This window comes from Streptomyces sp. JH14, assembly GCF_029428675.1.
GTDB lineage: Bacteria > Actinomycetota > Actinomycetes > Streptomycetales > Streptomycetaceae > Streptomyces.
This window is the reverse complement of record NZ_JAJNEL010000001.1, coordinates 5,778,356-5,836,026: the sequence shown is the minus strand read 5'-3', so window position 1 is coordinate 5,836,026 and position 57,671 is coordinate 5,778,356. Positions and strand designations below refer to the sequence as shown.

The 57,671-nt window shown below is 68.0% G+C and carries 40 protein-coding genes and 2 pseudogenes (2 of these 42 running past the window's edge); 15 read left to right on the top strand and 27 right to left on the bottom strand.

Annotated elements, in window-relative coordinates:
- Window positions 1-113: the beginning of a hypothetical protein gene (locus tag LRD69_RS26305; RefSeq protein ID WP_277329011.1), read on the bottom strand. Its footprint begins 1,012 nt before the window's first position; the window shows 113 of its 1,125 coding nt (coding positions 1-113); it begins with the start codon at window positions 111-113; its stop codon lies off the left edge, out of view.
- A gap of 221 nt (window positions 114-334) precedes the next feature.
- Here LRD69_RS26305 and LRD69_RS26300 point away from each other — a divergent pair, with 221 nt between their 5' ends.
- The gene (locus LRD69_RS26300) at window positions 335-733 is read left to right on the top strand and encodes an NTP pyrophosphohydrolase (protein ID WP_277329010.1); all 399 of its coding nucleotides are present in this window, start codon (window positions 335-337) and stop codon (window positions 731-733) included.
- Window position 734: 1 nt separating this feature from the next.
- On the opposite strand, the gene LRD69_RS26295 is transcribed toward LRD69_RS26300, so the two are convergent.
- The 9 genes from LRD69_RS26295 to ngcE all read right to left on the bottom strand — a co-directional run bounded on the left by LRD69_RS26295 (window position 735) and on the right by ngcE (window position 13,076).
- On the bottom strand, window positions 735-2,246 hold the full coding sequence (locus LRD69_RS26295; protein ID WP_277329009.1) for an amino acid permease: 1,512 nt from the start codon (window positions 2,244-2,246) through the stop codon (window positions 735-737).
- A gap of 190 nt (window positions 2,247-2,436) precedes the next feature.
- Window positions 2,437-4,365 (bottom strand): 1-deoxy-D-xylulose-5-phosphate synthase, encoded by a 1,929-nt coding sequence (dxs, locus tag LRD69_RS26290; protein ID WP_277329008.1) that lies wholly within the window; start codon window positions 4,363-4,365, stop codon window positions 2,437-2,439.
- Window positions 4,366-4,540: 175 nt separating this feature from the next.
- Window positions 4,541-5,845 carry a sugar ABC transporter permease gene (locus tag LRD69_RS26285; RefSeq protein WP_277329007.1) on the bottom strand — a complete coding sequence of 435 codons (1,305 nt, stop codon included), beginning with the start codon at window positions 5,843-5,845 and terminating at the stop codon, window positions 4,541-4,543.
- Entirely contained in the window at window positions 5,842-6,630 is a 789-nt protein-coding gene (locus LRD69_RS26280; protein ID WP_277329006.1) for an ATP-binding cassette domain-containing protein, read from the bottom strand. Before LRD69_RS26280 ends, LRD69_RS26285 begins: the two co-directional genes overlap by 4 nt.
- 253 nt (window positions 6,631-6,883) lie before the next feature.
- Window positions 6,884-7,999: a substrate-binding domain-containing protein gene (locus tag LRD69_RS26275; RefSeq protein ID WP_277329005.1), complete on the bottom strand. Its 1,116-nt coding sequence runs from the start codon at window positions 7,997-7,999 to the stop codon at window positions 6,884-6,886.
- A gap of 120 nt (window positions 8,000-8,119) precedes the next feature.
- Entirely contained in the window at window positions 8,120-9,319 is a 1,200-nt protein-coding gene (locus LRD69_RS26270) for an ROK family transcriptional regulator (protein ID WP_277329004.1), read from the bottom strand.
- 392 nt (window positions 9,320-9,711) lie between these two features.
- Window positions 9,712-10,647, bottom strand: coding sequence for a carbohydrate ABC transporter permease (locus LRD69_RS26265; RefSeq protein WP_277329003.1), 936 nt, complete (start codon window positions 10,645-10,647; stop codon window positions 9,712-9,714).
- A 14-nt stretch (window positions 10,648-10,661) separates the two neighbouring features.
- Entirely contained in the window at window positions 10,662-11,594 is a 933-nt protein-coding gene (locus LRD69_RS26260; RefSeq protein WP_277329002.1) for a sugar ABC transporter permease, read from the bottom strand.
- Between the two features lie 36 nt (window positions 11,595-11,630).
- Window positions 11,631-13,076: an N-acetylglucosamine/diacetylchitobiose ABC transporter substrate-binding protein gene (gene ngcE, locus LRD69_RS26255; protein WP_277329001.1), complete on the bottom strand. Its 1,446-nt coding sequence runs from the start codon at window positions 13,074-13,076 to the stop codon at window positions 11,631-11,633.
- Window positions 13,077-13,569: 493 nt separating this feature from the next.
- Here ngcE and LRD69_RS26250 point away from each other — a divergent pair, with 493 nt between their 5' ends.
- Window positions 13,570-17,418 (top strand): GH92 family glycosyl hydrolase, encoded by a 3,849-nt coding sequence (locus LRD69_RS26250; RefSeq protein WP_277329000.1) that lies wholly within the window; start codon window positions 13,570-13,572, stop codon window positions 17,416-17,418.
- Window positions 17,419-17,471: 53 nt separating this feature from the next.
- On the opposite strand, the gene LRD69_RS26245 is transcribed toward LRD69_RS26250, so the two are convergent.
- From LRD69_RS26245 to hemC, 4 genes are all read right to left on the bottom strand, one after another.
- Complete coding sequence (locus LRD69_RS26245) at window positions 17,472-18,560, bottom strand: lytic polysaccharide monooxygenase (RefSeq protein ID WP_277329879.1); 1,089 nt, start codon at window positions 18,558-18,560, stop codon at window positions 17,472-17,474.
- 189 nt (window positions 18,561-18,749) lie between these two features.
- On the bottom strand, window positions 18,750-19,412 hold the full coding sequence (locus LRD69_RS26240) for a histidine phosphatase family protein (RefSeq protein ID WP_277328999.1): 663 nt from the start codon (window positions 19,410-19,412) through the stop codon (window positions 18,750-18,752).
- 178 nt (window positions 19,413-19,590) lie between these two features.
- The gene (locus LRD69_RS26235) at window positions 19,591-20,091 is read right to left on the bottom strand and encodes a DUF1203 domain-containing protein (protein WP_277328998.1); all 501 of its coding nucleotides are present in this window, start codon (window positions 20,089-20,091) and stop codon (window positions 19,591-19,593) included.
- A 135-nt stretch (window positions 20,092-20,226) separates the two neighbouring features.
- A complete protein-coding gene (gene hemC / locus LRD69_RS26230; RefSeq protein WP_277328997.1) occupies window positions 20,227-21,162 on the bottom strand; it encodes a hydroxymethylbilane synthase in 936 nt (311 codons plus the stop codon).
- 427 nt (window positions 21,163-21,589) lie between these two features.
- Between hemC and xylA the strand changes: the two genes are divergently transcribed.
- The 3 genes from xylA (at window position 21,590) to LRD69_RS26215 (ending at window position 25,086) form a co-directional block, all read left to right on the top strand.
- Window positions 21,590-22,759: a xylose isomerase gene (gene xylA, locus LRD69_RS26225; protein WP_277328996.1), complete on the top strand. Its 1,170-nt coding sequence runs from the start codon at window positions 21,590-21,592 to the stop codon at window positions 22,757-22,759.
- A 454-nt stretch (window positions 22,760-23,213) separates the two neighbouring features.
- Entirely contained in the window at window positions 23,214-24,065 is an 852-nt protein-coding gene (locus LRD69_RS26220) for a VCBS repeat-containing protein (RefSeq protein WP_277328995.1), read from the top strand.
- A 109-nt stretch (window positions 24,066-24,174) separates the two neighbouring features.
- On the top strand, window positions 24,175-25,086 hold the full coding sequence (locus LRD69_RS26215; RefSeq protein WP_277328994.1) for a VCBS repeat-containing protein: 912 nt from the start codon (window positions 24,175-24,177) through the stop codon (window positions 25,084-25,086).
- A gap of 91 nt (window positions 25,087-25,177) precedes the next feature.
- Here LRD69_RS26215 and acnA read toward each other — a convergent pair whose 3' ends face one another.
- Window positions 25,178-27,904: an aconitate hydratase AcnA gene (gene acnA, locus LRD69_RS26210; RefSeq protein WP_277328993.1), complete on the bottom strand. Its 2,727-nt coding sequence runs from the start codon at window positions 27,902-27,904 to the stop codon at window positions 25,178-25,180.
- 238 nt (window positions 27,905-28,142) lie between these two features.
- Window positions 28,143-28,979, bottom strand: coding sequence for an alpha/beta hydrolase (locus LRD69_RS26205; protein ID WP_277328992.1), 837 nt, complete (start codon window positions 28,977-28,979; stop codon window positions 28,143-28,145).
- A gap of 332 nt (window positions 28,980-29,311) precedes the next feature.
- Between LRD69_RS26205 and LRD69_RS26200 the strand changes: the two genes are divergently transcribed.
- Window positions 29,312-30,841, top strand: a complete 1,530-nt coding sequence (locus LRD69_RS26200) for a UDP-N-acetylglucosamine 1-carboxyvinyltransferase (RefSeq protein WP_277328991.1) — start codon at window positions 29,312-29,314, stop codon at window positions 30,839-30,841.
- Between the two features lie 715 nt (window positions 30,842-31,556).
- Here the strand turns inward: LRD69_RS26200 and LRD69_RS26195 are convergent.
- Window positions 31,557-32,009 (bottom strand): hypothetical protein, encoded by a 453-nt coding sequence (locus tag LRD69_RS26195; protein WP_277328990.1) that lies wholly within the window; start codon window positions 32,007-32,009, stop codon window positions 31,557-31,559.
- Between the two features lie 460 nt (window positions 32,010-32,469).
- Between LRD69_RS26195 and LRD69_RS26190 the strand changes: the two genes are divergently transcribed.
- Entirely contained in the window at window positions 32,470-33,537 is a 1,068-nt protein-coding gene (locus LRD69_RS26190) for an IS4 family transposase (RefSeq protein ID WP_277328989.1), read from the top strand.
- Complete coding sequence (locus LRD69_RS26185) at window positions 33,450-33,875, top strand: hypothetical protein (protein WP_277329927.1); 426 nt, start codon at window positions 33,450-33,452, stop codon at window positions 33,873-33,875. Before LRD69_RS26190 ends, LRD69_RS26185 begins: the two co-directional genes overlap by 88 nt.
- Here the strand turns inward: LRD69_RS26185 and LRD69_RS26180 are convergent.
- From LRD69_RS26180 to LRD69_RS26170, 3 genes are all read right to left on the bottom strand, one after another.
- A complete protein-coding gene (locus LRD69_RS26180) occupies window positions 33,864-35,753 on the bottom strand; it encodes a BREX system ATP-binding domain-containing protein (protein WP_277328988.1) in 1,890 nt (629 codons plus the stop codon). The two genes, LRD69_RS26185 and LRD69_RS26180, sit on opposite strands and share 12 nt — an antisense overlap.
- Before the next feature lie 590 nt (window positions 35,754-36,343).
- Window positions 36,344-39,949 carry a S8 family serine peptidase gene (locus LRD69_RS26175; protein ID WP_277328987.1) on the bottom strand — a complete coding sequence of 1,202 codons (3,606 nt, stop codon included), beginning with the start codon at window positions 39,947-39,949 and terminating at the stop codon, window positions 36,344-36,346.
- A gap of 602 nt (window positions 39,950-40,551) precedes the next feature.
- Window positions 40,552-42,309: a M4 family metallopeptidase gene (locus tag LRD69_RS26170; RefSeq protein ID WP_277328986.1), complete on the bottom strand. Its 1,758-nt coding sequence runs from the start codon at window positions 42,307-42,309 to the stop codon at window positions 40,552-40,554.
- Window positions 42,310-42,808: 499 nt separating this feature from the next.
- On the opposite strand from LRD69_RS26170, the gene LRD69_RS26165 reads away from it, so the two are divergent.
- The 4 genes from LRD69_RS26165 (at window position 42,809) to LRD69_RS26150 (ending at window position 48,867) form a co-directional block, all read left to right on the top strand.
- Complete coding sequence (locus tag LRD69_RS26165) at window positions 42,809-45,157, top strand: M4 family metallopeptidase (RefSeq protein ID WP_277328985.1); 2,349 nt, start codon at window positions 42,809-42,811, stop codon at window positions 45,155-45,157.
- A gap of 121 nt (window positions 45,158-45,278) precedes the next feature.
- Window positions 45,279-45,728 (top strand): hypothetical protein, encoded by a 450-nt coding sequence (locus LRD69_RS26160; RefSeq protein ID WP_277328984.1) that lies wholly within the window; start codon window positions 45,279-45,281, stop codon window positions 45,726-45,728.
- 494 nt (window positions 45,729-46,222) lie between these two features.
- A complete protein-coding gene (locus tag LRD69_RS26155) occupies window positions 46,223-46,915 on the top strand; it encodes an SAVMC3_10250 family protein (protein WP_277328983.1) in 693 nt (230 codons plus the stop codon).
- A gap of 44 nt (window positions 46,916-46,959) precedes the next feature.
- A complete protein-coding gene (locus tag LRD69_RS26150) occupies window positions 46,960-48,867 on the top strand; it encodes a HEAT repeat domain-containing protein (RefSeq protein WP_277328982.1) in 1,908 nt (635 codons plus the stop codon).
- Window positions 48,868-49,020: 153 nt separating this feature from the next.
- Here the strand turns inward: LRD69_RS26150 and LRD69_RS26145 are convergent, their stop codons facing one another.
- The gene (locus LRD69_RS26145; RefSeq protein WP_277329878.1) at window positions 49,021-49,665 is read right to left on the bottom strand and encodes a class I SAM-dependent methyltransferase; all 645 of its coding nucleotides are present in this window, start codon (window positions 49,663-49,665) and stop codon (window positions 49,021-49,023) included.
- Between the two features lie 157 nt (window positions 49,666-49,822).
- On the opposite strand from LRD69_RS26145, the pseudogene LRD69_RS26140 reads away from it, so the two are divergent.
- Both LRD69_RS26140 and LRD69_RS26135 read left to right on the top strand, forming a co-directional pair.
- A pseudogene (locus LRD69_RS26140) lies at window positions 49,823-50,716 on the top strand (transposase); the annotation flags it as partial.
- 43 nt (window positions 50,717-50,759) lie between these two features.
- Window positions 50,760-51,029 (top strand): contact-dependent growth inhibition system immunity protein, encoded by a 270-nt coding sequence (locus tag LRD69_RS26135; RefSeq protein WP_277329877.1) that lies wholly within the window; start codon window positions 50,760-50,762, stop codon window positions 51,027-51,029.
- Window positions 51,030-51,073: 44 nt separating this feature from the next.
- Here LRD69_RS26135 and LRD69_RS26130 read toward each other — a convergent pair whose 3' ends face one another.
- Window positions 51,074-51,976 (bottom strand): LysR family transcriptional regulator, encoded by a 903-nt coding sequence (locus LRD69_RS26130; RefSeq protein ID WP_277328981.1) that lies wholly within the window; start codon window positions 51,974-51,976, stop codon window positions 51,074-51,076.
- 145 nt (window positions 51,977-52,121) lie between these two features.
- On the opposite strand from LRD69_RS26130, the gene LRD69_RS26125 reads away from it, so the two are divergent.
- A complete protein-coding gene (locus LRD69_RS26125) occupies window positions 52,122-54,200 on the top strand; it encodes an ATP-binding protein (protein ID WP_277328980.1) in 2,079 nt (692 codons plus the stop codon).
- Window positions 54,201-54,485: 285 nt separating this feature from the next.
- Here LRD69_RS26125 and LRD69_RS26120 read toward each other — a convergent pair whose 3' ends face one another.
- The 5 genes and pseudogenes from LRD69_RS26120 to LRD69_RS26100 form a co-directional block, all read right to left on the bottom strand.
- The gene (locus LRD69_RS26120) at window positions 54,486-54,608 is read right to left on the bottom strand and encodes a hypothetical protein (RefSeq protein ID WP_277328979.1); all 123 of its coding nucleotides are present in this window, start codon (window positions 54,606-54,608) and stop codon (window positions 54,486-54,488) included.
- A 112-nt stretch (window positions 54,609-54,720) separates the two neighbouring features.
- Window positions 54,721-55,044 carry a hypothetical protein gene (locus LRD69_RS26115; RefSeq protein ID WP_277328978.1) on the bottom strand — a complete coding sequence of 108 codons (324 nt, stop codon included), beginning with the start codon at window positions 55,042-55,044 and terminating at the stop codon, window positions 54,721-54,723.
- Between the two features lie 294 nt (window positions 55,045-55,338).
- A pseudogene (locus LRD69_RS26110) lies at window positions 55,339-55,479 on the bottom strand (transposase); the annotation flags it as partial.
- 67 nt (window positions 55,480-55,546) lie between these two features.
- A complete protein-coding gene (locus LRD69_RS26105; protein WP_277328977.1) occupies window positions 55,547-56,038 on the bottom strand; it encodes a peptidoglycan-binding protein in 492 nt (163 codons plus the stop codon).
- Window positions 56,039-56,607: 569 nt separating this feature from the next.
- Window positions 56,608-57,671, bottom strand: the 3' portion of a protein-coding gene (locus LRD69_RS26100) for a S8 family peptidase (protein ID WP_277328976.1). 2,788 nt of this gene lie beyond the right edge of the window; 1,064 of the gene's 3,852 nt are visible here — the last part of the coding sequence; its start codon lies beyond the right edge, outside the window — the gene reads right to left on this strand; it ends in the stop codon at window positions 56,608-56,610.

Here is a 57,671-nt window from a genome sequence, read left to right as displayed (position 1 = left end):
AGCCAGCGTCCGCCGACCGGGGACTCGGCCTCCCACTGCTCGTTCCCGGCGTTACCGAGGGCGCCCGTTCCCGAGGCCTTCCCCTGGGCGGCACGCCCCGATCCGACTCGCATGCGTGAGGTCATCCTTCCCATGTCTGCCCGCTCCTGTTCCGCGGCCCGTTGTGCGGCCGACACGCGGAAGACGGGAACGGCCCATCATAGAATCACCGTTCGAACGAAACGGAATCGCCACCCGTCCGCCCGGGCGATCATGCTCCCGGAGTCGGCAAAGAATTCCCCGCCGTCGGCGGCCGACGAACCATGCGACGGCCGGTGCGTGGCACCCTTCCGGCATGGTGACCGAACGGACGCTGGTGATCGTGGACGCGGCCAATGTGGTCGGGTCGGTGCCCGACGGCTGGTGGCGGGACCGGCTGGGCGCGACCGAACGGCTGCGGGATGCCCTCGTCCCCCTGGCCGCGGCCGGCGTGCCCGGGCACCCCGGCCCCGCGGAGCTCGTGCTGGTCGTCGAGGGCGCGGCCCGCGGTGTGGAGTCGGTGCCGGGGGTACGGGTGGAGTCGGCGCCCGCCAGCGGTGACGACCTGATCGTCGAGCTCGTCGCCGCCGAGGCGGCCCGGTCCGCGGACCGTGACTGCGTCGTGGTCACGGCCGACCGGGAGCTGCGGCAGCGGGTCGAGGCGTGCGGGGCGTGGTGTGCGGGCCCGCGTACCGTACGGCCGCGTACCGACTGAGCTACGGCCGGACGGCCGGCACATCGATCCGGCTGTGGCGGCGCCCGTACACGAAGTAGATGACCACCCCGATCACCATCCAGATGCCGAACCGGAGCCATGTCTCCGCCGGCAGGTTGAGCATCAGCCACACCGAGGCCGCGACGGAGACGATCGGAAGCAACGGCACCCACGGGGTGCGGAACGCGCGGTGCAGATCGGGCCGGGTACGGCGCAGCACCATGACGCCCAGGGCGACGACCACGAACGCGAAGAGCGTGCCGATGTTCACCAGCGTCGCCAGTTCGTTGATGCTGGTGAATCCGGCGACGATCGCGATGATCACGCCGAGCAGGATGGTCGGACGGTACGGGGTGCCGAACCTCGGGTGCGTCTTCGAGAAGAAGCGCGGAAGCAGCCCGTCGCGGCTCATCGCGAAGAACACCCGGGTCTGCCCCAGCAGCAGGATCATGCAGACCGTCGTGAGGCCGACCGCCGCTCCGAAGCTGATGGTCCCGGCGTAGAAGGGATGCCCGACGGCCTTGAAGGCGTCGGCCAGCGGCGCGCTCACCGACAGCTCGGTGTAGTGCTCCATGCCGGTGACCACCAGCGATACGGCGACATAGAGCACCGTGCAGATGAAGAGCGAGGCGAGGATGCCCCGCGGCATGTCGCGCTGCGGGATCTTGGTCTCCTCGGCTGCGGTGGCCACGACGTCGAAGCCGATGAAGGCGAAGAACACGACGGAGGCGGCGGTGAAGACGCCCAGGACGCCGAAGTCGGTGGGCGCGTAACCGAAGATCAGCTGGATCAGCGGTGCATTCAGCCCGGAGCCGGTGGGCTGCGGCCGCGCCGGCGGGATGAACGGATGATAGTTGGCGGACTTGATGAAGAAGAGCCCCGCGACGATCACGATCAGGACCACGGCCACCTTGATGGCGACCACGACCGTCGTGACCCGGGCGGACAGCTTCATGCCGAGCACCAGGATCACGGTCAGGACGAGGATCAGGAGGAAGGCCAGGACGTCGAAGCCGAATCCGGTAGCCACATCCGGTCCGGCGAGCACCTCGGGCATGGTCCAGCCCACGTTGTCCATCAACGAGCGGACGTAGCCGGACCAGCCGACCGCCACCACCGCCGTGCCCAGGGCGAATTCCAGCACGAGGTCCCAGCCGATGATCCAGGCGATCAGTTCACCGAGCGAGGCGTACGCGAAGGTGTACGCGGACCCCGCGACCGGGACGGTGGAGGCGAACTCGGCGTAACAGAGCGCGGCAAGGGCGCAGACGATCCCCGCGGCCACGAACGCGAGAGCGGTGGCGGGCCCCGCCGTCTCCTTCGCCACCTTGCCCGTGAGGACGAAGATGCCGGTGCCGATGATGACACCCACCCCGAAGACGGTGAGGTCCAGAGCGGAGAGGGACTTCTTGAGCGCGTGCTCCGGCTCCTCGGTGTCGCGGATGGACTGCTCGACCGTCTTGGTCCGGAACAGTCCGTCGTTGCTGGGGGGTGTGTCCTGCTGCGCAGTCACCGGCGTACCTCCACGCACTCGTCGTGGACGCCATGATTGGGACAGCACCCGCGGCAACGGGCCCGCCGTCGGGCGATTTCACGCGAATGGGCCGGTCGGACCACCCGTACAGGGTCGTCCGACCGGCCCATCGGCCGTATCGCTTTCGCTCGCACTCATCCGTCCGCGCACGGGTCGGTGCTCGTACGGGTCAGTCCCGGGCGGGCTCGATCACGGACGGCGTGTCGGCGTCGCTCTCGAAGCGGCCGTCCAGCTTGGCCACAAGTCCCGTGACCTGTCGTGCGATGTCCGGCGCCGTCAGCCCGATCTCGGCCATGACCTCCTTGCGGGAGGCGTGGTCGAGGAAGCGCGGCGGGATGCCGAAGTCGCGCAGCGGTACGTCGACACCGGCGTCGCGCAGCGCCTGGGCGACGGCGGAGCCGACACCACCGGCCCGGCTGTTGTCCTCGACGGTGACGACGACCCGGTGCCGCTCGGCGAGCGGGGCCATGGCCTCGTCGACCGGCTTGACCCAGCGCGGGTCGACGACCGTGGTCGTGATGCCCTGGGCGTCGAGCAGACCGGCGATCTCCAGGCACATCGGGGCGAGCGCGCCGACGGAGACCAGGAGGACGTCCGGGCGGGCCACGTCGGGCCTGCGGAGCACGTCCATGCCGCCGACCGTGCCGACGGCCTTGACCGACGGGCCGACCGCGCCCTTGGAGAAGCGGACCACGGTCGGGGCGTCGTCGACCTCGACGGCCTCGCGCAGCTGGGCGCGGACCTGGTCGGCGTCGCGCGGGGCGGCGATCCGCAGGCCCGGCACGCACTGCAGGATCGACATGTCCCACATGCCGTTGTGCGAGGCGCCGTCGGTGCCGGTGATCCCCGCCCGGTCCAGGACGAACGTGACGCCGCACTTGTGCAGGGCGACGTCCATCAGGACCTGGTCGAAGGCCCGGTTGAGGAACGTGGCGTACACCGCGAAGACCGGGTGCAGTCCGCCGGTGGCGAGGCCCGCCGCGGAGACCGCGCCGTGCTGCTCGGCGATGCCGACGTCGTAGATCCGGTCCGGAAATTCCTTCTCGAACGCGGTGAGGCCGACCGGCTGGAGCATGGCCGCGGTGATCGCGACGATGTCCTTGCGCTCCTTGCCGAGCTTGACCATCTCCTCGCCGAAGACGGAGGTCCAGTCGAGGCCGGAGGTGGCGACGGGCAGGCCGGTGTCGGGGTGGATCTTGCCGACGGCGTGGAAGCGGTCGGCCTCGTCGAGGAGCGCGGGGGTGTAGCCGCGGCCCTTCTCGGTCAGGCAGTGCACGATGACCGGGCCGCCGAAGCGCTTGGCCCGCTGCAGCGCGGACTCCAGGGCCTCGATGTCGTGGCCGTCGATCGGGCCGACGTACTTCAGGCCGAGATCCTCGAACATGCCCTGCGGGGCGATGAAGTCCTTCAGCCCCTTCTTGGCGCCGTGCAGCGTCTCGTAGAGCGGCTTGCCGACGACGGGGGTGCGCTCCAGGATGTCCTTGCCGCGGGCCAGGAAGCGCTCGTAGCCGTCGGTGGTGCGCAGGGTGGCGAGGTGGTTGGCCAGGCCGCCGATGGTCGGGGCGTAGGAACGCTCGTTGTCGTTGACGACGATGACGAGCGGGCGGTCCTTGGCGGCGGCGATGTTGTTCAGCGCCTCCCAGGCCATTCCGCCGGTGAGTGCGCCGTCACCGATGACCGCGACGACATGGTCGTCCTTCTTCAGCACCTCGTTGGCCTTGGCGAGGCCGTCGGCCCAGCCGAGGACGGTCGAGGCGTGCGAATTCTCGATGATGTCGTGGTCGGACTCGGCGCGTGAGGGGTAGCCCGAGAGGCCGCCCTTGCTCTTGAGCTTCGAGAAGTCCTGGCGACCGGTGAGGAGCTTGTGCACGTAGCTCTGGTGACCGGTGTCGAAGAGCACCTTGTCCTTCGGCGAATCGAAGACCCGGTGCAGGGCGATGGTCAGCTCGACGACACCCAGGTTGGGGCCGAGGTGGCCGCCGGTCTTGGAGACTGCGTCGACGAGGTAGGTCCGGATTTCCTCGGCGAGCTGTTCCAGCTGCTCAGGACTGAGCCGGTCCAGGTCGCGCGGTCCCCCGATGCGGGTCAGCAGGGCCACCCGTGCCTCCTTGCGTTTGAGCTGGTCTAGCGTGCCGGTCCGCTGAGTCTAATGTTCCGTCCCGGGCCGAGGTCATCGGGAGGTGCTTTCCGGTGCGGATCGGCGCGTGCGTACATACGTACACGCAAGTGCCCGGCACCACGAAGGGTGCCGGGCACAGGCGCGGGTTCCGCGGTCAGGCGCGGCCCGCCGTCTTCTGGGTCTTGCGCGTGATGGCATCGATGACGACCGTGGCGAGCAGCACGCCACCGGTGATCATGTACTGGATCGGTGAGGCGATGCCCTGCAGGGCAAGGCCGTACTGGATCGAGATGATGACCAGTACACCGAGCAGCGCGTTCCAGGTGCGGCCACGGCCACCGAAGAGGCTGGTGCCACCGATGACGGCCGCCGCGATGGCGTTCATCAGGAGCTCACCGCTACCCGCGCCCTGGTTGGCGGAGGTGATCTTGGAGGCGATGAAGAGTCCGCCGATGGCGGCGAAGGTGCCGGAGATCGCGTAGACCGAGGTCCGGATCATCACCACATTGATACCGGCACGGCGGGATGCCTCGACGCTGCCACCGAGCGCGAAGATCTTGCGGCCGTACGAGGTGCGGCGCAGTACGAAGTCGGTCGCCACCAGCATGATCAGGAAGATCACCACGGCGAGCGGCAGACCCTTGTACTGGTTGAACATGATCGCGACGGCGAAGGCCACCACGGCCAGCCCGGCCGTGCGCACGATGATCTCGCTGAGCGGGCGGGACGGGACGCCCACGGCCTCACGGCGACGGCTGTCGAAGAAGGCCGACAGGAAGTACGCCGCCACGGCGACCACGGCGAGGCCGTATCCGGCCGCGACATCGCTGAAGTAGTAGCTGGTCAGCTTGGCCACCACGCCCTCGGAGTCGAGGTTGATGGTGCCGTTGGAGCCGAGGATCTGGAGCATGAAGCCGTTCCAGAACAGCAGACCGGCCAGGGTGACGGCGAAGGCGGGGACGCCGATCTTGGCGAAGATGTAGCCGTGGATCGCGCCGGCCACGGCGCCGGTAACGATCGCCAGGACCAGGGCCAGCCACTCGGACATGCCGTGGGTGACATTGAGTACGGCGAAGGTGGCGCCCGCGACACCGCTGACCGAGCCGACCGAGAGGTCGATCTCGCCGAGCAGCAGGACGAAGACGATGCCGACCGCGATCATGCCGGTGCCGACCATGGCGACCGAGATGTCCGAGAGGTTGCCGGCGGTGAGGAAGTTCGAGTTGAGGCTCTGGAAGATCGCCCAGATGATGACCAGGCCGAGGACGACGGGGATCGAGCCCAGGTCGCCGGCCTTCATCTTGCGCTTGAACTCGCCGAGGTATCCGGCGATGCCCTGCTCGCGGACGAGCAGCCGGGGGTCGACGGCGGTGACGGAACCTGCCGCCGCGGCGGGGTTCTCGGCGGGCGCGTCGGCCGTCTTCGCCAGTATCGGGCTGGAGGTGTTGTCGGTGCTCACTTCTGGGCCTCCCCGTTGCGCGCCGCGCGACGGGTCACGGCATTGTCCGTGGCGCCCGTGATCGCGGAGATGATCTCTTCCTGCGAGGTGGTCGCGACGTCGAAGACGCCGTTGTTACGGCCCAGCCGGAGCACGGCCACCTTGTCGGCGACCGCCTTGACGTCGGCCATGTTGTGGCTGATGAGGATCACCGCGTGGCCGCGCTCGCGCAGCCGCTCGACCAGGTCGAGGACCTGTGCGGTCTGCTCGACACCGAGGGCCGCGGTCGGCTCGTCGAGGATGACGAGCTTGGGCTCACCGAGCATCGAGCGGGCGATGGCCACGGTCTGGCGCTGACCACCGGAGAGAGAGGCGATCGGAATGCGGACGCTGGGGATACGGATCGACAGCGTGCTGAGGAGCTCGCGGGAGCGGCGCTCCATCTCGACCTCGTTGAGGACTCCGAACTTACGGAGCTCCCGGCCGAGGTAGAGGTTGCCGACGACATCGATGTTGTCGCAGAGCGCGAGGTCCTGATAGACGGTCGCGATGCCCAGGTTCTGGGCGTCGTGCGGCCGGTTGATCTGGACGCCCTTGCCGTCCCACTCGATGACTCCGTCATCGATGGGGTGGACTCCGGCGATCGTCTTGACCAGCGTTGATTTACCGGCGCCGTTGTCGCCCACCAGGGCGACCACCTCGCCTGCGTGGACCTCGAGCTCTACATCGGTGAGCGCCTGAACGGCACCGAATCGCTTGGAGACCCCTCGCAACGCCAACACGGGCGTAGCGGACACGTGAACCATCTCCTTCGCCGCCTGACCGGCGGGGATGCCGCGCCGGGGGAGGGCGCGGTGGTCGAGCAGAAGAGAACAGAAGTGCGGAAGCGTTCCGCCCGGCGCCCCGCCCGATAGCGGGACGGTTGATGTGCGGGGCGCCGGACAGGCTTCCACGGGTGCAAGCCGCTGAGAATCTTTCAGCCGGCTTGCTGCCGGTGCGCGGTCAGCTCGCCTTGCGAGCAAGGCGAGTGCCCGACCGCGCTCGCGGCGGGGGCGCGGCCTACTGCAGGCCGAGCTTGGTGCAGGCGGCCTTGTAGTTGGCCGTGCAGATCTCGTCCAGCGTGTAGACGCCGTCCTTGAGGACGGTGTCCTTGATGTTGTCCTTGGTCAGCGAGACGACCGGGACCAGGAACGTGGGAACGCCCTTGTTGGTCGGGCTGTCGACCGTGGAGGTGGCGATCGAGTCGAGCTTCTTGCCCTGGGCCAGCGCCACTGCCATCGAGGCGGCGGCCTCGCCCTCGGGGCCGTACGGCTTGTAGACGCTCATGAACTGCTCACCGGCGACGATGCGCTGCACACCGGCCAGCTCGGCGTCCTGACCGGTCACCGGCGGGAGCTTGGCGAGACCGGCGGCCTTGAGGGCGGTGATGATGCCGCCCGCCATGCCGTCGTTGGCGGAGTAGACGCCGTCGATCTTGCCCTTGCCGAGGGCCGAGATCGCCGCCTCCATGTTGGCGTTGGCGTTCTCCGGCTTCCACTCCTTGGTGTCGTACTCCTTGCCGACCTTGACCTTGCCGTCGAGCTCCGCCTTGGCGCCCTTCTTGAAGAGGGCGGCGTTCGGGTCGGTGATCGCGCCGTTCATCATCACGATCGTGCCGCCGTTGGCCTTGGAGCCCATGGCCTCCAGCAGGGCCTTGCCCTGGACGTGGCCGACCTCTTCGTTGTCGAAGGAGGTGTAGGCGTCGATCGGGCCCTCGGCGAGGCGGTCGAAGGCGACGACGGGGATGCCCGCGTCCTTGGCCTTCTTCACGGCGCCGGCTATGGCCTTGGAGTCCACCGAGTCGATGATCAGCGCATCGACCTTGTTGGTGATCATGGTGTCGACCTGCTGGGTCTGCACCGTGGCGTCCTGCTTGGCGTTGGCGTAGATGACCTTCGCCTTGCCGCCGGTGAGCTCGCCGATCTTCTTCTCGATGATCGGCCGGTCGAACTTCTCGTACCGGGCCGTCTGGTTCTCGGGAAGGAGCAGACCGATCTTGAGATCGTTGCCCTTCTTCGCGGACTCGGTGTCCGTGGCCTTGTCGCCGGACTCCTTGGCGCTGCCGCAAGCGGCAAGCGAAACGGCCATCGCGGTGGCGGCAACGGCAACGGCGGCACGACGCATACGCGTGTTCATTCTCGAACCTCCCTGACGAGGCCGCGACGTTGCGGCCGAGGTGGCTGGAAGTCAACTCGGCCGCAGCCCCGACGTCAAGGAGTAAATTCTTAACGAGATGACAACGGTGCCATTCGTTATCTAAGTGAAGGCAGGGGTCGCCGTCGTCAGAGTGCTCTCCAATAGGGTCGAATCGCCCATCTCGCTCAGTACGAGAGCCAGCGCACCGAGCACCTCCGCCCGCGCGCCGAGCGCCCCGGGAAGCACCGAGAGTTTCCTGGCGGCACTGGGAATGGCGTAGCGCGACACCGAGTCGCGGATCGGCGCGAGCACCAGTTCGCCCGCCTCGGCGAGGGAGCCGCCGAGGACCACCCGGCTGGGGTTGAGCAGGTTGCACAGGTTGGCGACGCCGCTGCCGATGTGCCGCCCGACGTCCCCGATCACCCGGCGGCAGCCCGGATCGCCCTCCCGGGCCAGCTGGACCACCCGCTCCATGGTGAGATCGGGCCCGTGGCTGGGCTGGAGCAGGGGCAGGACGTACCGCGCGGCCGTGAAGGTCTCCAGGCAGCCCCGGTTGCCGCAGCGGCACACAGGGCCCGATTCGTCGAGCGTGATGTGCCCGATCTCGCCGGCCGTGCCGCCGGGCCCGCGGTAGATGTGCCCGTCGATCACCAGCCCGGCGCCGACACCGCTCGCGACCTTGATGTAGGCGAGGTCCTTGACGCCGCGGCCGCTGCCCCAGACCAGCTCGCCCAGCGCCCCGAGGTTGGCGTCGTTGTCGACGTACACCGGCACACCGAGCCGCGCGGCCAGCTCCTCGCTGGGATTGATGCCCGTCCAGCCCGGCAGGATCGACGTGGAGCCCAGCGTGCCGGACTCCACATCGATCGGACCGGGAACGCCGAGGCCGACGCCGATCACCTTGTCCGAGCTGATCCCGGTCGATTCGATCAGCCGCTTGACCAGCTGTTCCGCCCGTCCGAAGCCCTGCGCCGACGAGGCGTCCACGTCCAGTGGCTCGGACTCCTCGGCGAGCACCTGATGGGCCAGGTTGCCGACCGCCACCCGCAGGTGCGTATGCCCGAAATCGACGCCGATCACGATGCCGGCGTCGCCGCTGAGAGAGACGCTGCGGGCCCGGCGGCCGCCCGCGGACGTGGGGGTCACCTCGACGGTGCCGCCGTCCTTGAGCTCGCGGACGATGTTGGAGACGGTGGCCGCGGAGAGGCCTGTACTCCTGGCGATCTCCGCCTGGGTGAGCGAACCCGCCATGCGCACGGCGCGCACAACCCGCTCAAGGTTGGCGCGATGCAGAGATGTCTGCGACCCGGGAGTCTCCATCGACTCTCTCACTCCTAGCGGTTTCTCTAACATGTGAACTCTAAGCTGAGCGTTTTGGGGCACCACCCGTCAAGACCTTGAGCAGCGGAAGCCTCCGATGAGCGGGCCGCCGAACCCTCCTCACCAGGGAAAACATGGGGCGGCCGTGAAAAAACAGACGAACCGCCCGCCGACATACGGCCGGCGGACGGTTCATCTGTGTGCAAGAGGTGCGGCATGTCCGGACATATGTCCGGCAGCCCCGGCCCGGATGGACGCGGTTGGGCCCCTCCCCCCGAACACGCCGACGGCCTGCACGACCCCCACGGGGTCACACAGGCCGTCGTCACGCAGGCCCCCGGATCGGCCGACGGCGTCCCGGATGGCGAGGGCCGCCGTCGGGCGGCCCTCGGCTACTTCATCGTGCCTGCGGTGAGGCCCGCCTGGATCTGGCGCTGGAAGGAGAGATAGACGACCAGCATCGGAAGCATGGCGATGGCCACACCGGCGAAGAGCACCGGCAGGTCCGTCGCGTATCCCTGCTGCTGCTGCAGCTGGATCAGTCCCTGGGTCAGCACGTACTTCTCCTTCTCCCCCGAGCTCTGCGGCTGCATCAGGACCGAGGGGAGGATGTACTGGTTCCACTGGCCCAGCACATTGAAGATGCCGATGCTCAGCAGGCCGGGCTTGGCCATCGGCATCATCACCTGGAAGAAGACCCGGGTGTGCGAGGCCCCGTCGATGACCGCCGCTTCGTGGATCGCCGTGGGCAGCGTCCTGAAGAAGGAGTGCATGAAGAAGACGGTGAACGGCAGGGAGTAAGCGATGTACACCAGGATCAGACCCTGGTAGGTGTTCAGCAGGCTGAACCGCTGCAGCGTGAAGAACAGCGGGACGAGCGCGAGGAACACGGGGAACATCGCGCCGCTGACGAAGAAGTAGTAGATGATCCGGTTGCCCGGGAACTCGTACCGTGCCAGGACGTACGCCGCCATCGCCCCGAAGAGCATCGTCAGCGGCACCGAGAACACCAGCACGATCAGGGTGTTGGCGAAGTAGTCGCCGATGCCCTTGTCCCAGGCGCGCCCGAAGACATCGAAGGACCAGTTCGTCGGCCAGCTCAGCGCCGAGCCACCGATCTGCGCGTCCGTCTTGAACGCACTGAGCAGCAGCCACAACAGCGGCAGGACGATCAGGACGGCCCACAGCACGAGAAAGCCGTGCGAGAAGACGTTGAGGGTCATGCCCTCGGTCCGGCGGTCACCGGGCCCAGGTGCCTTCTTCGAGCCCCTCTGCCCGGGAATGCTGTCGTCGACGGCGACCGACGGTTCTTTGATGGGTGTACTCATTGCTTGACTCCCGCTCAGAACTCGATGCGCTCACGGCGGGTAGCACGCAGCGTGATGACGGAAATGATCATGGTCAGGATGAGCATCACGACGCCCATCGCGCAGGCGTAGCCGCTCTTGCCGAAGTACAGGAAGTTCCGCATCAGCACCGTCGCCATGACTTCACCGTGATGGTCGGGGCCGCCACCGAAGCCCGTACCCGGCGTCATGGTCGACGCCAGGACGAACATGTCCATCGCCACGATGCCGAGATAGACCCACGCAGTCTGCACGGAGTCCCAGAGCAGCGGAAGCGTCACCCGGAAGAAGGTCTGGGCGCGGCCGGCGCCGTCCAGCAGGGCGGCCTCGTAGATCTCCTTCGGGATGGACTGCATCGCCGCGGAGAAGAGCACCAGGTAGAAGCCGACCCCGTGCCACACGATGATGACCATCAGGCACCAGAGCACGAGCTTGGGGTCGTTCATCCACTCGATGGGGCTGTCGGTGTCGACCAGCCCGAGCTTCATGAGGAGCCCGTTGAGCAGGCCCCCCTGGTCACTTCGGTACACCGCCTGGAACAGCACCGCGAGAATCGCGAGTGACAGCACCTGGGGGAAGAAGTAGATGATCTTGTAGAAGCTGGAACCCCTGACGCCGTGCACACCACCGGAACCGCCCCGGCCGCCCGCGTTCACCATGAAGGCGAAGAACAGGGCGATCAGGATGGTGAAGACCGGAATGAACACCAGGAGCAGGATGTTGTGCCAGAGGGCCGTACGGAAGACATCGTCGTGGAACAACGCGGTGTAGTTGTCCAGGCCGACGAAGTCGAATACCGGTGACTGTCCGGACCAGTTGGTGAATGAGTACCCGAAGGTCTGGATGTACGGCCAGATCACGAAGATCAGATACAACGCCAGCGGTGCGAGAAGAAATCCCGCGATGAATCTGTACTGCCCTTTTCGCATGACATCCTGCCCCTGGTTTTACGGCGAGCGCCGAGATCAGTCGCGGTGGTTCTGCTTGCTGGCCGGGTCCTTGGCCGCCTTGTCCACGGCGGCCTGGGCACGCTTCAGCCACTCGGCCGGCTGGATGCGCTTGGACATCAGCTCGTTGGACGCGTTCTGGATCGCGACGTCCATCTCGCTGTACCAGCTCGGGTAGAGGTAGTTGAAGGAGTTGGCGTCGCCCGCCGCCTTCACCGCCCCGACCGTGGACTGGGTGCCCGGACGCAGCTGGACGCTCGGGTCGACACCGTCCTTCAGGATCGTCAGCGAGTTCGCCTCCTTGGCGAAGCTCGTCGACCACTCCTTGGAGAGCATCATCCGCATGAACTCCTGCGCCTCGGGCAGGTTCTTGGCCTTGGAGGGGATGATGAACGGCTCACCGGAGCCGGCCCGGATCGCCTCGAAGGGAAGCTTGCTGCCCGGCAGCAGCGGAATCGGCAGGAACTTCATGTCGAAGTCCGCCGGCGTCTGCTTGAGCTGCTCGTTCTCCAGCCAGGAACCGGAGGGGATGAAGACGGCCTTGTACTGGTTCCAGCGGGTCTGCGACTCGGTGTGGGTCAGGCCGTTGGTGCCCGGCATCAGCAGGCCCTTCTCGACGATCTCGTACACCGCCTCGATGGACGCCTTGGCCGCGTCGCTGCCGACGAACGCCTTCGGGTCGAGGTTGTCGATCGCCTTCATGGCCTCGAGACCGCCGGTCTTGGCGATGAGGTCCATGATCAGGATGTTGATGTAGTACGGGTACTTGCCCTGGTGAGCCAGACCGCCGATGCCGTCGGCCTTGGCCTTCTTGCAGATCGAGAGGAAGTCTTCCCACGTCTTCGGCTCGGCCCAGCCCTTGTCCTTGAAGAGCTTGCCGGAGTACCACAGACCCCAGACCGTGTAGACGTAGTTGAGGGCGACGACCTTGCCGCCCTGCAGACCCTGCTCGATGGTGCCGGCGATCAGGGTGTCGCGGACCTTCTTGGACGGGTCGTCGACCGACGGAGCGTCGAGCACCGGGGCGAGGTCGAAGAGCTGACCGCCCTTGAAGAGGACGTCGAGCTTGATCTGCTGGGCGCCCGAGTCGTCGATGACGTCCGGCGGGTTGCCGCCGTTGAAGCGCGGCTGCAGCTTGCCGGTGATCTCCTGGGTGCCCAGGTGCGTGGTCTTCGTTCCCCACTTCTTGTCGAACAGCGCTTCCCAGGCCTTGGCGTAGTCGTCGCCGTAGCCGCCCTTGAAGACGACGACCTCGAGGTTTCCGCCCTTGTTGACGCCGAAGGGGTTGTCCTTGGTGACCGAGCCCTTCTTCTCTTCCTTCGCATTGCCCTCGTCGCCGCCGGACGCACAAGCGGAGAGGAAGCTCATCGTCGGAACGGCGATCAGGCCGAGCGCTGCGGAGCGCTTGATCAGATCGCGGCGACCGAGGCCGCCGTTGTCGCTCTGCGCAGAGGTGGATCCCATGCTCAAGTCCTCGCCTTCTCCAGGACTCAGGCGGTGTACCGGTCACCCGTCGATATCGCCTCAGGCGAAGGGCCCCGCCACCGCGGTCAGTTGCGCTTGGTCATGCAGATGTACCGAATTGCCTGGTGCAGTGGGGGTATCGGGAGACCGTACAGCGAGGCCATCGATTGTGGCCCGCAGCCGTTCCCCCACCCCCGCGTCCGCGCCCGTGTGAAGCGGCTGTGCAGATGCCCACAGGTATAGTCCACTTCTCGCCAACTGATCAAGATCGAATACAGGTTTGATCGGCAGTCTTTCCCGAGTTGAGACCTCGCGGATACATGAACCCCGCGCGCGCTCCTCCAGGTGTAACAGTTTCCGCATTCCGGTCGATTCGCCCGGGCACACCCACCCAACACCCTTGACACATCACGCCACTTGCCTCCCTACTGGATCCTGCACATCGCCCTGACAACGTTGTCCAGCGCGCTTTCCTCGGGAGGAATGGCTCGGCATGCAGCCCCGACATGGTTCTCGTAAGAGACATAACCGTACGGCCGCACTCATCGCGGCTTCACTGGTCCTGGTGGTGACCGCCCCCACCACGGCCGCCGCGCAGTCGGCGAGGTCTGCCGGAAAGGGTGAAAAGCCCACGGGCGACCAGACATTCAGCTCATCGTTCGAAGCGAACGAAAAGCAGCCGGACTGGCGCAACACCGTGGAAGAGGGACCGGACGGGAAGAAGCGGGCATCGGGTATCGACGGCGGCTTCTCCGCCGGAATACCGGGCAATGTCACCGACAAGGTCACGGATCTTCGCGCCAGCGGTGAGAACACCGGCGGCGGCGAGGTGAAGGAGAACCTGATCGACGGGGAGTCCTCCTCGAAGTGGCTGACCTTCGAACCCACCGGCTGGATCGAGTTCGACCTCGACGAACCGGTCAAGGTCGTGACATACGCGCTCACTTCGGCCAATGACCACGACGAGCGCGACCCGAAGGACTGGACCCTCAAGGGCTCGACCGACGGCAAGACCTGGACCGACCTCGACTCCCGGACCGACCAGTCCTTCTCCGAGCGCTTCCAGACGAAGTCGTACGACTTCTCGAACGACACGGCCTACCAGCATTTCCGCCTGGACATCACGAAGAACAAGGGCGGCTCGGGCATCACCCAGCTCGCCGACGTCCAGTTCTCCGACGGCGACACCAGCACCCCCGCCCCCGAGGAGATGCGCAGCCAGATCGACCGCGGCCCGTCCGGCTCGCCCACGGCCAAGGCCGGCGCGGGCTTCACCGGAAAGAAGGCCCTGCGGTACGCGGGCACGCACAAGCCGGACGGCCACGCGTACTCGTACAACAAGGTCTTCGACGTCGACACGGCCGTCACGCGGGACACCGAACTCTCCTACCTGGTCTACCCCCAGATGGGCGAGACGGACCTCTCGTACCCCGCCACCCATGTGTCGGTCGATCTCGCCTTCACCGACGGCACGTATCTGAGCGACCTGGGCGCCACCGACAGCCACGGCGGTCTGCTGACCCCGCAGGGCCAGGCCGACGCCAAGCGGCTGTACGTCAACCAGTGGAACAAGGTCGCCTCCCGCATCGGCACGGTCGCGGCGGGCAAGACCGTCGACCGGATCCTGGTGGCGTACGACTCCCCCAAGGGCCCGGCGAAGTTCCAGGGCTGGATCGACGACATCAAGCTCGCCCCGAAGGCTCCCGAGAAGCGCCGGGCGCACCTGTCCGACTACGCGTCGACGGTCCGCGGCACCAACTCCAGCGGCGGTTTCTCGCGCGGCAACAACTTCCCCGCCACCGCGGTCCCGAACGGCTTCAACTTCTGGACGCCCGTCACCAACGCCGGCTCGACGAGCTGGCTGTACGACTACCAGCGTGCCAACAACGACGACAACCTGCCCACGCTCCAGGCGTTCAGCGCGAGCCATGAGCCGAGCCCCTGGATGGGCGACCGGCAGACGTTCCAGCTGATGCCGTCGGTGGCCAAGGACGAGCCGGACGCCTCCCGCACGGCGCGCGCGCTGCCGTTCAAGCACGAGAACGAGACGGCGAAGCCGCACTACTACGGTGTGACGTTCGAGAACGGCCTCAAGGCCGAGATGACGCCGACCGACCACGCGGCACGGATGCGGTTCACCTACCCCGGTGACGACGCGTCCGTCGTCTTCGACAACATCTCCAACGACGGCGGGCTCACCCTCGACCCCGGGACCAGCTCCTTCACCGGCTTCTCCGACGTGAAGAGCGGCCTCTCCACCGGCGCCACCCGGCTCTTCGTCTACGGCGTCTTCGACGCACCGGTCACCGCGAGCGGCAAGCTCAAGGGCGGCGGCGGTGACGACGTGACGGGCTACCTCCGCTTCGACGCCGGCAAGGACCGTACGGTCAACCTCCGCCTGGCCACCTCGCTGATCAGCATCGACCAGGCGAAGCAGAACCTCGCCGCGGAGATCCCCGCGTCCCGTTCCTTCGGCCGCGTCGAGGACCAGGCGCAGCACGCCTGGGACGACATCCTGGGCAAGGTGGAGGTCGAGGGCGCCGACGCCGACCAGCTGACGAGTCTCTACTCCAGCATGTACCGCCTGTATCTCTACCCGAACTCGGGCTTCGAGAAGGTCGGCGGCAAGGACCAGTACGCCAGCCCGTTCTCTCCGCAGATCGGCTCCGACACCCCCACCCACACGGGTGCGAAGATCGTCGACGGCAAGGTGTACGTCAACAACGGCTTCTGGGACACGTACCGGACGACCTGGCCCGCGTACTCGTTCCTCACGCCGAAGAAAGCCGGCGAGATGGTCGACGGCTTCGTCCAGCAGTACAAGGACGGCGGCTGGATCTCCCGCTGGTCCTCCCCCGGCTACGCCGACCTGATGACCGGCACCTCGTCGGACGTCGCGTTCGCGGACGCCTACGTCAAGGGCGTGAAGTTCGACGGCGAGGCGGCCTACGAGGCGGCGCTGAAGAACGCCACGGTGGTTCCGCCGTCGTCGGGTGTCGGTCGCAAGGGCATGGAGACGTCCCCGTTCGCGGGTTACGCGAACACGTCGACGCACGAGGGTCTGTCCTGGTCGCTGGAGGGCTACCTCAACGACTACGGCCTCGCGCAGATGGGCCAGGCGCTCTACAAGAAGACGAAGAAGGAGCGGTACAAGGAGGAGTCGGAGTACTTCCTGAACCGGGCCCGCAACTATGTCGAGCTGTTCGACTCCAAGGCGGGCTTCTTCCAGGGCAAGGACGCCAAGGGTGACTGGCGGGTCGCCTCCGACACGTACGACCCGCGCATCTGGGGCTACGACTACACGGAGACGAACGGCTGGGGCTACGCGTTCACGGCCCCGCAGGACAGCCGCGGTCTGGCGAACCTGTACGGCGGCCGCGACGGCCTGGCCAAGAAGCTCGACACGTACTTCTCCACCCCCGAGACGGCGGGCCCGGAGTTCGTCGGCTCGTACGGCGGTGTCATCCACGAGATGACGGAGGCGCGTGACGTCCGGATGGGCATGTACGGCCACAGCAACCAGGTCGCGCACCACGTCACGTACATGTACGACGCTGCGTCGCAGCCCTGGAAGACCCAGGAGAAGGTCCGCGAGGTCCTCGGCCGCCTCTACACCGGCAGCGAGATCGGCCAGGGCTACCACGGTGACGAGGACAACGGCGAGCAGTCGGCCTGGTACCTCTTCTCCTCGCTCGGCTTCTACCCGCTGGTGATGGGCAGTGGGGAGTACGCGATCGGCTCGCCGCTCTTCACGAAGACGACCGTCCACCTGGAGAACGGCCACGACCTGGTGGTCAAGGCCCCGAAGAACAGCGCGAAGAACATCTATGTGCAGGGCCTGAAGGTCAACGGCAAGAAGTGGACGTCCACGTCGCTGCCGCACGACCTGCTCGCCAAGGGCGGTGTCCTCGAGTTCGACATGGGCCCCAAGCCGTCGGCATGGGGCACGGGCAAGGACGCGGCCCCGACGTCGATCACCAAGGACGACCAGGTGCCGTCGCCGAAGAAGGACGTGCTGAAGGGCGAGGGCGCCCTGTTCGACAACACGTCGGCCACGACCGCGACGGTGAACGGCCCGCTGGAGCTGTCGGTGCCCGCATCGACGAAGGCGGTCCAGTACACACTGACGTCGGGCGCGGCGGCGAAGGCCCCGAAGGGCTGGGTGCTGCAGGGCTCGTCGGACGGCACGACGTGGAAGGACCTGGACAAGCGGTCGGCGCAGTCGTTCGCGTGGGACAAGCAGACCCGGGTGTTCTCGGTGAGCACGGCGGGAACGTACGCGCACTACCGCCTGGTGCCGGAAGGTGAGGGAACGCTGGCGGAGGTGGAGCTGATCTCCTGACCCCCGCCCTCCTGTGAACGGCCGGTACCTCGGGTGAGGTACCGGCCGTTCGCTCATCCCACGGTGCAGTCGAACTGCGTGGCCGGATCCGGCTCCCCGCCCGAGGAGACGTATCCGAAGGTGGCGGATTCACCGGGATCGAGGGGTCCGTTCCAGTCCGCGTTGTGGACCATCACGTCCTGTCCCTGGACGGTCATCGCGCCGTTCCAGAGGCTGTCGACGCGTTGGCCGTCCGGCTGCGTCCAGCCGACCATCCAGCCGAGCATCGGTACGTCGCCGGTGTTGGTGACGGTGACCTCCGACTGGTAGCCGCCGGTCCAGCTGTTGGTGGTGCGCGGGACCGCGGTGCACAGACCCGGCGGCGGCTCGGTCGGGGTGGTCGGGTCCTTGACCCCCGTCACCTCGCCGTTTCCGCCGTCGAAGACGACGTCGGAGCAGGAGTAGAAGGTCTCCTGGCTGTCGGAACGCTGCCAGACCACATAGACGATGTGGCGGCCCTCCTTGCCCGCCGGAAGGGCGCCGGACCAGGAGTAGTTGGCCTCGACCGTGCCCGGGGTCCCGTTCAGCGGCGGGTGATCGACGGTGAGGAAGGGGGTGTCCTCCATGTCGTCCCAGGTGAGCGTCTTCGTCGGGTCGAAGCCGTCCTTGGTGAGGTAGACGTAGAACGAACCAGGGTGTGCGGCCCAGGCGTTGTACGCGAAGTCGACGGTCGCGCCCGAGGTCAGATGGGTGAGCGGCCAGTCGTCGCGGGGCTGATTGAACCCGGTGAAGTTCGGGTTCCCGCCGCTGCACAGCTCGCCGTCGGGGACGAAACCGCGGGTGCGCCCCGCGCCGTCGGAGCGGAGCACCGAGAACCAGTTGTAGAACGGGGTCGTCCCGCTCTGCTGCGCCGCGGCCGCGCAGGCGGGGTTGACCGGTTTGATCTCACCGGTGCCGGTCAGCGCGTCCTGCCAGCACAGGAAGGTGCGGCTGCCCGGCTTCATGGGCGTGCCGTGCGCCTCGGCCCGCTGCCCGGTCGTGAGCACGAGCCCGAGTGCGGGGATGGTGGTGAGCAGGGCGAGGAGGGTCAGGAGGATGGCTCTGCGCCGGGTACCGGCGAGGATCGTGCTGCCGGCCGGTAATCGGCGGCTCAATGAGTGGATCACGATGTACGTCCCTTCGCTTCGGGTGGGGCGATGTGCGGGTGGACGAACACGGAGGCTTGGGAGCGCTCCCACTTCACTGCGGGAGGCTAGCGCGCTCCTCCATCCCTGTAAACGCCGGGCGAATCCCTGTGAACGCCGGGAGCCGCGCGTCCGGCGTCCCTCACCCCGCCCCGGACGCCCCCGGCGTCACATGTCCCGGGACGAGTCGGTCGCCTCCGGCGGCTCCGGTGCGACCATGTGGAAGAGACTCTCGGGGAGCGCCACGTTCAGGGCGGTGATGACGGGATTGCCGTGCTCGGTTCCGAGCCGGGACACAGCCCCTGTGGCGAGCCGGAACAGGGTGCCGCCGGCCGGACTCAGCCCCAGATAGCGGGCGGTGAACACGCGCAGGAAGTGGGAGTGCGCAACGAGTGCGAGGTCGGCGTCCCCCACCGTTTCGGCGGCTGCCCGGACCTGGGTGAGCACCCGGTCGGCCCGCTCCCCCACCTGCGCCGGCGACTCCCCGGGATGCGCCTCCGGGCCGGGGGTGACGCCGTCGGTCCACAGGTTCCAGGTGGGCCGGGTGCGGTGGATCTCGACCGTGGTCACACCTTCGTAGCCGCCGTAGTCCCATTCTCGCAGGTCAGGGACGATACGGGGAGAGGTCAGCCCGGCGAGTTCGGCGGTGCGCCGGGCACGCAGGGCCGGACTGACCAGAGTGAGCCCGATCTTGCGGTCGGCGAGCAGCGGTACGAGGGCGCGGGCCTGACGCTCACCGAGGTCGGTCAGCGGCAGATCGGTATGGCTCGTGTGCCGCCCGGACCGGGACCACTCGGTCTCACCGTGCCGGATCAGAAGCAACTCGCCCATGCGTGCCGTCCGCTCTCTGTGCTCTGCGCGTCCCCCGTCCTCTGCGTAGGTTACGTGCCCACCGAGGGCTGGCCGTTGAGCCGTTCCCGGGTGCGTCGGCCCCGTGTCCGCCGGTCCGGCCGGACGGCTTCCCGGCCCGGGGCGTCCTGGACCGACCGGCACATAGGTGGCGCCTGTCCTACCCGCGGCGTATCTCCACCATGAAACAGCCGAACTCCACCGCGCGGACGTGCACCAGTTCCACGGCCGGGTCGGCGAAGACGCCACGCAGCGCACTGTCCACCTCGGCGGCCCGTTCCGTGGGGATCTCGATCAGCGTGCCACCAAGGATGTGCCCCTCGGCACTGTACGCACGCAACACCCGGCGAGCGCCGTGCAGTTCGGCCGGGTAGCCGGGACCGGAGGTCTGCCCGCCGCATTCGTCGGCATGGATGAACACAGGGCCGCACTCGTCGTACGGGCCCGGGTCGACACCGGTCTCGGCCGCCCAGCGGCGCAAGGGCGCGTAGGAGACGAGGACGATCCGCTCGCCGGCCTCGCTGTGCCGCAAACAGCAGCGCAGCGGGGCACCGCCCTGCGGATCGATGACGGACTGCCGAGCGAGACCGGCGTCGTCCCGCTCGCGCAGCTGCTTCAGTACGCCCGCATCGATGGCACGGGCCTCATGAGTCGTGTTCATGACCCCAGCGTCGCCGGGCACTTGTCCCTGCGCCGGCGAGAATCAGACGTCGCCCTGAACGGGCGGAGAGCCCGAACAGCGGCGCAACGCGGGCCGGTCACCGTCGACGCCGCACGGGCCGACGGCCGGCCCGGTTCAGTGCGGGATGCCGTCGATGAGTTCGCGGGCGCCCTGGCGCAGGAGGGCGACCGCGACCGACGTGCCGAGCGTGGCCGGGTCCAGGCGGCCCGCCCACTCGTGCGCGTTGAGGACCACCTTCCCGTCCGGCGTGAACACCTTTGCCCGCAGCGACAGTTCGCCGCCGCCGTCGGTGTGGGCGTATCCGGCGATGGGGCTGTTGCAGTGGCCCTGCAGCACGTGCAGGAACATGCGCTCCGCGGTCGCCTCGCGGTGGGTGGCGGGGTGGCCGAGGCCGCTGATCGCGTCGATCAGCTCCGCATCGCCCTCGCGGCACTGGAGGGCGAGGATCCCGGCCCCGATCGGCGGGCACATCACATCGACCGGCAGGACTTCGGTGATCACATCCGTGCGGCCGATGCGTTCCAGTCCGGAGACGGCCAGGAGCAGCGCGTCCGCGTCTCCTGCGGCGAGCTTGTCCAGGCGGCGGTTGGCGTTGCCGCGCATCGGCACGCACTGGAGGTGCGGGTGCGAGGCGGCCAGCTGGGCGCTGCGCCGCACGGAGGAGGTGCCGATCCGGGCCCCGTCGGGGAGCTCGTCCAGCGTGAGACCGCCGGGGTGCACGAGTGCGTCGCGGATGTCGTCCCGTTCGAGGAAGGCCGCGAAGGTGGTGCCGGCGGGCAGCGGCCGGTCGGCCGGGACGTCCTTGACGCAGTGCACGGCGAGGTCCGCCAGGCCCGTGAGCAGGGCCTCGTCGACCTCCTTGGTGAACGCCCCCTTCCCCTCGACGTGGGCCAGGTCACCCATCCACTTGTCGCCGGTCGTCTTGACCGCGACGACCTCGGTGGCGGTGCCGGGAAGGAGCGCGGCCAGCTCGGTACGGACGCGCTCCACCTGGGCGAGCGCCATGGGCGAGTCGCGGGACACGATGCGGATGAGTTCAGGGGCGGACATGTCGCCCACGATAGACCTTCGGATGCGGGTGTCCGCGCAGACCTCGCGAACCCATGTCATGAGAAGGGAAGGCCAGTTGGGACCACTCGGGCACACGTGCGAAGCGCCTGGCGGGGTGCCGCGGCCTGCGTGGGCAGGGAGACGGCCGCCACTGCCGCACCGCCCTGCGCTCCCTCGCGACCAGATTTTGATCGGACACAAAACAAATCCGTCCGGGATACCGAACAGAGGGAGGAACGACGCGCCGGTTCACTCCACCCAGGGCGCTCGGGGATCGGTCGATGCCACCATGTTGTCCCTATGTGACCGATGTGTCACGGAGACGGTCTGGCAACAAGCGCCGAGATGCAGTATTAGTACTGTCAGCAAACAAATTGGTCGGTCGGCGGTGCAGCCGTCCGGGCCCTCGTCGACAAGAGGCAGATTCATGTCGGACCGTTTCACCCCCACCTCCGCGGACAAGTTCACCTTCGGCCTCTGGACCGTCGGCTGGCGCGGCAACGACCCCTTCGGTGACGCCACCCGTCCCGCGCTCGACCCGGTCGAGTCCGTCGAGCGTCTGGCGGAGCTCGGTGCGCACGGTGTGACCTTCCACGACGACGACCTGATCCCGTTCGGTTCCTCGGACAGCGAGCGGGCCGCGATCATCACGCGCTTCAAGGACGCCCTGGACCGCACCGGTCTGAAGGTCCCGATGGCCACGACGAACCTGTTCACGCAGCCCGTGTTCAAGGACGGCGGCTTCACCTCCAACGACCGCGAGGTGCGTCGGTACGCGCTGCGCAAGGTCATCCGCAACATCGACCTCGCCGTCGAGCTCGGCGCCGAGACCTATGTGGCGTGGGGCGGCCGTGAGGGCGCCGAGTTCGGTGGCTCCAAGGACGTGCGGGTGGCGCTGGACCGCATGAAGGAGGCCTTCGACCTCCTCGGTGAGTACGTCGTCGAGCAGGGTTACGACCTCCGGTTCGCGATCGAGCCGAAGCCGAACGAGCCCCGCGGCGACATCCTTCTGCCGACCGTCGGTCACGCTCTGGCGTTCATCGAGCGCCTGGAGCGCCCGGAGCTGTACGGCGTGAACCCCGAGGTCGGCCACGAGCAGATGGCCGGGCTGAACTTCCCGCACGGCATCGCGCAGGCACTGTGGGCGGGCAAGCTCTACCACATCGACCTCAACGGCCAGTCCGGCATCAAGTACGACCAGGACTTCCGCTTCGGCGCCGGCGACCTTCGCCAGGCGTTCTGGCTCGTCGACCTGCTCGAGACGTCCGACTACGCGGGCCCGCTCCACTTCGACTTCAAGCCGGTGCGCACCGACGGCTTCGACGGGGTCTGGGAGTCCGCGAAGAACTGCATGCGCAACTACCTGATCCTCAAGGAGCGCGCCACCGCGTTCCGCGCCGACCCGGCCGTCCAGGAGGCGCTGCGCGCTTCCCGCCTCGACGAGCTCGCCCAGCCCACCGCCGAGGACGGCCTCAAGGGCCTGCTCGCCGACACCACCGCGTTCGAGGAGTTCGACGTGGCGGCCGCCGCCGAGCGCTCGATGGCGTTCGAGGCGCTCGACCAGCTCGCCATGGAGCACCTGCTCGGCGTTCGCTGACCTCTCCGGTGTGTCCGGTGACTGCGGTCCGCCGGACACACCCCACCCCGCTCGACCCCGCCCGGGTGCGGACCTGTCAGGTCCGTGCCCGGGCGTTCGCACATGTACGTGCGACGCAGTCCGTCCGGCCCGTCGCGCCCGCGCGCCGGCCCGGCCCGGGCTCGCAAGGCTGCCGTTCGCTCCGGGACGTTACGGACGAGTTGCACGGAATCCACACGCTGACCGCCCTCGGGTGAGGGGCACCGACGACTGCACGGCCGAGGCCCTCCGGCCCCGCCTCGGCCTGTCCGGATCCGCCAAGGACCGCTACCCCAGGCGCAGATGTGGCCTTGATCGTATCCGGGGAAACCCATTGACCTGTGAGGGAACCGTGAAAGGATCCTCCGGAAATCCGTGGCGTGTCCCGTTGTCCGGACACACGCCACGACTCGTCTCAGCAGTATGGAGAAACCACGTGGCCAAGACTTCTGGCCGTCGGCACGGACGCACCGCCGTCCGTCTCGCCGCTGCCGCGATAACCGCGGCCCTCGTCGGCACCGGGACCTCCGCGTTCGCTGCCACGCCGGGCGACGCGCCCCTGTTCGGACTGACCGGCCTCAACAGCGCCGGCGCCTCGTACTACTACGCACCCAACGGCACCGGCGGCCTCGAGGGGCCCGTCGCGTTCGACTCCGGCTGGAAGGACGTGACGTACGTCGGCCGGGTGGACAACAACGCCGACAGCATCGCCGACGGCCGCTGGCAGACCGACAGCAAGGGCAATCTGCTCTACGCCGCCAACGACAACTCCGCAGCCAAGAACGTCGGTCACGGCTGGGGCATCTACAACAAGCTGCTCTCCGCCGGCAATCTCGGCGGCGCCGAGGCAGGCGACTTCCTCGGCCGTGACACCGCCGGATACCTCTTCCTCTACCTGGGCTACGGGGACGGCACCGTCACCAAGCGCTACACGGTCGGCGGCGGCTGGGGTGCCTACACCCAGCTGGCCGGCAACGGCGACCTGACCGGCGACGGCAAGAACGACATCGTCGCCCGCGACAAGGCCGGAGTTCTCTGGCTGTACAAGGGCACGGGCAACTACAAGGCCCCGTTCGCCGCCCGCACCAAGGTCGGCGCCGGCTGGAACACGTACAACACCGTGTTCGCTCCCGGTGACATCGACCTGGACGGCGTGACCGACCTGATCGGCCGGGACGCCTCGGGCGCCCTCTACCTCTACACGGGCACCGGCAACGCTGCCGCCCCGTACAAGTCGCGGGTCAAGATCGGTACGGGCGGCTGGAACACGTACCGTCTGCTCTTCTGATCGAAATGGCAAGTTTCTCACCCGAAATGATGACACCATTCGAGTGAAACTTGTGGCCCGCCTGCGCTCACGGGCGGGCCACAACTCATCTCGATCCATGGAGTACTTCGTGGCCAAGACTTCTGGCCGTAAGCGCAGACACATAGCCGCTCGCGCAGCGGCCGCGGCACTCACCGCCGCCCTCGTCGGAACCGGTACCTCCGCGGTCGCCGCCGACTCCCCGAACGCTCAGCCCTCCCTGGGCGCCGGCGTCGCGCAGCCCCGCGCGGCAGCCGCCGCCGCTGCGACCACCCCGATCTTCGCCCTCTACGGCATCGACTCGACCGGTACCGCGTACTCGTACGCGCCCACCGGCAAGGGTGGCCTCACCGCCCGCGTCAAGGCCGGTGAGAACTGGCAGCCCGTCAACTCCGTCCTGCAGGTGGACAACGGCGGCGACGGAGAAGCGGACGGCATCTGGTCCCGCGAGGGCTCGACCCTCGACTACCAGAACTTCGACGTCACAACCCCGACCAAGGTCGGCAGTGGCTGGAACATCTACAACAAGCTGGTCTCCCCGGGCAACCTGGGCGGCGCCGCGGCGGGCGATCTGCTCGGCCGCGACAGCAGCGGCAACCTGTACCTGTACCTGAACTACGGCAACGGCAAGCTGACGGGCCGTTACAAGGTCGGCGGCGGCTGGAACGTCTACACCCAGCTCGCCGGCAACGGCGACCTGACGGGCGACGGCAAGAACGACCTCGTCGCCCGCGACTCGGGCGGCATCCTCTGGCTGTACAAGGGCACGGGCAACTACAAGGCCCCGTTCGCCGCCCGCACCAAGATCGGCGCCGGCTGGAACACGTACAACTACCTCATCTCCAGCGGTGACCTGAACATCGACGGAATCACCGACCTCATCGCGCGCGACAAGGCCGGGGCTCTGTGGAGCTACCAGGGCACCGGTAACGCGGCCGCCCCGTACAAGGCCCGCGTGCAGATCGGTACCTCCGGCTGGAACACCTACCGCCTCATGTTCTGAGCCGTCAGGTAGCCGGTAACACCCCGTGCACAACGAAGGGCCGCACCCCCGTCACCGGGGATGCGGCCCTTCCGCCGTGGTGCGCCGATCCCTACTTGCGGATCAGGCTGCGGAGCACGTACTGCATGATGCCGCCGTTGCGGTAGTAGTCCGCCTCACCGGGGGTGTCGATGCGGACGACCGCGTCGAACTCCACACCGGTGTCGGTGGAGACCTTGACCGTGCGCGGCGTGGAGCCGTTGTTCAGCTCGGTCACGCCGGTGAAGGAGAAGGTCTCCTCGCCGGTGAGGCCGAGGGCCTCGGCGGTCGCGCCCTCCGGGAACTGGAGCGGGAGGACGCCCATGCCGATGAGGTTCGAGCGGTGGATGCGCTCGTACGACTCGGCGATGACGGCCTTGACGCCCAGGAGCGCGGTGCCCTTGGCGGCCCAGTCGCGGGACGAGCCGGAGCCGTACTCCTTGCCCGCCAGGATGACCAGCGGGACGCCGGCGGCCTGGTAGTTCTGCGAGGCGTCGTAGATGAACGACACGGGGGCATCGCCCGCGGACGCAGCCTGGGTGAAGTCGCGGGTGAAACCACCCTCGGTGCCCGGGGCGATCTGGTTGCGCAGGCGGATGTTCGCGAAGGTGCCGCGAATCATGACCTCGTGGTTGCCGCGGCGCGAGCCGTACGAGTTGAAGTCGCGGCGCTCGACGCCGTGCTCCGTCAGGTACGTGCCGGCCGGGGTGTCGGCCTTGATCGCACCGGCCGGGGAGATGTGGTCGGTGGTGACCGAGTCGCCCAGCTTGGCCAGCACGCGTGCGCCGGTGATGTCGGAGACCGGGGTGGTCTCCATCGTCATGCCCTCGAAGTAAGGGGGCTTACGGACGTACGTCGACTCGGCGTCCCACTCGAAGGTGTTGCCGGTCGGGATCGGCAGCGCCTGCCACTGGGCGTCGCCCGCGAAGACGTCCTGGTAGGACTTGTTGAACATGTCCTCGCCGATGGAGTTGGCGACGACGTCGTTGACCTCGGCCTCGGTGGGCCAGATGTCCGCGAGGTAGACCGGCTTGCCGTTCTGGTCGATGCCCAGGGCGTCCTTGGTGATGTCGACCTTCATCGAACCGGCGATGGCGTACGCGACGACCAGCGGCGGGGACGCCAGGTAGTTCATCTTGACGTCGGGGTTGATCCGGCCCTCGAAGTTGCGGTTGCCGGAGAGCACCGAGGTCACGGCCAGGTCGTGCTCGTTGACCGCCTTGGAGACCTCCTCCGGCAGCGGGCCGGAGTTGCCGATGCAGGTGGTGCAGCCGTAGCCGACGAGGTTGAAGCCGACCTTGTCGAGGTACGGGGTCAGGCCCGCCTTGTCGAAGTAGTCGGTGACGACCTTGGAGCCCGGGGCGAGCGTGGTCTTGACCCACGGCTTGCGGGTCAGGCCCTTCTCGACCGCCTTCTTGGCCACGAGCGCGGCGGCGACCATGACGTACGGGTTCGAGGTGTTGGTGCAGGAGGTGATCGCGGCGACGGTGACGGCGCCGTGGTCGATCTCGTACGTCGTCCCGTCGGGGGCGGTGACCGTGGTCGGACGCGACGGCACACCGTTGGAGGAGGCCGGGGCGTCGGAGGCCGGGAAGGACTCCTTGCCGGACTCCTCGTCCTCGGAGACGTAGTTGCGGACGTCCTGCGCGAACTGCTCCGCGGCGTTGGCGAGAACGATGCGGTCCTGCGGGCGCTTCGGGCCGGCGATGGAGGGGACGACCGTGGAGAGGTCGAGCTCCAGCTTCTCGGAGAAGTCCGGCTCGGCGGCCGGGTCGAGCCACAGGCCCTGCTCCTTGGCGTACGCCTCGACGAGCGCGACCTGCTGCTCGTCACGGCCGGTCAGGCGCAGGTACTTCAGCGTCTCGTCGTCGATCGGGAAGATCGCGGCGGTGGAGCCGAACTCCGGCGACATGTTGCCGATGGTGGCGCGGTTCGCGAGGGAGGTGGCGGCGACGCCCTCACCGTAGAACTCGACGAACTTGCCGACGACGCCGTGCTTGCGGAGCATCTCCGTGATGGTGAGCACGAGGTCGGTGGCGGTGGTGCCGGTGGGCAGCTCGCCGGTCAGCTTGAAGCCGACGACGCGCGGGATGAGCATGGAGACCGGCTGGCCGAGCATCGCGGCCTCGGCCTCGATGCCGCCGACGCCCCAGCCCAGCACACCGAGGCCGTTGACCATGGTGGTGTGCGAGTCGGTGCCGACGAGGGTGTCGGGGTACGCCTGGCCGTTGCGGACCATGACCGTACGGGCCAGGTGCTCGATGTTGACCTGGTGGACGATGCCGGTGCCCGGCGGGACGACCTTGAACTCGTCGAAGGCGGTCTGGCCCCAGCGCAGGAACTGGTAGCGCTCCTTGTTCCGGCCGTACTCCAGCTCGACGTTCTGCGCGAACGCGTCGTTGGTGCCGAACTTGTCCGCGATGACGGAGTGGTCGATGACCAGCTCGGCCGGCGCGAGGGGGTTGATCTTCGCCGGGTCGCCGCCGAGCTCCTTCACGGCCTCACGCATGGTGGCGAGGTCCACGACACAGGGAACGCCGGTGAAGTCCTGCATGATCACGCGGGCCGGCGTGAACTGGATCTCCTGGCTGGGCTGGGCCTGGGAGTCCCAGCCACCGAGCGCCCGGATGTGGTCGGCGGTGATGTTCGCGCCGTCCTCGGTGCGGAGCAGGTTCTCCAGCAGCACCTTCAGGCTGTAAGGCAGGCGCGCGGAGCCCTCGACCTTGTCCAGCTTGAAGATCTCGTACGACTCGTCGCCCACGCGCAGCGTGCTGCGGGCGTCGAAGCTGTTCGCCGACACGACAGTCTCCTTCATCAATGTGCGCGTACTACCGCGCCGCGCCTCATTACGGCGGGCGCCGCGTGGTGCCGCCTACGGCTCCTCCACCATCCGCTAAGGTAAGGCTTAGTTAGGTAACCCTTACCGGCTGGCGGCTGCGGTGCGCCTTCGGCAGATATCTCGATGTCGAGATAACTCTAGTACATCGTCCTGGAAGGGTCATGCCCGGCTGCCCGCGCCGCACCGGGAAGGCGGCCGTTCACCCCAGGAATGCCCCGACGGCCGTCACGAAACGGTCGGCGTCGTCGAGCCACGGGAAGTGTCCGGCTCCGGGCTGAACGACGAGTTCCGCATTCGGAAACAGCTCGGTGAACTCTGCCACGGTGCGCGGAGGGGCTCCCAGGTCGACCTCCCCGGCAAGCAGCAGCACCGGCGGCGCGAAGCGGGCGAGCGCGGTGCGGGTGGCGTCCGGATCGAAGGCGCCTTCGGCACCGAAGGCGGCCACCACCTCGGCGTTCGTCTGGCGCTCCTCGGCCCCCTGATGGGCCCGGGCCACCTCGTCCCAGCGGCCGTAGGAGAACGGCGCGACGGCCTGCCAGGAGTCGGCGGCGGCCCTGCCCGCCACGATCTCCTCCAGAGCCGCGAAGGCCGCCGGGAACCACGGCTCGCCGCGACGGAGCAGAGCGGTCTCGCGCCGGAGGTCTCCCGTGATCGCGAGACCGACGGCTCTGACGCTCGGCGCGACCAGTGCGAGCCTGCCGACACGCTCCGGATGGCGGGCCACATACTGCGCCGCCACATTCGCGCCGGCGGAGTGCGCGAGCAGATCCATCCGGTCCAGGCCGAGGTGCTCACGCAGGGCCTCCACGTCGTCGACGAGCCGGTCGCACCGACAGGAGGTGATGTCCTGCGGCATCGCGGACCGGCCGGTGCCCCGGATGTCCGGCCTGATCAGCCGCCTGCGCGCGGAAAAGCCTCCGAGATCGCCCAGGTAGGCGGAATCCTGCGGCCCCCCGGGGAGACAGACCACCGGGGAACCCTCTCCGGACACGTGGTAGGCGAGCTCGGTTCCGTCATGCGCGGAGAAAGTAGGCATGGCCGAGACCCTCTCAGTCGTGTTCGGCCCGGGCAACCGGGTTCCCCGGCTCACGTGAACGGCCTGCGCCACAGGGCGCCATGCCGGAATACCCACGACGCGGCACCCGCCCGGACGCTCCCCGCGCGACGGGCCGCCGCGCCGAGGGGACGATGGGAGCGGGCAGCGCATGCCATGGCGGCGCCGCGGCATGTGTCATGTAGCGGCGCCCCGCAGCCTCGTACCCTGCGCACGCCGATCCCGCCGCTCTCCCACCGGCGTGTCGCCCCACCCGTCACCCGAACACCACACCCCGAACGGCCCCCATCTCATATCTGAGATAACGTGGCGGCATGTCAGACGACTACCTCGCACGCATCGGCAAGCTCATACGTGACGCCCGTCAGCACCAGGGCTGGACACAGAGCCATCTCGCCGAAGCGCTCGGCACCAGCCAGAGCGCCGTGAACCGCATCGAACGCGGCAATCAGAACATCAGCCTTGAGATGATTGCCCGAATAGGTGAAGCACTCGACAGTGAGATCGTGTCGCTCGGCTATGCCGGGCCGATGCACCTGCGGGTGGTCGGCGGACGCCGGCTCTCCGGCTCGATAGACGTCAAGACCAGCAAGAACGCATGCGTGGCGCTGCTGTGCGGCTCGCTGCTCAACAAGGGGCGTACGGTACTTCGACGCGTCGCCCGTATCGAGGAGGTCTACCGGCTCCTCGAAGTGCTGAACTCCATCGGTGTCCGCACCCGGTGGATCAACGACGGGACCGATCTGGAGATCGTCCCTCCGGCCCGGCTCGACATGGCCGCCATCGACGCCGACGCGGCCCGCCGCACCCGGTCCATCATCATGTTCCTCGGCCCTCTGCTGCACCGGATGGACCAGTTCACGCTGCCGTACGCGGGCGGCTGCGACCTCGGCACCCGGACCATCGAGCCGCACATGATCGCGCTGCGCCGGTTCGGCCTCGAGATCGCCGCGACCGAGGGCCTCTACCACGCCCAGATCAACCGTTCGGTCTCCCCCGACCGTCCCATCGTGCTGACCGAGCGCGGCGACACCGTGACGGAGAACGCGCTGCTGGCCGCCGCCCGCCACGACGGCACAACCGTCATCCGCAACGCGTCGTCCAACTACATGGTCCAGGACCTGTGCTTCTTCCTGGAGGCGCTGGGCGTACGGATCGACGGCGTCGGTACGACGACGCTGACCGTGCACGGCGTGCCGAACATCGACGTGGATGTCGACTACTCCCCCTCCGAGGACCCGGTCGAGGCGATGAGCCTGCTCGCCGCCGCCGTGGTGACGGAGTCCGAGCTGACGATCCGCCGGGTACCGGTCGAGTTCCTGGAGATCGAGCTCGCGGTACTGGAGGAGATGGGCGTCGACTGCGACCGTACGGCGGAGTACGCGGCGGACAACGGCCGTACCCGGCTGGTCGATCTGACGGTCCGGCCCTCCAAGCTGGAGGCCCCGATCGACAAGATCCACCCGATGCCGTTCCCCGGCCTCAACATCGACAACGTGCCGTTCTTCGCGGCCATCGCCGCCTCGGCGCACGGCAAAACCCTGATACACGACTGGGTCTACGACAACCGCGCCATCTATCTGACGGACCTCAACCGCCTCGGCGGCCGGCTCCAGCTCCTCGACCCGCACCGGGTCCTGGTGGAGGGCCCGACCCGCTGGCGCGCGGCCGAGATGATGTGCCCGCCGGCGCTGCGGCCCGCCGTGGTGGTGCTGCTGGCCATGATGGCGGCTGAGGGAACCTCCGTACTGCGCAACGTGTATGTCATCAACCGCGGGTACGAGGAGCTGGCGGAACGACTCAACTCGGTGGGCGCGCAGATCGAGATCTTCCGCGACATCTGACCGGCGGGGTGTCGCGTCCCTTGAAGGCGAGGGGCACGACACCTCAACATGCCAGCTGACCTGCGGATATCTGCCTTCACAGCCCTCCACTGATCACTGTTGTTTTTCAGCACCTTGTGCAACGCACATGCAAGATGATCTTGCATGGTTGACGATACGTCAGAGATGCCTGAGTATCCGTCAGCCTTCACGAAGGGTTGTCGCCGAAGTGGCCTCGCAACGTCCGATGTCGGTCGTGTCACGCCGACCGCGTCTGGTCGACCATCGGCACCCACGTCGAAGACCCGGCAAGCCACCCCGGTAACCATCACGGTGCTGAGGCGGCGACCCTTGCCGATTTGGTAATGCCCTTCGGCCGTCGGCCTGGGGCCACCGGCTGGGTGGGTGCTGCTTGTGCTGACTCTCGCACCGCCGCGAGTACCGTAAATCGACTGACGCAGCAGCCCTCCGACGCTCCCCCGGTCTGAGACGGCCGTACCGGGGGAGCGGATCCGGGAAGCGTCAATGCTTTGCGCTCTCAGGTTTCGGCCGGTGGCCCTCGGGCTCCTGGAGGCTGGGGTGCCGTCCGTCGTGCAGGGCCAACTGAAGCATGAGTCGTGATCCGGCTCGGTTCGACAAGCAGGACGAAGGCATCGGCCACACCGGAAATTGGGCTGGCCGGGCGCGGGGAGGTACCGCGTTGCCTTCTCCTCGCTGCTGTTCGTCCGAGCGTCTGTCAGAGGGGCCGGAAGTACAGCGGGAGGATGCTGCGCATGAGCTGTTCTCCTCGGGTGGTAAGGGCGTCGAAGCTGGTCTGGTTCATGGCGGCGAAGTTGGTGGGGTAGGAGGCGACCGTGCTGCGGGAAACGAGGTCGGCGGGCCGGGTAGGGAGGCGTTCGTCTTTCATGCCGAGGTAGGCGAGGGCGAAGCCGTCGATGCGACCGCTGGAGGCCCATTCGTGGAGGCGGGGGCGGGAAGAGTCCTGTGATTTGCGATGGACGACTTCGAAGGAGCGGATCATTCGCCCGAGCATGAAGTGGGGGGCCTTGAGCGGGAGTTCGCCAGGTCCGGCGTCGCAGGAGATGATGAAGGGGACGTCGTAGACGTGGTCGGTGTACTGGGGTGAACGTCCGGGTTCGAGAACGGACAGGCCCAGGTTGTCGTAGACACCCCCGTCGGTGAGCAGCACGGTGTGCTGCCGACGTTCGTTGCCACGCTGGAAGGTGAAGGTGCGTTCCAGGGCGGGCAGGAGGGCGGGGTAGGCGGCCGAGGCCGCGACGGCGGTGGCGACGCTGATGGGTTCGGTGATGCTGCCGTAGCGGGAGCACTGCTTTTGGCACTGCCGAAGCGGACAGCGTTGGTGGTGGCGAGGTCGGTGGCCGTGGTGACGGCGTCGAGGCCGGGGTGGGTGACGTCGGTGAGGGTTTTGGTGCCGAAGGCTTTGCGGGCGAGGAGCGTGGCGAGGGCGTCGGTGCGGTTGCTGGCGGGCGACGGTGACGTCGCGGCGCCGAGTGAGTAGCCCGCGGACGCCTGCGCGTCCGTTGCGTTTGGGCCCCTGAGCTGTACGTCAAGCCCTGCTGAACAGCGCAACGGGACCACCTGATAGATCAACGATCGGCGAAGAAAATCGATCAAGGTCAGGGGTCCCGTTGCAGGAGAAGTCTGTCATCACGTCCACGATCGAAACAGCTCGGGGTGTGTTCGCGCCGGGTCATCTGGGGGAGTTGACCCTGATCGTGGACTTCGCGCTGGTGGACGCCGTGCTGGAGGAGACCGGTCGGCGCGAGAAGCGTCCGCGGCTGCTGCCTTCGCGGGTGGTGGTGCACTTCGTGCTCGCTCTCGCGCTGTTCGAGCATCGCTCGTACCGCACGGTGTGGTCCAAGCTGACCGCCGCCGTGACCCCGCTGGCCCTGGTGCATCCTGCGGTCTCCTCGCTGACGCGGGCCAGGCGCAGGGTGGGGGCTGCACCTCTGCGGCGTCTGTTCGAGACGCTTGCCGGGCCCGTCGCCCGTCCCGGGCAGGCCGGGTCCTTCTACCGGAGCCTGCGCACGGTGGCTGTCGACGGGACCCTGCTGCACACCCCCGACGACGAGACGCTCACCTGGCGCTACCCCAAGCGGGCCGGGGAGAGTCTGGAGTTCGGCTATCCGCTCCTACGGCTGCTGACCCTAGTCGAGTGCGGCACCCGCGCGCTCATAGCCGCCGCCTTCGGACCGGAGTCCGAGGGTGAACTCCCCTATGCCAAGCGGCTTCTGACCGCCCCGGACAAGACGATGCTCCTGCTGGCCGTCGCGGCCTTCGACGGCAACGAGTTCCTTGATGCCGTCCACCAGAGCGGGGCCCGGTTCCTGGTGCGTTCCGGGGCCCGCCGTGTCCCCACCCCCGCCGAGCACCTGGGCGACGGCTCCTACATCGCCCGCATCGGCTACGGCGTCCTGCGGGTACTGCTGCCGGTGCGCGTGATCGAGGCGACCCTCACCGTCACCATGGCCGATGGCACCGTCCGCACCGAGCAGTGGCGGCTGATCACAAACCTGCTGGACCCTGTCCGCTTTCCGGCCGCCGAGCTCGTTTATCTCTATCACCGCCGGTGGCAGGCGGAAACTACGTATTTTCGATCAAGGCCACGATGGTCGACGGCCGCGTCCTGCGCTCCCGCAGCATCGATGGCCTCGACCAAGAGGTCTACGCCCTGCTCACCGCCTACCAGGCTCTGATCCGCGCCGGCGACGACGCCCTGACCGGACGGCCGGAAGTACCCATGGAACGGATCAGTTTCACCGTCCTGCTGGCCGCCGCAACCGACACCGTCACCGCCGGCCATGGAATCTTCCCCAACACCCTCGTCGACCTGGTCAGCACGATCGGCCACGCGGCCCTGGGCGACCTCCTGCCCGCCCACCGACGGCAACGAGTGAAGGCTCGCACCCGCAAGAACCCCACCAGCAAGTACGGACCAAACGCCGGACAGCACCCCCAGAAGGCCCAGAACTACACCGTCCGCACCACCGTCGCGTTCTTCGCCCACGGCCTCAACAGCCGCTCACGGCGCTAACGCAACGGTGTTGAGCCCATCATCGTGCTCGCGCCGCAGGGCAACATGCATTCGTTCGTTCCGCGGCAGAGCAGGACCTGCCGCCGCTACGTGCGCCGCGATGTCCTCGGTGTGCCGCGTCGCTGCTGTCACGAGCGCGCGGGCAGCCTCGGCGTGCAGAGTCTGGCGACGCGCCGGACTCAGTTGGGCGAGGACCCCGCGCAAGAGCACACCAGCCGGGAATCGGTATCCACCCGGTTCGTTCTGGGTCGCCTCGCTCCAGCACAGCAGGTTGCCGACGACGGCTTGATCCGCCAACTGAAGCACGGTGTCCACGGGCATCCCGGTGAGCCTGGCCACAAGATTCATGTCGGGCCGGGCACCAAGAACCGCCGCGCTGTCGATAATCGTCCGAGCGTCGGGTGTCAGCCGAGCGAGCCGGACGCGGACCACGCTCTGAACGGCTGGCGGTACCTGATCGGACACCCTCGCCCGCAGCGGTGCCGGCAGCTTGAGCAACTCAGTGAGCAGGAAAGGGTTGCCACCGCTGAGTTCGTGGAGTTCTGTCGCCGTGCTCCGTGGCACGGTGTAACCCTCCGCTTCCTCAACTATGCGCTTGACAGCGGCCTCCGTGAGCGGAGCGAGCCGTATCTGATCAGCTCCACAGCCCGCCAGGTCTGCCAGAAGTTGCTCCACGTCGGTTCCGGGGTCGTCCGCGACGGTGCATAGCACAGCGAGGTGTGCTCCGCGCAGGATCCGCGCGTACGAGGACAGCAGTCCTCTCATCTCGGCGGGGGCACGGTGGACATCCTCGAGGACGCACAAGGTGGGGGTGTCCGCGGTATCGGATGACCTGTCCGACGCCCGCTGGCGCAACTCTCTCGCCAGTCGGTCATACGGTCCGTCCGGCAGCGCCAGATGGCCTTCCTCGGTGCACTGCACCCACAAGGCCCCGAATCCGGCTTCGGCCGCCTGTCGGGCCAGCTCTTCGGCGATCCTGGTCTTGCCCACTCCCGGCTCTCCGGACACCACGGCCCAGCTCGTGCGTCCGCCGGCAGCCGCCTGCAACATCCCGGACAGCCGGTCGACCTCCTCCTCCCGTCCCAAGAGTGGTTCCCGCACGTGGACCTGCCGCGGGATCGTGGTCGAGACGGACGCGGAGCCGGAGAAGGGAAGGGCGGGAGGCTGCAGCACCACCGTGTCGTGCCGCAGTATGGCGAGTCGGGTCTCGCGAAGTGTGGGCCCGGGATCAAGGCCACGATCACGTGAGAGCAGCGCGCGGACCGTCTCATAGCGCTGAAGTGCCTCCGCATGGCGGCCGGCGACGTACAGGGCGCGCATGAGCATGGCCCAGGACGCCTCACGCAGGGGGTCTCGCTCGACAAGTCTCTCGGCGCCGCTGATCGCCTGGGCTACCTGTCCTTCCTGGAACAGCAGCGTGGTACGCAACTCCTCGGCAGACAGTTTCAGTTCCTCAAGCCGAACAGCCTCCCGTTCAGCGAAACGGTATTGGGAGGCATCGGCGAGTGGGGCACCACGCCATAGGCTCATGGCCCGCTCGATCTCCTTACGAGCCTCCCCGATACGGCTGCCACCCGCGAGCGTGTGCGCCCGCTCGACCGCCCGCTCGAACTGCGCCGAGTCGAGTTCTTCGAGAGGAACCCGAAGAGCGTAGCCGGTAGGAACACTGCGCAGCACCATCGCCTGTTCCTGGCGAGCCCGGTCGGGTTCCAAGACCATGCGCAGCCTGCTGATGTGGGCGTGCAGCGAGGACAGTGCGCTGGGCGGCGGGCTGCCGTCCCAGAGATCGTCACACAGCCTCTCCACTGCGACGGCGCGCCCGTTCTCCAGAAGCAGGCGAAGCAACAGGGCACGCCGCTTCGGCGGTCCGATGTCCAACACCTCAGTGTCCCGCCTGATTTCCAGGGGACCCAGCAAACAAAACTCCACGGGGCACCTCTTTCGCACTGATGCCACCATCGCGCAGCTAGGTGCTCACTCAACAGGCCGAACACTGCTCACTTGTGCTCACTGCGGTGCGGACGACGACAACCGCCATGCGTGGCTGCCGGTCAGATTCCGGCTGCCCCGCGCTGGACCGCGGGCCCCGGGTTGAGTGCGGTCGAACCAGATCTCCAGAGGCGTAACGCGCCAGTCACAGGCGAACAAGGTGAAGACCCGCTCGCGATCCCAGGAGGTCTGATGGATCTGCTGGTGGCCGAGGTGATCCATCAGCGGTGTCCACAGCTCGGCATCTGGTGAGGTGATGAACGACCATGCCAGCCCGCGGGCGCCGATCCAGTCCCCGCAGATCCGCGCCCACCGGGTCGATCATGAAACGGGACATCAGAATGTGCTGGTCGGCCCGCAACGGCCTGTTCTGCTCCGCATGAGCCCAGGCTGCCGCGACGAACCCGGGGAGGAGCCGGATGGGCCCTCCCCGGGCTTGTCAGTCGAGGCCCGTCAGTTCGGCCTCACCTTCGCCCACCTCAAGGCTTGAGGCCAAAGGCCCGGGTGATGCTCTGGGTGATGCCGCCGCCGTTGTCCTGTTCGGCGTTGACCCGGAGGGAGACGCTGTCGGCGCCGGAGGGAGCCTTCAGGGAGGCCGACCAGGCGCCCTTCTTCTCCTTCACGCCCTGCTTCTGCCAGGTCGCCCCGTCGTCGTAGGAGATCTCCAGGGTGAGCGAGGCGACCTCGTCCTCCGGGACGGAGCCGCCGAGGACGCTGGGGCTGATGGTGAGGTCGGTCCTGCGGTCCGCCCAACCCTCGGCGTCCACGTCCACGTCGTAGTCCAGCTGGACCAGGGGGATCTTCTGCGCGCTGGTGACGTCGCCGGAGAGGAAACGCCACTCGGTTCGCGTGCTGGTGGACCAGGGGCCGAGCGTGGTGACGCCGCTCGTGTCGACGACCAGCCGGTACGGGAGCTTCTCCGGTGCCAGGTTGCCGGTACCGATCCATTGGAAGGGGCTTCCCGAGAGCTCGGTGTCACCCTGGTAGAACGTGCTGAACTGGGGGCCGGTCGAGCCGCCGTGCGTCGCTCCCGAGTCGCTGTACCCTTCGACGGCGCCGCTGAACGAGCCGTCCGGGTAGCGGTAGAGAGCGTCGTCCTGGAGCATGCGAGGCCGGACGATCGGACGGAACCAGTTTTCCTTCAGCACGCTGCCGGGCTCGTAGGTCAGCGTGTCGGTGCGCTGATCCTGCTTCGCCAGCTCTACGAACTCCTGCCACTTGACGTTGGAGTCGGCGGAGACCCAGTCGGTGCGCGGTCCCGCGGCGAGCGGCTGCCTCTCGAACGGAAGACGCAAGACCTTCCCCGACTGGTAGGCGTACTGGCCCCCGAGGTGGTACGGCGGGTAGTCGTCCCGCTTCTCGGTGGCGTTCAGCCCCTCGGGGACGGCGAAGTCCTGGTCGATCCGGGCGAGGTGGTGGGGGTCGGTGTCGGCGGAGGGATCCGCGGGCACCGCGCCGATGTGGTAGTCCGCCAAGTCGTAGAGGTAGTCGGGCGTGGGGTGGGCCTCGGCCGGCAGGCGCACCCCGCCCTTGCCCGCGGTGCTGATCTTCTCGATCAGTTCCTCGCCCTCGTCCTGGGCGAGCGAGGCGACCGGGACCGTTCCGGTCGTGGTGAGGTCGGACTTGCCGTACCAGTCGAGCGTCTGGCCGGGACCCTGACCGACGACCAGCAGCAGCGTGGCACCGGCCTGAGCCGCCGCCTCCGCCTGGTCCACGGCGGCGACTGTGCCACCGCGGACGACAACGGCCTTGCCGCGGGCGGAGAGGCCGGCGTAGTCGGCGCTCGCGCCGTCACCGGCGAAGACGGCGTCCAGGGAGGAGTTGCCCTCCGGCAGCGACGGGGCTCCCGGCTGCGGAAGGACGTTCTGGAGGGGGTGTCGGTCGACGGTGACCGTCAGCGGGGTCTGCTCCGCGCGGAACCTGGTGCCGAAGGCGAAGCTGCCCTTCGTCACCTTGTCCCCGGTCGGCAGGGCCCAGATGCTGTCGTAGACGACCGGCGGGAACAGCGCGTCGAAGACTCCGGCGCCCGGCGTGGGCTCGGTGGAGGTGAAGGAGCGCCAGATGTCGAGCCGGCTGTTGACGACGGCGGTCGGCTGGGCGGTGTCCACCTTCACCTGGCGGGCCTGCGAGGCATCCAGCACCACGTCACGGTCGGTGCTCAGGTCCACCTCGGGAGCGACCAGCGCGGCCGCGCCGAGGGAGGTGGGGCCGTGCGTTCCCTCCACGTCCACATAGGCGCGGAGCGCGTAGGTGCCGGGAGTCCAGCGGCTGGTGAGCGTCCCGCTCTCGGGAACCCACAGAGCGGTGTCGACCCCGTTGTCACCCATGATCATGACGGAGCCGCTCATGGGCCGGCCGGAGCGGTCCTTCAGCTGGATCGTGAGGTCGTGCTTCTCCGACTCGACGGAGACGCCCACGACCGTGTGCAGGTTCGCGGAGCCACCCGGGGTGGGGCCGCTCGCGGTGACCTGCGCGGAGTGCAGACCCGCGGCAAGCCCTGCCGGGTCCACCACCACGTCGGCCTGCGCGGTTCCGTGCGCGGGCACGGTCACCTGACCGGCGCCTAGGGAGAACGCACCGGACGACGCGTCGTCCGCGTCGACGGAGAGGTCCAGCGTGATGGGGCTGTCGGTGATGTTGGTGTACGTGATCTCACGCCGGATCGGCTGCGGCTGGGTGCCGGGCGCCCAGGGCACGATCCCCGCGTCGACCGACCCGGTCGCGAAGGCCTCGGTGTAGTACGCGGCGGGCACCAGCACCCGGCCGGTCCCGGCCTGGTAGGGGCTGTAGTCGGGGGTGCGCATGCTGGTGGACATCAGGGCGCTCTTGAGGTCCTGAGCCGTCCACTCGGGGTGCTTCTGGGCCAGCAGGACCGCCGCGCCCGCGACATGCGGCGCTGCCATGGACGTGCCGTCCATGCCCGTGTAGTAGTTGTTGTCGATGTCCGGGAGGTACTGCGAGCGTGCTGCCAGCACGCCCACGCCGGGGGCGGTGATGTCGGGCTTGAGGCCGTCGTCGAGCTGACGCGGTCCGGCACCGGAGAAGTTGGCCAGCGCGTTGGAGCTGTCCACCGCGCCGACGGTGAGCGCGGCGTCCGCGGTGGCCGGCGAGGTCACGGTGTACGGGCCGGTTCCCTCGTTGCCCGCGGCCACCACGAAGAGCGCGCCGGTCTCGGCGGTCAGCTCGTTCACGGCCATGCTCATCGGGTCGTTCTGGGCGTGCCGGTTGGCGTCACCCAGGCTCATGCTGATGACCTTGGCGTGTTCGGTCCGGGCCGCCCACTCCATGCCGGCGATGATCCAGGAGTCCAGGCCGGGGCCCTCGTCGCTGAGGACCTTGCCCACCAGCAGGTCGGCCTCGGGGGCGACGCCCCGCTCCTTGCCGTCGGAGGCGGCGCCGGTGCCCGCGATCGTCGAGGCGGTGTGGGTTCCGTGGCCGAGGCGGTCCGTGATGGTCTCGCCCGGGACGAAGCTCTTGGAGTCCACGATGCGCGGCGCGAGGTCCGGGTGGGCGGCGTCGACCCCGGAGTCCAGGACGGCGACCCGGACCCCGGCGCCGGTGCCTCCGGAGGCCCACGCGGCGGGCGCGCCGATCTGTCCGGTGCTGTCGGCGAGGGTGGCCTTCACCCTGCCGTCGAGCCACACCTTGTCGACGCCCGCCGCGAAGGGGGCGGACTTCGGAGAGTGGGGGGCGGAGTCGGCCTTGTCCTTCCCGCCGGTCTTCTCATGCCGGGCCGGGCCGGTGAGGGTGGACCAGAAGGCGCCGGCCTTGGACCGGTGGGTGCGGACCGCCTCGCCGTGGACGGCGGGAAGGCTCAGCGTGGTCTTGGTGCCAGGCAGGGCCGTCGTGTCATCGGAGGGCTTGAGGGCCGCCGATCCCTTGGTGTGGGTGAGGATCAGCGGCAGCTCGGCGGCGTGCTTGTCGTCGTAGCCCTGGGCCAGCAGCGAGGTGACGTCGAAGAGTTCCTGGTCGAGCCGGCCGGCCGCGACATACGGCATGGCCTCGTCCGGGTACACGAAGGTGTGCCCGTCCTCCTGGGAGACACGCACCGAGCCGGTGGCGCCCGGCGCGCGCTTGACGCTCACCTCGGGAGGTGTACCTGCGGCTCCCGGAGTCACCGTCAACTTGTCGCCGGTGATCAGGGTGACCGTGGCCGGTGCGCGGTTCGTTCCGGTGGTCGCGGCCGGCGAAGCCGTTGCCTTTTCCGTGGGAGTGTCGGCACCGTAGGCCGTCGCAGGGGGCAACAGCGCGGCGACAAGGGCAACACCTACACACACAGCGGATCTTCGTCGGGCAGGGGAAATTCCCATGCTGTCTCCAGGTTGATGAATGGCTGAAATGGTCGGCTCCGGCGAGGTGATGCGCCGGGCTCAAAACTCTTTAATCAAAGGTTGGTTAACACATCGACACCGGTTTTACGTGTAGGTTGCATGGATGGAGGCGAAGGGGCTCCTCCGCCAATCCGCAGGCCGCAGTCGCCAAAGACGATGTGGCGCAAAGTGCCGGAGCACTGCGAAGACTTGAGGTGGCATCAGGAGAGGCGCCGGAAGAGATTCGTAGAACTCACATGAATCGCAAGGGTGGGAGTCGCCCCCAGGCGCCGACACCGGGATCGGTGCCGGCGCCCGATTCACAGCTGCGGCACCTGTTTCAACGCTGCGGCGCCGATTTCACAGCCGTTGGAATCTCAGCTGTTGGACGCGGTGACATTCACCGCGGCCCACGCCTTGTTCACCGTGTCGTACTCCGTGCTGCCCTGTCCGTACAGGTCCGCCGCGGCCTGCAGCGTCGCCGTGCGGGCGTCGTGGAAGTCGGTGCTGGAGACCATGTACCGAGTCAGTGCCTGGTAGAAGATCGCCACCGCCTTGTCGCGGCCGATGCCGGTCAGCGTCGAACCGTCATAGGTCGGCGAGTTGTACGAGACGCCGTTGATCGTCTTGCTTCCGCTGCCCTCCGCCAGCAGGTAGAAGGCGTGCGAGGAGACACCGGAACCCGCGTGCACCTCCGTCTGGGGGGCGCTGGCGCTCCAGTAGTCGACGGCGCCCTCCAGCTTGTCCAGCGACGGGTGGTCGAGTCGGCGCAGGAACCCCTGCGACAGGCCGAGTTGCTCGCCCATCAGATAGTTGGGGGCGTGTGTGGCGTTGTTGGTGGAGAACTCCACGGCACTGCCGAAGATGTCGGCCAGCGACTCGTTCAGAGAACCGGGCTCACCGACCTGCTCAAGCCCGACGACGTCAGCCTCCAGACCGGCCGTGGCCGACACCACACCGTGCGTCAACTCATGTCCGGTGACGTCGAGCTGTGTCAGCGGCTTGGCGAAAGTCACGCCGTCGCCGTCTCCGTAGACCATGCACCAGCAGACGTCGCTCCACCCGGCGTTGCCGTAGTTCTGTCCGAAGTGGACGACACCGTGCGGACCGGTGCCGTCGTTGCGGATGCCGTTGCGGCCGAAGGTGTTCTTGTAGAAGTCGAAGGTCGACGTCAGCCCGTACTGGGCGTCCACGCCGGCGGTGTTGGTGTCGGACGTGGTGCCGTTGCCCCACTTGTTGTCCGTGTCGGTCATGGCGCTGGAGCCGGTGAAGGCACGTGACTCCACCGGCCAATTGTCCTTGGCGTTCCTGACCTCCGCACCGCCGCGGGTGCTGTCGACGAGGGTGTACGTGGTCGCCTTGGTCTGCGTGGTGTTCAGCGTCACCGTGCCGTTGTACATCGACGCCCCGCTGCCCACGGAAGGCGTGCCGGCGCCCGACCCCGAGGGCTTCCCCGCCGCCGACCGCCCGCCGGCCGTCGAGGTGGCCTGCTCGCCCAGAGTCTTGAGTCTCTTCTCCAGCTTCGGGGAGATGAACCCGTCCAGGGCAGGGACGTCGCTCACCACGCTGCCCGTGCCGGCGTCGAGCACCACCGAGTGGGACGCGACCGCGCCGCCCTTCGCCGCCACCTCGACCTGGTAGGCGAGGACGCTCGTGCCGTTCTGGACGTGCACGATCAGCCGGGGAGCCGCCGCCACGCCCTTCGACACCACCGACGCGGCCTTGTCCCGCGCCTGCGTCGCCGTCACCTTCGCCGCCACGGTCGGCACCGAGACCGTCTTGTCCGAAGCGCGCGTCACACCAAGGTAGTTGGAGGACTTGGTGAGGTGGACAACGATGTCGGAACCGACCACGGGAAGACCCCGGTAGGTCTGCGAGAAGCGCACGTGCTGCTTGCCGTCCTGGTCGACCATGACGTCCACTGCGACCAGGCCGCTCTGTCCGGACAGACCGGTCTCCGCGGCGTGCGCGAAGGCCGCCGATCGGGCGGCGTCGACCGTCGCTTCGGAGGAGGCCGCCTGGGCGCTCGAGTTGCTCGGTGCGGGGCTCGCCACCGCCGTCGCCGTGATCGTGGCGGAGGCCGCCGTGGCGATGGTGAGTGCGATGGCGAGCTTGGATATCGAGGGGGCACGCATGTAAGGGTTCGCCCTTTCCTGAGCTCGTCTCAGCGCGCCCGTCGAGGACCGACGGAGAGCTGACGAGGACTGTCGAGAGCATGCCAGCCGCCGCCATTTCGAGTAAAGCCCCGTGATGTTAAAGGCGAATTACAGGCATTGTCACCGCGCCGTCGGACAGTGCGCGACAAGCGTTCGGCAAGCGAGCGACAAGAAAGCAGCAAGAAAGGCGCCCGGTAAACCCGTTCCAATTCCTCGGACTGACGGCCCGTCTCATGCCTGAATAACAGCTGGAATTGGCCAATCTTGTCTGTGACGGCTCCATTACCCATACGTAAAAGCCCATCTGACGCCCCGCCCACCGAAGCTGTTCCGATGGACGGTTTTCAGACATCCGTATCAGTCATTGCTGACAGCACGGATCCCCGCTGTAACCATCACCTCCGTCCAACACACCTGACTGGTTCTCCGCACCGGAACACAGCCCGGAAACACAGCGGGGATGAAAGGAACTCCCGAAGTGAGAAGCTCCATAAGACGGGTTTCGGCGCCATCGACTGCCCGCCGTTCGCAGGGGCGGCTGGCCGCGACCGCGGCGGTCCTGGTCGCCACCCTGGCCGCCTCCGCGCTGCCGGCCTCGGCCGTCGTGCGGGCGGCCGCCGACACGGAGGCGGCACCCGCCCCGATCGCGGCGCAGCCACGGCCCGGGGCGCAGGCCGTTCTCCTGTCGCCCACGCAGCGGCGGCAGTTGCTCGACGCGGCAGCCGATGCCGCGCCGGAGACGGCTCGCGCGCTGAAGCTGGGCTCCCAGGAGGCGCTGGTTCCGAAGGACGTCGTCAAGGACGCCGACGGGACCGTGCACACCCGCTACGAGCGGACGTACGCCGGGCTGCCCGTGCTTGGCGGTGACCTCGTGGTTCACGACCGGGCCGGCGTCCTCAGCACCAGCTACGCCTCCAAGGCCAAGCTGTCCCTGCCGACGACCAAGGCCGAGCACCCGGCGGCCGAGGCCAAGAAGTCGGCCATGGGCGAGGCCAAGGCCAAGGGCACCGCCAAGGCCGCCGCGGACAAGGCGCCCCGCCTGGTCGTCCAGGCGCAGGGCGGCAAGCCGACCCTGGCGTGGGAGTCCGTGGTCACCGGTCTGCAGAAGGACGGGTCACCCAGCGAGTTGCACGTCCTCACCGACGCCGGGAGCGGCGCCGTGCTCCAGAGCGCTGAGCACGTCGAGTCCGCAGTCGGCAACAGCATGTACAGCGGGCAGGTCCAGATCGGCAGCACGCGCCAGGACGACGGCAGCTACGCCCTGATCGACCCGCAGAGCGGCCACCGGACCCTCGACTCGACCACCGACTACCGGGGCGTCCAGATCACCGACCCCGACGACGTCTGGGGCGACGGAACGGCGGCGGACCCCGAGACCGCCGCGGTCGACGCTGCCTACGGTGCGCAGACCACCTGGAACTTCTACCGTGACCGCTTCAGCCGCAACGGCATAGCCAACGACGGCCGCAGCAGCTACTCCCGGGTCCACTACCAGGCGGAGCCGGGAGTCTCCCTTGCCAACGCCAACTGGCAGGACAGCTGCTTCTGCATGAGCTACGGCGACGGCCGCGACGGGCAGCACCCGGTGACGGCGCTGGACACCTCCGCCCACGAGATGGCGCACGGAGTCACCTACAGCACGGCCGACTTGGTCGACTTCGGTGAGTCGGCGGGTCTCAACGAGGCGATCAGCGACATGATGGCCGCCGCCGTCGAGTTCTACGCCGACAACCCGAACGACGTGCCCGACTACATGGTGGGCGAGCTGGACGACCTCCATGGTGACGGCACGCCCATCCGCTACATGGACCTTCCCTCCAAGGCCGGCGTCAGCGCCGTCGGTTACGCGCCCCTGGACTACTGGAAGCCGGGGGCGAAGTACGACGAACCCCACATGGTGGCCGGGGTGGGCGACCACTTCTTCTACCTGCTCGCCGAGGGCAGCGGGGCGAAGACCATCAACGGTGTGGACTACGACAGCCCCACTTACGACGGCCTGCCGGTGTCGGGCATCGGGCTGACCAACGCCACCGACGTCATCTACCGCGCGCTCACCGTTTACATGACCAGCACCACGGACTACGCGGGCGCCCGGACCGCCACGCTCCAGGCCGCCGCCGACCTCTACGGCGCGCACAGCGACGCCTACGAGGCCGTCGCCAACGCCTGGGCGGGCGTCAACGTCGGAGTGGGTTACGTCAACCACATCGCGGTGTCCTCGCTGCCCACCGGCCCGGTGGGACTCGGCCAGCCGGTCAGCCGGCAGATCGTGGCGGCCAGTAGCCACCCGGGCACGCTGACCTACTCGGCCAAGCACCTGCCGAACGGCCTGGCGATCGACCGGGTCTCCGGTCTGATCACCGGTACGCCCAAGAAGGTCGGGGACTACGACACCGTCATCACCATCACGGACTCGGCGGGGAACACCCGCGATTTCCCGGTGACCTGGTCCGTCCTGGAGTCCGGAGGGGACGTCTTCGTCAACCCCACGCCGTATGTGATCCCCAAGTGGGGTGTGGTGGAGTCGCCGTTGGTCGTCACGGGGAAGGACGGCAACGCCCCGGGTGACCTCAAGGTCACGGTCGACCTCGACGCCGGATTCTGCAACGGCCAGGTGATCAATCTGATCGCCCCGGACGGTACCGTCATCCCGGTCAAGCCCTGGGGTCCCAACTGGGACATCACGACCACCCTGAAGGAGACGTACACCGTCGACGCCTCGGCCTTCCCGGCGAACGGCACCTGGAAGCTGCGTGTCACGGACGACACTCCGAGCATCTTCGACCTTGACGAGGGACACCTCCACAGCTGGAGCCTGACCTTCTGACCTCGATGACCCCCGAACGACCCAGCGGCGCCCACCGGCCCGACCGGCCGATGGGCGCCGTCAGGCCGGTGGACGCCGTCAGGCCGTCACAGAGTGAGGGACCGGTCCGTCGTGCGATGCGGTGCCTCGCCGAACCCGCAGATCGACAGCACAGTGCAGCGACAGACCGGCGCTGGCACGTCGTCCCAGCGAGGAATGCCGGACCCCGACGAACGAGGAGTGGGACGCCTTCCTCGCCCACTTTGAGAAGCGCAAGCTCTCTCTGGGAACCTGCGCTCGGGCCTTCGGAACGTCGTGCATCCACGAGCACGCTTGCGTCCGGTGTTCGCTCCTCCGGCCCGAGCCGTCCCAGCGAGACCGTCTGCCCGAGATCCGCGACAACCTGCTCGACCGGATCGCCGAAGCTCAGCGGGAGGGCCGGCTCGGAGAGGTCGAGGGCCTGGAGATCAGCCTGGCCGGCGCAGAGGACAAGTTGACCCAGCTCGATGCCGCTCTCAAGTCCTCAGTCATCCACTTGGGCCTGCCCACCTTCGGCGAGATCGCCGCACGGACCACTGATGGCGATACCTGAATCTCCCCACCAGGTGCTCGCGGCAGCCTCAGAGTTGCTCGGCTTGACTCCCCAGGCAGTCCGCGCTTGCCTGCGACCGGCCACCAGGAGGGAGGAGCCGCTCGACAGTCGGCCAGCGCCAGGGGCGCGGGCCGGTGAGTAGTGCGCGACGCGCATCGCGTGAGCGACGCAGATGGCGCCCTTGTCGGGCCGGTGTTACTAGGCACTCGAGTTGGCGGCGCGCCGGACAGCATGGTCAGCCTGGCGCTGCGGCAGGCAGGCTCACCGGACCTTCTCGTCCGAGCACCGCCTTGGCTGCGAGGAATCGGCTTCACCGTGCGCGCACCTGACCAAGCAGGATTCCACCGTGCGTGAGGACGGGGACATGTCCGTCCGGCGCGAGGTCAACATCAACGACGTACCGATCGTGGAAGCCGACTTACGGCTCCGGGAGTAAGCGTGCCGGCTCCGGGAAGAGTGGTGAGCGTCGGCACGGGACAGGGGGATTCCGCAGCATGCGCTACTACGTCTATGTCTCGGACGCCAAGCTCGAACTACTCCTCGGGCAGATTCCTCCCAAGCGGCTGTCCCGTCTCGCGGCCGAGTTCACGATCGACCTGAAGCTCGTCAGTATGACCGTCCAGACCGCGGCGCCGCCCGAAGCCACCAGGTATCAGCGGCTGGCCGTCGTCGAGCGCGCGATTGAACGGGACGAGGACGTATCAGGGCTGGAGGAGCCCTCTGTCTGGTTCCGCGGGATGCTCGGGCTCCGTTCGATGATCTTCGGCGGCGAGTCGACGGGGTTGCTGTTATTCACCGGTGCGTGGCAGGGGACGGTGATCGCCCTAATCGGGTCGGCACACCACCTCATCGGATCCGGGGCGGCTCCCGAGGCTGTCCCGATCGGCTACTCCGGCTCGATGCTCCCCACGCTCTTCACCCTCCTCGAACGGGACCAGGCGGAATGGGCCGACCGTCACCAGGTCCAGGAGGCGGATCCTCCCCTCACTCGGCGCTTCCGTCAGACCGACCAGGACTCGCTGCGGCAGGTCATCGGCTGCGCCGAGCAGATCACGGGGCCGAGCCAGGGATGCGAATTCCTCGCTCGGCGCCTCCTGGTAGGGACGACCCAGGATCCCAACGGGCGGCCCGTCAGAGTACTCATCGGCACTCCCCTCTATATCGCGCTCTCCGGGGAGGGCCGGTGAGCCCGCGCAGCAGACCCGGAAGTCGTACGGTCTACAGAGTCGGCTTGCCGGGGCTCATCGTGGTACCGCAGGCCGATGTCGCGCTGATGAGGTTCTACCAGGATGTCGACGGCCTCTGCCGGATCCTCGAACGCGCCGACCGATACACCGCGGCGTACGCGGCGGAGTTCCTTGCTGACATTGGCGGCCCGACGGCGGCGGACGCACTGCTGCGGTGCCTGAGGGACCCGGCCGAGGACCGGCTGCTCGTCGCCGCCGTCGCCCGGTGCCTGGGGCAGCTGGGTGAGCGCCGCGCCGTCCCGGACCTGATCGCGGCCCTGCACCGGGACGACTGGAGTTTCCCCCCTGATGAGGTGATCCGGGCGCTCGGCGACGTCGGCGATCCACGCGCAGTACAGCCGCTCCTCGACATGCTGATCCCCTACACCCCGCAGTGGCGAGAGGTGCTGGAAGCTATCGTCCGCATTGGAGACGCCAGCGCAGTGCCGGGTCTCCTCGCGGCGCTGTGGGACCTGCTGCCCAGGGCCGACGGTTCCTCTGGTGATGCCCTGGGGACCGAGGCTGTGCGCACGCTCGGCCGGCTGGGCTCCCCCCGGGCGGCGGGCGCGCTGGCCTTCCTCGTCGCTTCGAGTGCGATGCCGTCGGGACTGCGGCGGGCCGCTGCCGAAGCCCTGCGACAGATCGACGTCACTATCGCGTCCGGCTACGGCCGCCTCACCTTTGCCGAAGCTGCCCTCAGCGACCCCGACCAGCGGATCTCCGAGGCGATCGCCGAAGTCCTTTCCAGCACCCCGGGCGGGCTCCAACGACTGCGGTGGTCGGTCAGCAACGCCGATCCGGCCGTCCGGCGCAGCGTCTGCCACGGCCTCGGCACCGAAGGCGATCCGGAGGACTTGCCCGCCCTGCGGATCCGATTGAGCGAGGACGCCAACCCCACCGTGCGGCGTGCGGCGGCCCACGCGATCGCCCGGATCGGTGGTCACGAAGCCATGGCGGCGCTGGTTGAAGCACTGGGCGACGGCGAGATTCACGAGGACGTGACGCACGCGTTGGCCGCTCTACAACCTCCACCCGCAGCCAGGCTGTTGACCCTGCTTACCGACGGAACGGACCAGCAGCGGCATGGTGCGGCCACGGCTCTGGGCCTGCTCGGTGACCGGCGCGCGGCGCCCAAGCTTCTCGGTCTGCTCCCCGACGCCACGGCCCTACTCGTGCGGACCGCCGCCGTGGACGCCCTGGGCCGCCTGCGTCACCTGCCCGCCGCGACACCCTTGATCGGACTGCTCACTGACCCGGAGACCCCCGGGAGTCTCCGGGCCCGGGCGGCGTGTGCACTCGGCCGGCTGGGCGCCCCCGAAGCCGAACCGGCGCTGAGGGCAGCACTCGGCGAACCGATCGAGTCGATCCGGCTGCGCGCGGCCGAAGCCCTCGGCATGCTGCCAGGCTCGCCCCAAGCAGTGGATTCGCTCGCGCAGGCCACCACCGACCGCAGCCGAGACGTCCAGGCCGCCGCACTGCAGGCCCTCGGGAACTTCGGAGCGACCGCCCGCCCCGCCCTGCGTACCCTGCTCGCCACCGCCGAGGGCTGGCTCCGCTCCGACGTGGTGTCGCTGCTCGCCCAATGCGCAGACATAGACGACCTCGACACCCTGACGGCCATCGCGATCGAGGACGACATGCCGGCCGGGAGGCACGCAGTCGACGGCATCGCACGACTGCGCGACCCGCGCACCATCAACGCCCTGCGCCGGATCGTCGAGGGACCGGAGGAGCTGGGCTGCCGGTTCCCCGGCGACCTCCGCGGCGCCGCCCTGCGCGGACTCTCCCGTATCGACGACCCAGCGGCCGCCCGAGCCGTCCTGGAGTACTACATGTCGGACGTCGGCGACGTCGCGCACGGCGCAGCCCGCGAAGCCGTCAATACGCTCGCTGGCCGCACCGGCTCCACCTAACCGACGGCCACGTCCACGGCCTTCGGTCAGATCGAGCGGACGGCCCCGCCGCATCATGTACTCGCGGCTCATCGAACCTCCCCACCTGAGAGCCAGATCAAGTGGGGCGAGGAGTACGGGTGGTCGTTATCGGCGATCGCCATCACCACCTGATCAAGGTTGACGACGCGCGAGAATGATCCCTCCCAGCTTGCTCTCGGCAGAGGTGAGAGTCTTGTGCGTCTCGACAGCGAAGCCAGCTTCGTTAAGCCACTCAATCGTCTGGTCATGCTGCCGGCGATGGACATAGACCTTCATCGGGTGCCCGCCATAGCCCTCAGTCTTCAACCGCGACTCATCGCCGACATGGAAACTGAGCAGCAACAGCCCACCGGGCCGAAGCACTCGACGGAAATGCGCAAGAACCGAGCTAATCTCGTCGTCAGGAATGTGGATCAGTGAGTACCAGGCGACCAGGCCAGTCGCGGAGGCGTCGGCCAGGGCGAGCTCCGTCATGGAACCGAGATCGAACCGCACACCGGGGTGTTCACGACGGGCCACATCGATCATTCCAGGTGACAGATCGATGCCGAACGCGTCCAGGCCAAGGTTCCGCAGGTGGCCTGTAATCCTGCCTGTCCCGCACCCCACATCCACGACCAGTCCGCCGCCTTGGGCACGCACCAGGTCGGCAAACAAGGCCAAGACCGCGCGTTCCTCAGGTGTGTCGTCCAAGAGGTGACGTGTCAGCTCTGCGTAGCTTGCAGCGACGGCGTCATAAGACGTCCGCGTATCCGCCAACCAGTCATCTGCGTTCAGTCCCATTTCCACCGACCGCAGGCTACACAAGTCATCAAGCGGCGTGATGGCTTAGACCCAATGCCGTTGCTTGAACCGCCCGACTTGTATGGGGATATCGGGACGCGGTCGGGTTGGCCGCTCGTAGCGTGCCGTAGGACGCCGGGCCGGGTGACTCGTGAACCGTCTGCCGCTCTTCGGGGCTGGCTCTCCCGGGGTATGTCGCCGGTCCGGTGTCCGTCCGCGGTCTGACTCAACAGAGGCGTGTCCCGGCCGGTTGGTTCCGGAAGTCGGCGTGTCGGCCGTGGATGCCCTGTCGTCCGACCGAGAGGAACACAGTCCAGTGATATTGCTCGGTGTTGATCCCCACAAGTGCACCCACACCGCCACCGCCGTCGGGCCGGAATCGAACCAGCAGGTCGGAACGATGCGGATTGGGGCGAGCCTGACGGACTATCGGCGGCTGCTGGCCTGGGCCAAGCGGTGGCCGCAGCGGAAGTGGGCGGTGGAGAACGCCAACGGGCTGGGCCGGCATCTTGCCCAGTGGCTCATCGCCCGCGGCGAGAGCGTCGTCGATGTGCCTGCGGCGGCGACCAGTCGGGTGCGCGAACTCTCCCGCGGTGGACGGCGCAAGAACGACCAGATCGACGCTGCGGCCGCGGCCACGGTCGCCTGTCTGCAGGGAGACGGACGGGATGTCGAGCCCGAGGACCACACCACGGCGCTGGCTCTCCTGGATGAACGGCGTGTGAACCTGGCCCAGGCCCGGGTCCGCACAGTTAACCAGCTCCACGCGCTGCTGCGTGATCTGCTGCCCGGCGGCGCCCCGACCCAGCTGTCCGCGGACCTGGCCGCCACACTGCTGCGGTCCGTCCGCCCCGCCGGCGACGTCGAGACCGTCCGCAAGGACATCGCCTGGGATCTGGTCACGGAGATCCGGAAACTGGACAAGCAGCTCACGGACAATGCTGCCCGGATGCAGAGCCTCGTGGAGGCATCGGGCAGCGCCCTGATGACCACCCCGGGCATCGGGCCGGTCATGGCCGCCAGGCTGATCGGCCGCACCCGAGGGGCCCACCGATTCCCCAGCTCGGCGGCATTCGCGAACTACGCCGGTGCCGCCCCGGTGGCCGGCTCCGTCAGCCGACAACACCCGTCTTATCACTACTGCACACGCCTTGCGGCGTCGGCCGATTGGCGAGCTGACCGTCGAGGACATGCGTTTGTTGATCGGGCAGGACATCGGCCTGCCCTACCTCCTGCCACTGGCAGTGGAGGTATTGCGGGAGAACCCGATGCCAGAGGGGCACATGTACGAAGGCGGTCTCCTGTCTCGTTGTGCGGGAGCACAAGGCCCGCGACCGATGAGAGCCGGGGGCTGGTGACAAGGCGCCTCAGCGCGCCTTGCTCGCGAGCGGGGGTGTGAGGCTCACAGCATGTCCCACCGACGGGCGGCCTGCCGCAGTGCCTCCCGCAGGACGGTGACGGCGGAGTTCGCAGGCGCGCTCCGCCGGACGGCGAGGTAGAGGGTGTTCAAGGGGGCTGCTTCCGGCTCGTGGAGTTGGAGGACCTTTCCGGACTGCAGCGCGGGCAGGGCGATGTAGCGCGGGAGTACAGAGACGCCGGCGCCCCTTGTCACGGCTTCCAGAACGGCGCGCAGATCGGAGACGACGAACGCGAGCGGGTTGGGCGGGCGGCGTCCGAACTCGCTGCGCCAGTAGCGACGGATGATGGGAAGTTCCTCGGCGTACGCCACCAGAGGAAGGTGTGCCAGTGCCGCCACGGGCTCGTTCCGCAGCCGTTCAGGGTCGACAGTTCGGGCCATGTCGGGCGGTGCGACGAGCAGGAACTGCTCGTCCACGAAGGCTTCCGCGTGGAGGGCGTCGTGGGTAGGGCGTATGGAGGAGACGACGAGGTCCAACCGGTCGGCCGCCAGTGCGGCCAGCAGGTCGTCGGCGAGGCCGAGCACGGCATGCACCTGAACACCGTGCCTGGTCAGATCGGCGAGTACCGGGGTGGCGCACAGGGTCATGAACTCTGCGGCGGCACCGATACGGACCGTCCCTCCGAGTAGGGGCTCCTCGGACGAGCCCAGTGCCTTGCGGAGCCCGTCGACGTGTCCGCTGACACGCGAGGCCAGTGCTGTCGCCCCCGGTGTGGGCGTCACTCCCCGGGAGGTGCGCACGAAGAGCGGTTCGCCGATCTGTTCCTCCAGGCGGGCCAGTTGGCCGCTTACCGCCGGCTGGGTGAATCCGAGGCGTTGCGAGGCAGCTGAGAGCGACCCCGCCCGGTAGACCTCCACGAAGGTCAGCAGCAGGTCGAGACTTGGCATGCCACCGCGTTTCTCATGCACCACAGGCATAGCAAAGCACGCTTGAGTCCTGCCGGGCCCTCTCGCACCAGCGGCTATAACGAAAGTAGGCATCACGTTCTTCAGTCATAAAAAGTGTTCTGATCCGGTGGCTATATTGCGGCCCATGAGACGTGATGCGGAAAGTCTGGCCGAGCGACTGCGGTGGGCACGCGAGCGCTCCTTCGTGGGCAGGGCGGAGGAACTCGCGATGTTCCGGCAAGCTCTGTCCGGCGTCGTGGACGCACCTGCGGTCATCTACGTCCACGGTCCCGGCGGGGTGGGGAAGTCGACGTTGCTGCGCAGGTTCGCCGACGAGAGCCGGACGGCAGGAAGGCCGGTCGTCGAGGTGAACGGCCGGCTGATCGACCCCTCCCCCGCAGGTCTGGAGGCGGAAGTGGCCGGTGCGGACCCGGACGCGGTGCTGCTCATCGACGCGTTCGAACACTGCCAGGGGCTGGAGGGGTGGCTGCGGGACCGGTTCCTGCCCGGCCTGTCCACGCGGAACCTGGTGGTGCTGGCCGGGCGGGAGGGGCCCAGCTCCACCTGGAGCGCGGATCTCGCTTGGCGCGAGGTGCTCGCTGTCATGCCGCTGGGCGACTTGGACCCGTATGAGGCCGCACAGCTGCTGGAACTGCGGGATCTGACGCCAGCCCTGCGCGAACAGGTCCTGGGCTTCGCCGGCGGCCACCCTTTGGCGCTGAGTCTGGCCGCGAGCATTGCGGAGAGCGGGGAAGGATCCAGCTGGGCTCCGACGCCCGATGTGCTGACCAGGCTGCTGTCCCAGATGGTCGGCGACGTCCCCTCCCCTGTGCACCGGCTCGCCCTGGAGGTGGCGGCTCATGCGATGACCACCACCGAAGGACTGCTGCGCGCGATGGTGGGGCCCGAGCGGAGCGCGGAGATGTTCACCTGGCTGCGGCGCCTGCCCATCGCCGACTGGGGCCGGCAGGGGATGTTCCTGCACGACCTCGTCAGCGACGCGATCGATGCGGATCTGCGCTGGCGCGATCCGCAAGGGTACAAGGAGATGCACCGCCGCCTGGGACACGTCCTGCTCGAGCAGGCGCGCACCGCACCGGCGGACGAGGCACTGATCGCGATACGCGAGCTGACCTACCTCAAGCGCTACGGCCCGATGGGGGAGTACTTCCAGATGCGACGGGAGGGTGACTTCCACGAGGACACCCTCCGGCCGGGCGACCACGATGCCATCCACCGCCTGGTTACCGAGGCGGAGGGGCCGCAGTCCGCGGTGATCGCCGACTTCTGGCTGAAGAAGCAGCCTGAGGCCTTCTGGATCTACCGCGACTCGGTGACCGGCGAGCCTGCCGCATTCATGACCTGGCTGAGGGTGACCCGGCCCGGCGCCGATGAGCTGGCCATCGACCCGATCCTCGACCAGGCCTGGGAGCACACGCAGCGAACCAGCACGATGCGCCCGGGCCAGCACCTGATGCTGGCCCGATTCTTCGTCTACCCGCCCGCCTACGGCGGGATCTCGCCGGTGCAGCACCTGATGCAGCTGCGGATCTGCACGGACTGGATCCGCTCCGACGGACTGGCCTGGTCGCTCATGATCAGTCCGCTTCCCGACCTGTGGGAGCCGCTGATGCACCATCTGGGCCACACGCGGATCTCTGAACTGCCGTGGCCCAACGGGTACACCTACGCCCTGTTCGCCTGCGACTGGCGTGAGACACCGCTGTCGGTCTGGTTCGAGCGCACCCAGCCCGGCGCGCTCACCGAGACAGGACCGGCCCCTGCCACCTCGGTTCCTGTCACCACGCTGGCGCGCGCAGACTTCACCACCGCCGTGCGAGCCGCGCTGCGCGACTGGCACCGGGAGGACGATCTCGCGGCCAACCCGCTGCGGCAGACCACGATGCTGACCAGCCGGCCGGGGTACAGCGCGGAGCGCGCCGTGGAGATGCTACGCGACCTGCTCACCGATGTCGTCGACGACCTGCGCACGGAACCGCGGGCAGCGAAACTGCACCGCGTCATCGCCACCACCTACTTCCATCGGGTGCCCACCCAGATGGCCGCCGCCGAACGCCTCGGGCTGCCCTACAGCACCTACCGCCGCCACCTCCAGAGCGCGCACGAGCGGCTGGGCGAGGCGCTCTGGCGGCGGGAGAGCACCGGGCAACCGGCAGCCTCCCCGTTGCACGAGAACGAGAGCCAGCTGAGCACGCACCGGTAAACGGGCAAGACCCGCCGAAGTGATCTTCCCGGAGGCGGAGCCCCTCGCCGTACATGATCCATAAGAAGTCTTATGGACTTGCCCTCAAGCAGGACGACTGGCTCACGGGGCGTCTGCCCGGCCCCGGCCACCAGGTCCGTCTGTTTGTCTGGCGAAGGTGGCGCGTGAGGCGGAGGCCGGTCGCGTGACGGATTCAGCGCGGAGTGGCGGCGTGCTCGGTCATGTGCTCAGTCGGGTACGGGTAAACGGGCTCTGTCGCTGCTCTTGTGATGGTTGGAAGCGCTGTTACACGGTCCGAAGATGCAGAGCGGTCTCGGTGGCGGACACGGTGTACCAGGTGCCGTCGCCGAGGGCTTTTGGCAGGCTCGACACCTCGAAGGGATAGACGAGCTGGTCAATTAGTCGCATACGGGCCGCGTCGATGAGCCAGTGAGCCCACCTCGGGGTCGGTTGACGGGTCTCGGCCCGCGGAAGGCTCCATGCGGTCACATACGGCTGACGATTGCCGACGCGGCAGCGGTCACATCAAGCCCGCCTGCTGGAGAACCGCAACGTCGGACCTGTAGGTGTAGTGATGACCGTGCTCGAGACTCTTCTGGACCAGTTGGCCCTTCACTTTGTCTCCGTGGAAGGTCGACCACCTCCGGCACTTCTCGCACACCTCGCAGGGCATGAACAGCCGCAGCAGGTACAGACGATGATCGCGCCCGACCAGATAGAGGCTGCCCGTTTCGACTGCGACGCTCGGGTAGTTCATGGTCGAGGTCGGCACCAACACCGTTTCGTACCCCAACAACACCAACGTCCGCGGGGACAGCGACGTCGACATCATGGTGAAACTCAACGACCCCTTCCATACGGAGGGGCTGGCAGCTTGGTGGTTCGGGCAGCGGGCCAGCTACGCGGGACCGTGGACTCGGCAGAAGCTCCGCCGGGAGGTTGAGGAAGCGCTCACCAACCATTTCGGCTGGATGGACACAGACCACAACCTCACCTTGTACGTTCCGGAAGTTGTGGGCAGCCGTCCCAGCATCGACGTGGTGCCGTGCTTCAAGTGGGTGGCCTACGACGCCACGGTGCCAGGCGGCGAGTACGTAGGTAGCGTCGTCTACGGACGCAACGGCAAGCGCGTCATCAAACTGGCCCGAGCTCCAGCTCCCTTCGCGGCCCTGGTACGGAGACGGACGGTGGCGAAGGTGGACTCGATCGGGTTGGTGGTACGCAGATGGATCCAGTGCTCAGCGGGGATGTCGAAGAACGCCAGCAGCTCCCTCCTCTCACTCCCGGTCAACCGCAGTCGTTGGACGGCAGACCGGGCGCAGAGAGCTCCGCCGGGCTCCCCTTCGTCAGGGGATGTTGTAGTAGTCGACCATGGCGTCGGCGAAGTCGCCCCAGGCGTTCGTGCTCTGAGAACCCCAGATGCCGTCGACCTTGCCGGCGTTGTAGCCCTCGTAGTTCAGGAAGCGCTGCAGAGCCATCTTGGTCTGAGTGCCGGGGATCCCGTCGATGTCGCCCTCGTAGCCGTTGTAGAGGGCCAGAACCTGCTGTATCCCAATCCAGCTGTTGGATCCCAATGCGCCGTCGATAGGGCCGTTGTAGGGACCGTGAAACCGTTTGAGCCAGGTCTGTACGCCCTTGGCCTTTCGGACGGTCAGGCCGAGGTTGACGACGGCCTGCGCCCCGACATCGCCCTCGGCCATGGCCGGTTGGGTCACCCGCGCGGTGGTGGCAGGCTGCGGTGCCGCGTAGCCGGGTGCTGCGCCGGCGAGGGTGCCGACCGCGAGAGCCACGGCGACGGCGGTGGGAACGAGCGTCTTTCGGAGAATCTTTGTTCTCATGGCACTTCCTTCTCGTGGGATGTTGGGCGTGGCGACCGTAGGACCGGAAGTCGCCGTGGACACTGAGCTGACGGGGGGCGGGTCTGCCTGCAACGCCGGGGTTGAACCGTCTCCCTGCCTGATCAGTCACCGGTAGTGGCCGGTGCGGACCGCGCCGGCCACCGTCTACACAGCCCCGGCCGGTTCAGCCGCACGCGTTCACCTTGTCGCCGTTGGTGTACACGGCGGACAGCCAGCTTCCAGTGGCCGGGTTCCTGAAGCAGTAGGGACTTCCAGCCGCATCAACGCGCATGACCGTGAAACAGCTGAAAGACCATCTGCGCAGGTCAGCGCCCCGCAGCCACCCATCGCGGCAGCCCACAGGGCTGGCTGGTCTCTTCCGCGACATCTGATTCAGCCGCAGGTCAGGATCCCTTTCCTTCCTCCTGGGCCGCTCCCCGTAGCAGGGTCATGGAGACTGACCGGCCGAGACCGGCGCGAATCCGACGGCGCGGCGGGTGTCAGGGTCCATAGTCCCTGACACCCGCCTCGGTTCAGTCCGGTCGGTCCGCGCTAACGTGCTCGGCGACTCATGCGGCGCCGCGCTGCAAGTAGGCGCGGTCCACCGTCTGCTGGACGGTGTTGCCGGCCGCGTCCTTCGCGGTCACGCGCAGCGTGACATAGGCGTCGCCGTGCACCTGGGCCGGCCGCTCCACGGTGGCGGTGAAGCCGCTGCCCTTGCGGGCGGTGGTGGAGGTGGTCCAGGTGCGCCCGTCGTCGTAGGACGTCTCGACCTTCAGCGTCACGCCGCGCGGCGCGGCCATGCCGTCCTGCATGCGGACGTTCAGGCCGATTGTGTGCTTGCGCTGCGGGCCCACCGTGTTGCGGGCGTCGACCGGCACGTCGTAGTCGACCTGGAGCATCGGCAGCAGCGCAGCGTCGGCTGTGGTGCCCGAGCGGAACGTCCACGAGGTGCGCGTGCCGGTGCCGAAGCGCCAGTCGTCCTGAACGCGGGTGGTCGCCAGGTCCATCCGGAACTCGGCGTCACCCGCGGGCACCTCGAAGTCGCCCCACGCGCCCTGGCGCGAGTCGGCGATCTGCTGACCGTTGCGGTACAGCACGGCCGTGGCCGTGTCGTCCACCGCGGCCACCCCGGCCCTGGCACCGGCTCCGGCGCCTATACCGCCTATACCGCCGAAACCGCCGAGCTCGTAGAACGACCAGTGGCCGTCGCCGGAGTCGTTGAACTCCGGCACGTAGACGGACAGGGTGTTGCCGTTGCGTACCGACGGCAAGCCCACACCACGCGGGATCGAGGGGCGGACCACCGCGCCGAACCATCGCTCCGTGGCGTGCTGACCGGCCCGGTAGGTGCGCGGCACATTGTGCATGCCGGCCCCCAGCGGAATGTCCATGCCGAAGACGACATTGTGGTGCACGGTGTGGCGCCACAACGTGTCGCCGCCGGTCACGTACTCCACACGCTCCAGGCCTGTCGGCACCTCACGGCTGTACTGGTTCCAGGCGGTGTCCTGGTACGGCCGCCACCCGAAACGCTGCTCGCTCGCCCAAGGCGACGCACCCGTGCGGGTGTAGGTGCTGCGGACCACCGCGCTCTCGTGCTCGGAGACGGTGTACACCAGGTTCTTGGGAA

Excerpts from the sequence above, each read along its gene's own strand:
- LRD69_RS26300 (WP_277329010.1), top strand. The coding sequence starts at position 335 with ATGGTGACCGAACGGACGCTGGTGATCGTGGACGCGGCCAATGTGGTC.
- LRD69_RS26280 (WP_277329006.1), bottom strand. The coding sequence starts at position 6,630 with ATGGTTCACGTGTCCGCTACGCCCGTGTTGGCGTTGCGAGGGGTCTCC.
- LRD69_RS26275 (WP_277329005.1), bottom strand. The coding sequence starts at position 7,999 with ATGAACACGCGTATGCGTCGTGCCGCCGTTGCCGTTGCCGCCACCGCG.
- LRD69_RS26270 (WP_277329004.1), bottom strand. The coding sequence starts at position 9,319 with ATGGAGACTCCCGGGTCGCAGACATCTCTGCATCGCGCCAACCTTGAG.
- LRD69_RS26265 (WP_277329003.1), bottom strand. The coding sequence starts at position 10,647 with ATGAGTACACCCATCAAAGAACCGTCGGTCGCCGTCGACGACAGCATT.
- LRD69_RS26260 (WP_277329002.1), bottom strand. The coding sequence starts at position 11,594 with ATGCGAAAAGGGCAGTACAGATTCATCGCGGGATTTCTTCTCGCACCG.
- ngcE (WP_277329001.1), bottom strand. The coding sequence starts at position 13,076 with ATGGGATCCACCTCTGCGCAGAGCGACAACGGCGGCCTCGGTCGCCGC.
- LRD69_RS26250 (WP_277329000.1), top strand. The coding sequence starts at position 13,570 with ATGCAGCCCCGACATGGTTCTCGTAAGAGACATAACCGTACGGCCGCA.
- LRD69_RS26240 (WP_277328999.1), bottom strand. The coding sequence starts at position 19,412 with ATGGGCGAGTTGCTTCTGATCCGGCACGGTGAGACCGAGTGGTCCCGG.
- LRD69_RS26235 (WP_277328998.1), bottom strand. The coding sequence starts at position 20,091 with ATGAACACGACTCATGAGGCCCGTGCCATCGATGCGGGCGTACTGAAG.
- hemC (WP_277328997.1), bottom strand. The coding sequence starts at position 21,162 with ATGTCCGCCCCTGAACTCATCCGCATCGTGTCCCGCGACTCGCCCATG.
- xylA (WP_277328996.1), top strand. The coding sequence starts at position 21,590 with ATGTCGGACCGTTTCACCCCCACCTCCGCGGACAAGTTCACCTTCGGC.
- LRD69_RS26205 (WP_277328992.1), bottom strand. The coding sequence starts at position 28,979 with ATGCCTACTTTCTCCGCGCATGACGGAACCGAGCTCGCCTACCACGTG.
- LRD69_RS26200 (WP_277328991.1), top strand. The coding sequence starts at position 29,312 with ATGTCAGACGACTACCTCGCACGCATCGGCAAGCTCATACGTGACGCC.
- LRD69_RS26185 (WP_277329927.1), top strand. The coding sequence starts at position 33,450 with ATGGTCGACGGCCGCGTCCTGCGCTCCCGCAGCATCGATGGCCTCGAC.
- LRD69_RS26170 (WP_277328986.1), bottom strand. The coding sequence starts at position 42,309 with ATGCGTGCCCCCTCGATATCCAAGCTCGCCATCGCACTCACCATCGCC.
- LRD69_RS26155 (WP_277328983.1), top strand. The coding sequence starts at position 46,223 with ATGCGCTACTACGTCTATGTCTCGGACGCCAAGCTCGAACTACTCCTC.
- LRD69_RS26130 (WP_277328981.1), bottom strand. The coding sequence starts at position 51,976 with ATGCCAAGTCTCGACCTGCTGCTGACCTTCGTGGAGGTCTACCGGGCG.
- LRD69_RS26125 (WP_277328980.1), top strand. The coding sequence starts at position 52,122 with ATGAGACGTGATGCGGAAAGTCTGGCCGAGCGACTGCGGTGGGCACGC.
- LRD69_RS26120 (WP_277328979.1), bottom strand. The coding sequence starts at position 54,608 with ATGCGACTAATTGACCAGCTCGTCTATCCCTTCGAGGTGTCGAGCCTG.
- LRD69_RS26105 (WP_277328977.1), bottom strand. The coding sequence starts at position 56,038 with ATGAGAACAAAGATTCTCCGAAAGACGCTCGTTCCCACCGCCGTCGCC.